This window comes from Rhizobium sp. ZK1, from assembly GCF_047782645.1.
GTDB lineage: Bacteria > Pseudomonadota > Alphaproteobacteria > Rhizobiales > Rhizobiaceae > Rhizobium.
The window spans coordinates 3,267,501-3,324,526 of the sequence record NZ_CP180586.1; the positions used below are offsets into that span (position 1 = coordinate 3,267,501).

At 59.3% G+C, this 57,026-nt stretch carries 49 protein-coding genes, 1 tRNA gene, 2 pseudogenes and 1 riboswitch (1 of these 53 only partly in view); of the genes and pseudogenes, 27 read left to right on the plus strand and 25 right to left on the minus strand.

Annotated features, from left to right (window positions below):
- The 15 genes from ACK9YZ_RS16740 to ACK9YZ_RS16810 form a co-directional block, all read left to right on the plus strand.
- Nucleotides 1-335, plus strand: the end of a protein-coding gene (locus tag ACK9YZ_RS16740; protein ID WP_416064563.1) for a pseudouridine synthase. 472 nt of this gene lie to the left of the window's left edge; 335 of the gene's 807 nt are visible here — the last part of the coding sequence; the start codon falls outside the window, past its left edge; it ends in the stop codon at nt 333-335.
- Between the two features lie 11 nt (nt 336-346).
- On the plus strand, nt 347-1,030 hold the full coding sequence (locus ACK9YZ_RS16745) for a phosphoribosyltransferase (RefSeq protein ID WP_416066759.1): 684 nt from the start codon (nt 347-349) through the stop codon (nt 1,028-1,030).
- Nucleotides 1,031-1,138: 108 nt separating this feature from the next.
- A complete protein-coding gene (locus ACK9YZ_RS16750) occupies nt 1,139-2,881 on the plus strand; it encodes an SLC13 family permease (RefSeq protein WP_416064564.1) in 1,743 nt (580 codons plus the stop codon).
- 78 nt (nt 2,882-2,959) lie between these two features.
- Nucleotides 2,960-3,904: a phosphoribosylaminoimidazolesuccinocarboxamide synthase gene (locus tag ACK9YZ_RS16755; RefSeq protein WP_416064565.1), complete on the plus strand. Its 945-nt coding sequence runs from the start codon at nt 2,960-2,962 to the stop codon at nt 3,902-3,904.
- A gap of 95 nt (nt 3,905-3,999) precedes the next feature.
- Complete coding sequence (locus tag ACK9YZ_RS16760; RefSeq protein ID WP_416064566.1) at nt 4,000-4,602, plus strand: TetR family transcriptional regulator; 603 nt, start codon at nt 4,000-4,002, stop codon at nt 4,600-4,602.
- A 151-nt stretch (nt 4,603-4,753) separates the two neighbouring features.
- Nucleotides 4,754-5,971 carry an efflux RND transporter periplasmic adaptor subunit gene (locus ACK9YZ_RS16765; RefSeq protein ID WP_416064567.1) on the plus strand — a complete coding sequence of 406 codons (1,218 nt, stop codon included), beginning with the start codon at nt 4,754-4,756 and terminating at the stop codon, nt 5,969-5,971.
- Nucleotides 5,972-6,021: 50 nt separating this feature from the next.
- A complete protein-coding gene (locus tag ACK9YZ_RS16770; protein ID WP_416064568.1) occupies nt 6,022-9,132 on the plus strand; it encodes an efflux RND transporter permease subunit in 3,111 nt (1,036 codons plus the stop codon).
- A 154-nt stretch (nt 9,133-9,286) separates the two neighbouring features.
- The gene (locus ACK9YZ_RS16775) at nt 9,287-10,720 is read left to right on the plus strand and encodes an efflux transporter outer membrane subunit (protein ID WP_416064569.1); all 1,434 of its coding nucleotides are present in this window, start codon (nt 9,287-9,289) and stop codon (nt 10,718-10,720) included.
- Between the two features lie 167 nt (nt 10,721-10,887).
- Nucleotides 10,888-11,931 carry a LacI family DNA-binding transcriptional regulator gene (locus ACK9YZ_RS16780; protein WP_416064570.1) on the plus strand — a complete coding sequence of 348 codons (1,044 nt, stop codon included), beginning with the start codon at nt 10,888-10,890 and terminating at the stop codon, nt 11,929-11,931.
- A gap of 1 nt (nt 11,932) precedes the next feature.
- Nucleotides 11,933-12,955: an ABC transporter substrate-binding protein gene (locus tag ACK9YZ_RS16785; protein WP_216755755.1), complete on the plus strand. Its 1,023-nt coding sequence runs from the start codon at nt 11,933-11,935 to the stop codon at nt 12,953-12,955.
- Between the two features lie 64 nt (nt 12,956-13,019).
- A complete protein-coding gene (locus tag ACK9YZ_RS16790) occupies nt 13,020-13,847 on the plus strand; it encodes an ABC transporter permease (RefSeq protein WP_216755756.1) in 828 nt (275 codons plus the stop codon).
- A complete protein-coding gene (locus ACK9YZ_RS16795; RefSeq protein ID WP_416064571.1) occupies nt 13,844-14,623 on the plus strand; it encodes an ABC transporter permease in 780 nt (259 codons plus the stop codon). The genes ACK9YZ_RS16790 and ACK9YZ_RS16795 overlap by 4 nt, the downstream gene beginning before the upstream one ends.
- Nucleotides 14,616-15,641: an ABC transporter ATP-binding protein gene (locus tag ACK9YZ_RS16800; protein ID WP_416064572.1), complete on the plus strand. Its 1,026-nt coding sequence runs from the start codon at nt 14,616-14,618 to the stop codon at nt 15,639-15,641. Before ACK9YZ_RS16795 ends, ACK9YZ_RS16800 begins: the two co-directional genes overlap by 8 nt.
- Nucleotides 15,642-15,645: 4 nt before the next feature.
- Nucleotides 15,646-16,566, plus strand: a complete 921-nt coding sequence (locus tag ACK9YZ_RS16805) for a nucleoside hydrolase (protein ID WP_416064573.1) — start codon at nt 15,646-15,648, stop codon at nt 16,564-16,566.
- Nucleotides 16,563-18,350, plus strand: a complete 1,788-nt coding sequence (locus ACK9YZ_RS16810) for an adenine deaminase (protein WP_416064574.1) — start codon at nt 16,563-16,565, stop codon at nt 18,348-18,350. Before ACK9YZ_RS16805 ends, ACK9YZ_RS16810 begins: the two co-directional genes overlap by 4 nt.
- Nucleotides 18,351-18,356: 6 nt before the next feature.
- Here the strand turns inward: ACK9YZ_RS16810 and ACK9YZ_RS16815 are convergent, their stop codons facing one another.
- From ACK9YZ_RS16815 to ACK9YZ_RS16845, 7 genes and pseudogenes are all read right to left on the minus strand, one after another.
- Nucleotides 18,357-19,532, minus strand: a complete 1,176-nt coding sequence (locus ACK9YZ_RS16815; RefSeq protein ID WP_416064575.1) for a M20 aminoacylase family protein — start codon at nt 19,530-19,532, stop codon at nt 18,357-18,359.
- Between the two features lie 93 nt (nt 19,533-19,625).
- Nucleotides 19,626-21,131 carry a tripartite tricarboxylate transporter permease gene (locus ACK9YZ_RS16820; RefSeq protein WP_216755762.1) on the minus strand — a complete coding sequence of 502 codons (1,506 nt, stop codon included), beginning with the start codon at nt 21,129-21,131 and terminating at the stop codon, nt 19,626-19,628.
- Between the two features lie 9 nt (nt 21,132-21,140).
- Complete coding sequence (locus ACK9YZ_RS16825) at nt 21,141-21,602, minus strand: tripartite tricarboxylate transporter TctB family protein (RefSeq protein ID WP_216755763.1); 462 nt, start codon at nt 21,600-21,602, stop codon at nt 21,141-21,143.
- Between the two features lie 101 nt (nt 21,603-21,703).
- Nucleotides 21,704-22,687 (minus strand): tripartite tricarboxylate transporter substrate-binding protein, encoded by a 984-nt coding sequence (locus ACK9YZ_RS16830; RefSeq protein WP_416064576.1) that lies wholly within the window; start codon nt 22,685-22,687, stop codon nt 21,704-21,706.
- Between the two features lie 204 nt (nt 22,688-22,891).
- Nucleotides 22,892-23,011: pseudogene (locus ACK9YZ_RS16835) on the minus strand (ATPase); the annotation flags it as partial.
- A gap of 44 nt (nt 23,012-23,055) precedes the next feature.
- Nucleotides 23,056-24,411 carry a sigma-54-dependent transcriptional regulator gene (locus ACK9YZ_RS16840; protein ID WP_216755765.1) on the minus strand — a complete coding sequence of 452 codons (1,356 nt, stop codon included), beginning with the start codon at nt 24,409-24,411 and terminating at the stop codon, nt 23,056-23,058.
- Nucleotides 24,408-26,310, minus strand: a pseudogene (locus ACK9YZ_RS16845) (sensor histidine kinase). The gene ACK9YZ_RS16840 and the pseudogene ACK9YZ_RS16845 overlap by 4 nt, the downstream one beginning before the upstream one ends.
- Nucleotides 26,311-26,390: 80 nt before the next feature.
- Between ACK9YZ_RS16845 and ACK9YZ_RS16850 the strand changes: the two are divergent.
- Nucleotides 26,391-27,053: a sulfite oxidase-like oxidoreductase gene (locus ACK9YZ_RS16850; RefSeq protein ID WP_216755767.1), complete on the plus strand. Its 663-nt coding sequence runs from the start codon at nt 26,391-26,393 to the stop codon at nt 27,051-27,053.
- Here ACK9YZ_RS16850 and ACK9YZ_RS16855 read toward each other — a convergent pair.
- The 3 genes from ACK9YZ_RS16855 to ACK9YZ_RS16865 form a co-directional block, all read right to left on the minus strand.
- The gene (locus ACK9YZ_RS16855) at nt 27,038-27,643 is read right to left on the minus strand and encodes a hypothetical protein (protein WP_416064577.1); all 606 of its coding nucleotides are present in this window, start codon (nt 27,641-27,643) and stop codon (nt 27,038-27,040) included. The genes ACK9YZ_RS16850 and ACK9YZ_RS16855 overlap by 16 nt on opposite strands.
- 87 nt (nt 27,644-27,730) lie before the next feature.
- Nucleotides 27,731-28,465: a CbtA family protein gene (locus ACK9YZ_RS16860; RefSeq protein ID WP_416064578.1), complete on the minus strand. Its 735-nt coding sequence runs from the start codon at nt 28,463-28,465 to the stop codon at nt 27,731-27,733.
- A gap of 13 nt (nt 28,466-28,478) precedes the next feature.
- Nucleotides 28,479-28,688: a CbtB domain-containing protein gene (locus tag ACK9YZ_RS16865; RefSeq protein ID WP_416064579.1), complete on the minus strand. Its 210-nt coding sequence runs from the start codon at nt 28,686-28,688 to the stop codon at nt 28,479-28,481.
- 50 nt (nt 28,689-28,738) lie between these two features.
- Nucleotides 28,739-28,813: riboswitch (cobalamin riboswitch) on the minus strand.
- A gap of 103 nt (nt 28,814-28,916) precedes the next feature.
- Between ACK9YZ_RS16865 and ACK9YZ_RS16870 the strand changes: the two genes are divergently transcribed.
- Entirely contained in the window at nt 28,917-29,462 is a 546-nt protein-coding gene (locus ACK9YZ_RS16870; RefSeq protein WP_416064580.1) for a histidine phosphatase family protein, read from the plus strand.
- 337 nt (nt 29,463-29,799) lie between these two features.
- Here the strand turns inward: ACK9YZ_RS16870 and ACK9YZ_RS16875 are convergent, their stop codons facing one another.
- The gene (locus ACK9YZ_RS16875; protein ID WP_216755772.1) at nt 29,800-30,153 is read right to left on the minus strand and encodes a hypothetical protein; all 354 of its coding nucleotides are present in this window, start codon (nt 30,151-30,153) and stop codon (nt 29,800-29,802) included.
- 412 nt (nt 30,154-30,565) lie between these two features.
- On the opposite strand from ACK9YZ_RS16875, the gene ACK9YZ_RS16880 reads away from it, so the two are divergent.
- The 3 genes from ACK9YZ_RS16880 to ACK9YZ_RS16890 all read left to right on the plus strand — a co-directional run bounded on the left by ACK9YZ_RS16880 (nt 30,566) and on the right by ACK9YZ_RS16890 (nt 35,985).
- Entirely contained in the window at nt 30,566-32,137 is a 1,572-nt protein-coding gene (locus ACK9YZ_RS16880; protein ID WP_416064581.1) for a putative bifunctional diguanylate cyclase/phosphodiesterase, read from the plus strand.
- 212 nt (nt 32,138-32,349) lie between these two features.
- Nucleotides 32,350-33,528 (plus strand): acetate/propionate family kinase, encoded by a 1,179-nt coding sequence (locus ACK9YZ_RS16885; protein ID WP_416064582.1) that lies wholly within the window; start codon nt 32,350-32,352, stop codon nt 33,526-33,528.
- Nucleotides 33,529-33,597: 69 nt separating this feature from the next.
- Nucleotides 33,598-35,985: a phosphoketolase gene (locus ACK9YZ_RS16890; RefSeq protein ID WP_416064583.1), complete on the plus strand. Its 2,388-nt coding sequence runs from the start codon at nt 33,598-33,600 to the stop codon at nt 35,983-35,985.
- A gap of 184 nt (nt 35,986-36,169) precedes the next feature.
- Here the strand turns inward: ACK9YZ_RS16890 and ACK9YZ_RS16895 are convergent, their stop codons facing one another.
- On the minus strand, nt 36,170-36,562 hold the full coding sequence (locus ACK9YZ_RS16895; RefSeq protein ID WP_416064584.1) for a hypothetical protein: 393 nt from the start codon (nt 36,560-36,562) through the stop codon (nt 36,170-36,172).
- Between the two features lie 158 nt (nt 36,563-36,720).
- Here ACK9YZ_RS16895 and ACK9YZ_RS16900 point away from each other — a divergent pair, with 158 nt between their 5' ends.
- Entirely contained in the window at nt 36,721-37,623 is a 903-nt protein-coding gene (locus ACK9YZ_RS16900; protein WP_416064585.1) for a LysR family transcriptional regulator, read from the plus strand.
- A 198-nt stretch (nt 37,624-37,821) separates the two neighbouring features.
- A complete protein-coding gene (locus ACK9YZ_RS16905) occupies nt 37,822-38,010 on the plus strand; it encodes a hypothetical protein (RefSeq protein WP_216755777.1) in 189 nt (62 codons plus the stop codon).
- Between the two features lie 6 nt (nt 38,011-38,016).
- Here the strand turns inward: ACK9YZ_RS16905 and ACK9YZ_RS16910 are convergent, their stop codons facing one another.
- Together ACK9YZ_RS16910 and ACK9YZ_RS16915 are read right to left on the minus strand one after the other, a co-directional pair.
- A complete protein-coding gene (locus ACK9YZ_RS16910) occupies nt 38,017-38,454 on the minus strand; it encodes a universal stress protein (RefSeq protein WP_216755778.1) in 438 nt (145 codons plus the stop codon).
- Nucleotides 38,455-38,574: 120 nt separating this feature from the next.
- Nucleotides 38,575-38,826, minus strand: a complete 252-nt coding sequence (locus ACK9YZ_RS16915; protein ID WP_216755779.1) for a hypothetical protein — start codon at nt 38,824-38,826, stop codon at nt 38,575-38,577.
- A gap of 205 nt (nt 38,827-39,031) precedes the next feature.
- Here ACK9YZ_RS16915 and ACK9YZ_RS16920 point away from each other — a divergent pair, with 205 nt between their 5' ends.
- Complete coding sequence (locus ACK9YZ_RS16920; RefSeq protein ID WP_416064586.1) at nt 39,032-39,295, plus strand: DUF982 domain-containing protein; 264 nt, start codon at nt 39,032-39,034, stop codon at nt 39,293-39,295.
- A 733-nt stretch (nt 39,296-40,028) separates the two neighbouring features.
- On the opposite strand, the gene ACK9YZ_RS16925 is transcribed toward ACK9YZ_RS16920, so the two are convergent.
- Together ACK9YZ_RS16925 and ACK9YZ_RS16930 are read right to left on the minus strand one after the other, a co-directional pair.
- The gene (locus ACK9YZ_RS16925; RefSeq protein WP_416064587.1) at nt 40,029-40,637 is read right to left on the minus strand and encodes a hypothetical protein; all 609 of its coding nucleotides are present in this window, start codon (nt 40,635-40,637) and stop codon (nt 40,029-40,031) included.
- Nucleotides 40,627-41,460, minus strand: coding sequence for a hypothetical protein (locus tag ACK9YZ_RS16930; protein ID WP_416064588.1), 834 nt, complete (start codon nt 41,458-41,460; stop codon nt 40,627-40,629). The genes ACK9YZ_RS16925 and ACK9YZ_RS16930 overlap by 11 nt, the downstream gene beginning before the upstream one ends.
- A gap of 209 nt (nt 41,461-41,669) precedes the next feature.
- Between ACK9YZ_RS16930 and ACK9YZ_RS16935 the strand changes: the two genes are divergently transcribed.
- The 4 genes from ACK9YZ_RS16935 to ACK9YZ_RS16950 all read left to right on the plus strand — a co-directional run bounded on the left by ACK9YZ_RS16935 (nt 41,670) and on the right by ACK9YZ_RS16950 (nt 46,526).
- Nucleotides 41,670-43,016 carry a DNA cytosine methyltransferase gene (locus ACK9YZ_RS16935; protein WP_416064589.1) on the plus strand — a complete coding sequence of 449 codons (1,347 nt, stop codon included), beginning with the start codon at nt 41,670-41,672 and terminating at the stop codon, nt 43,014-43,016.
- 130 nt (nt 43,017-43,146) lie between these two features.
- Entirely contained in the window at nt 43,147-44,271 is a 1,125-nt protein-coding gene (locus ACK9YZ_RS16940; protein ID WP_416064590.1) for a flagellin, read from the plus strand.
- Nucleotides 44,272-45,722: 1,451 nt separating this feature from the next.
- Nucleotides 45,723-45,956 carry a hypothetical protein gene (locus tag ACK9YZ_RS16945; RefSeq protein WP_416064591.1) on the plus strand — a complete coding sequence of 78 codons (234 nt, stop codon included), beginning with the start codon at nt 45,723-45,725 and terminating at the stop codon, nt 45,954-45,956.
- Between the two features lie 258 nt (nt 45,957-46,214).
- On the plus strand, nt 46,215-46,526 hold the full coding sequence (locus tag ACK9YZ_RS16950) for a hypothetical protein (RefSeq protein WP_416064592.1): 312 nt from the start codon (nt 46,215-46,217) through the stop codon (nt 46,524-46,526).
- Between the two features lie 168 nt (nt 46,527-46,694).
- Here ACK9YZ_RS16950 and istB read toward each other — a convergent pair whose 3' ends face one another.
- The 9 genes from istB to mnmA all read right to left on the minus strand — a co-directional run bounded on the left by istB (nt 46,695) and on the right by mnmA (nt 56,821).
- Nucleotides 46,695-47,507 (minus strand): IS21-like element helper ATPase IstB, encoded by an 813-nt coding sequence (istB, locus tag ACK9YZ_RS16955; protein WP_416064593.1) that lies wholly within the window; start codon nt 47,505-47,507, stop codon nt 46,695-46,697.
- Nucleotides 47,497-49,023, minus strand: a complete 1,527-nt coding sequence (gene istA, locus ACK9YZ_RS16960) for an IS21 family transposase (RefSeq protein ID WP_416064594.1) — start codon at nt 49,021-49,023, stop codon at nt 47,497-47,499. Before istA ends, istB begins: the two co-directional genes overlap by 11 nt.
- 147 nt (nt 49,024-49,170) lie before the next feature.
- On the minus strand, nt 49,171-50,052 hold the full coding sequence (locus ACK9YZ_RS16965) for a phage tail protein (RefSeq protein ID WP_416064595.1): 882 nt from the start codon (nt 50,050-50,052) through the stop codon (nt 49,171-49,173).
- A gap of 30 nt (nt 50,053-50,082) precedes the next feature.
- On the minus strand, nt 50,083-51,282 hold the full coding sequence (locus ACK9YZ_RS16970) for a dTDP-4-dehydrorhamnose 3,5-epimerase family protein (protein WP_416064596.1): 1,200 nt from the start codon (nt 51,280-51,282) through the stop codon (nt 50,083-50,085).
- A 173-nt stretch (nt 51,283-51,455) separates the two neighbouring features.
- Entirely contained in the window at nt 51,456-51,785 is a 330-nt protein-coding gene (locus tag ACK9YZ_RS16975; RefSeq protein WP_416064597.1) for a hypothetical protein, read from the minus strand.
- Between the two features lie 246 nt (nt 51,786-52,031).
- Entirely contained in the window at nt 52,032-53,321 is a 1,290-nt protein-coding gene (locus tag ACK9YZ_RS16980; RefSeq protein ID WP_416064598.1) for a hypothetical protein, read from the minus strand.
- A 55-nt stretch (nt 53,322-53,376) separates the two neighbouring features.
- Nucleotides 53,377-55,317: a tyrosine-type recombinase/integrase gene (locus ACK9YZ_RS16985; protein ID WP_416064599.1), complete on the minus strand. Its 1,941-nt coding sequence runs from the start codon at nt 55,315-55,317 to the stop codon at nt 53,377-53,379.
- Between the two features lie 93 nt (nt 55,318-55,410).
- Nucleotides 55,411-55,487: transfer RNA gene (locus tag ACK9YZ_RS16990), tRNA-Met, on the minus strand.
- 134 nt (nt 55,488-55,621) lie between these two features.
- Nucleotides 55,622-56,821: a tRNA 2-thiouridine(34) synthase MnmA gene (gene mnmA / locus ACK9YZ_RS16995; protein WP_216755781.1), complete on the minus strand. Its 1,200-nt coding sequence runs from the start codon at nt 56,819-56,821 to the stop codon at nt 55,622-55,624.
- Between the last annotated feature and the right edge of the window lie 205 nt (nt 56,822-57,026).

Here is a 57,026-nt window from a genome sequence, read left to right on the forward strand (position 1 = left end):
ACGTGCAGATCGACCGGATCGCCGACGACAGCATGCTATCGGCCATGACATCAGGCCTTCGGCACGACGGTGAATTGCTGCGCGCCACATCTGCGCGAAAGCTGCGCGAGGGCGACCGTAACTCCTGGATCGAAGTGGAGCTGCAGGAAGGCCGCAACCGGCAGATCCGCCGGATGCTGGAAGCACTCGATATCGCCTGCCTGCGGCTCGTACGCGTGGCGATCGGCGGCCTGGAGCTCGGCGACCTGCCAAGGGGATCGGTCAGGGCGCTCAACGAGGCCGAACTGAAGGATCTTCGCCGGAAGATCGGTGCCAGCAAGAAAATACGGGATTGAGAATGAACGAAATGATGCCGCATGATTTCTGGCAGCAAATCCATCCACCCGGCAGTCTCGAAACAGGTGGCGACTTCACATCCTTCTTCGTAGCGGAGCTGGAAGATGGCAGGCAATTGCGGTTGCCGATCCGCGTGCTCGCTGACGGCGAGCATGCGTTGGCCTCGCTGATCATCAATCAGGCGAGCTTCGCGGTGCTGGATGCGCTCGCTGAAAACCTCGCAGCAAAGATAGAGCCCTTCGGCATCGACGTGATCGCCGGCCTGCCGACACTCGGTCTCACACTTGCGGCGGCAGTGGCCCAGAAGCTCGGCCATCACCGTTATGTGCCGCTCGGTACCTCCCGCAAATTCTGGTATCGCGAAGAACTGTCGGTCGCCCTCTCATCGATCACCACACCGGAGCAAGAGAAGCGCCTGTACGTCGATCCGCGCATGCTGCCTCTTCTGGAAGGCCGCCGTGTCGCGCTGATCGACGACGTTATATCGAGCGGAACCTCTATTGTCGCCGGGCTCGGTCTGCTGGCAGGCTGCGGCATAGAACCCGTCGTCGTCGGTGCGGCCATGCTGCAATCAGACCGTTGGCGCGCGAAACTCGACAGCGCGGGACCTCAATGGCAGACGCGCACGAAAGGCGTTTTCGCAACGCCTATCCTCGAGCGGACAGCCGAAGGAAAATGGTGTAAACCGGCCTGACCAGCGGCAGGACCGCGCATGAGTACCATTCATTCTTTCATCTGAACGGACTATACAGCATCGGACGAAGAGCTACATTCCGCGTGTGATCGAATACAGGAACCGCCGATGACGCCTGAGCAAGCAGCCCTGCTGATCCTGCTGGTGGCGATGCTCTTTCTGTTCTCCCTCGATCGCTTGCGCATCGAAGTTATCGCGATCGGCGGATTGCTTGCGGGCTATGTGCTCGGTCTTTACCCCGCCGACGGCATTTTTGCCGGCTTCGCAAGCCCCGTTGTCATCACCGTCGTGGAAATCCTGCTGGTCGTCCAGGTCCTGGCGCGAACCAAACTCTTTGATAGCCTCGCCGAGCGCTTCGTCGTATCGCGCCTTTCGCATTTTCAGGTGATATCTGGTGTCTCCGCCTTCAGCGGTTTCGTCTCGATCTTCATGAACAATATCGGCGCTTTCGCGATTACCCTGCCGCTGGTGCTGCGACTGAGCGCCGTCATGGGCATTCCGCGTCGGCAGCTCGTGATGCCGGTCTCCTTCGCCGCTCTTCTCGGCGGTCTCGTTTCGCTGATCGGCACGCCTGCCAATCTTCTCGTCAGTGATGCGCTTGAAAAAGCCACGGGCAAAGGTTTCCGCTTCTTCGATTTTGCCTATGTCGGCCTGCCAGTCGCCATTCTGGGCATTCTGCTGATTACGCTGATCGCACAGCGATTGTTTTCCGAGCCGGACGAACCCGCGGCAGCGCCTCATCCCCCCGCCCGTCGCATCGTCGTCGAGCGCAGCATTCCCGAACATTCGCCACTCGTCGGCGCAACACTTGCTCAATGTCCGGAACGTTTCGGCATTCAGCCGCATGCCCTCGTCCGCGACAGGGCCTTCGTCTTCGGCCCACTCGAACAGTCAGTCATCCAGCCGGGCGACGTTCTCCTGGCCCAAGGTGCGGATTTGATCTTCGCGAATCTGGCCGCCTGCCAGGCGCTGGTGCCGGAAGCCCATCCGCACGGGCTGCAGCCGGATTTCGCCAGCATCGAAGCCGTCGTCATGCCGGAAAGCACCGTCGTCGGCTCGCGTATCGCATCGCTGGAGGTCTTCCGCAATCGCGGGGTCACTGTCTCGGCACTGTCGATGCGCTCTCCCCGTATTGAAGGACGTTTTGCCGATCTGCAGCTTTCGATCGGCGATATCCTGGTGCTGGAAGGCCCGAAAGCGGCAATCGCGGAGGCGCTCGAGGAGTGCGAATGCCTGCCGCTTGCCTCCGCAGTGCCCTTCCCGACATCGTCGGCCTCGTGGCGACCCTTCGCGATCTTTGCCTGCGGCGTCGGTGCCTCCGCCTTCGGTCTTCGCCCCGATATCGCCCTTGCCTTCGTGGTGCTGGCACTCGCCCTGGTCGGTTATCTCAATATTCGCCATGCGATGGCGGATCTCAACTGGCCGATCATTATCATGCTCGGAGCGATGATCCCGATCGGTCAGGCGGTGGTGACAACGGGCACGGCCGAGACCATTGCGGTATGGCTGGGCCTTGCCTTCCCGATCGGCCATCCCTTGTGGGGCATCGCGCTGGTTCTGTTTCTCGCCATGGCACTGACACCCTTCGTCAACAATGCGACGGTTGCGATCGTTCTGGCTCCGATAGCGCTGGAGTTCGCACGCGTCGGTCAGCATGCGCCGCAGGCCTATCTGATTGCGGTGGCGGCTGGCGCATCGCAGGATTTCCTGACTCCCTTTGGCCATCACAACAATACGCTGTCGATGAGCATCGGCAGCTATCGCTTCGGCGATTTCCTGCGCGCCGGCTGGCCGCTAACGCTCGCCGGCTATATACTCACGCTCATCCTCATTGCCCTCTTCTGGCTTTGAATGAGCCTTTGCTTGACTTCCCCGGCAATGAAACTAGAGCAGAGACAGTCTCAGACGATAGAAGGACAGCCAAGCGCCGTGCGTATTCTCTCCGAAGCCCATTTCCCGGAACTGCCGAACTACTACCGTGGCAAGGTGCGCGAGAATTACGATCTTGCGGATGGGCGGCGCATCATCATTAGCACTGATCGGCTGAGCGCCTTCGACCGCATTCTGACCTGCATCCCCTACAAGGGACAGGTGTTGACGCAGACAGCCCGCTACTGGTTCGAAGCGACGAAGGACATCTGCCCCAACCACGTTCTCGACTATCCCGATCCGAATGTCGTCATTGGCAAGCGGCTCGATATTCTTCCCGTCGAGATCGTCGTGCGCGGCTATCTCGCCGGCACGACCGGCACGTCGATCCTCACACTCTATAAGAAGGGCGAGCGCGAAATGTACGGCATGCGCCTGCCCGACGGCATGCGCGACAACCAGATTCTTCCAGAACCGGTCATCACGCCGACCAGCAAGGAATTTGACGGCGGTCACGACGAACCGCTGACGCCGGCTGAAATCGTCAGCCGCGGGCTATTGACTGGAGAACAGTGGGAAACGCTTTCCAAGTATGCGCTGGCGCTTTTCGCTCGCGGCCAGGAAATAGCGGCAAAACGCGGCCTGATCCTCGTCGACACCAAATATGAATTCGGCACGGACGAGAACGGCAACATCATTCTCGCCGACGAGATCCATACGCCCGACAGCAGCCGCTACTGGGTAGCAGAAACCTATCCCGCTGCTTTCGCAGCGGGCAATCGCCCGGAAAGCTTCGACAAGGACTTTGTCCGCGCCTGGGTAGTCGAACGCTGCGATCCCTACAAGGATGCGATTCCGGAAATTCCGGTCGCGTTGATCGAGCAAACCTCGGCCGTCTATATCAAAGCCTATGAGTGGATCACCGGTGAACACTTCGTACCCGACGACCGCGGCGAAACGCCCGCCGCGCGTGTCCGCACAAATCTCGCGCCCTATTTCCCCTGAACCGCGTGACTAGGCTGGGAGTCGGCTTGCAGCCTTTCGGCCAAACGCGCTAGCATTGAAAAAAGGGGTGTCGGGCCAAGCCCGGCGGGGGACAAATGGCACGCAGGCCCAGACGCAAGGCCGAAGAGACCCGGGAGGATATCCTCTCGATGGCGGAGACGCTGTTTCGCCAGCACGGATTTGTGGCGGTTTCCATCGCCGATATCGCCGCCTCGCTACACATGTCACCGGCCAACGTCTTCAAGCATTTCCACTCCAAGGCGGTCCTCGTCGATGCGATTGCCGAGCGCCATCTCGGCAATGCAACAGAGCGCTTCGCCGCAGTCGACACGAGCCTGCCGCCGAAGGAGCAGTTGCTGAGCTTCGTCCTGCGCCTGCTCGACAGCCATCTGCAGGACATCCAGCAGAACCCCTACATCTTCGAAATGGTGATCTCTACGATCGATGCCAAGCTCGACGCTGGCCATCGCTATCGCGAGCGAATAGAGCAGAAACTCGGCGAGATCATCCGTGAAGGTGTGGCTGAAGGCAATTACCATTGCGACAATACGGACGCGGCAGCCCGCACCGTTGCAGACGTTCTCGCCTGTGTTCTGCATCCCATTCTCATTGCCAAGGACGACAAAAACACGCTTGTCCATCGTGCGGAAACAATCGTGTGTTTCGTGGATGCCGCACTGCAAAATAACCCTTGCTAAGTGACGATTGCTGAATTACGTCACTTCATAAAGCTTTTCTTAATATCGGATAACGGCACCTGTTTCCGGATCAATCATCACTCCTATATAGAGCGGCGCCTCCTAGGGCCGGCGATTGAACCGCTACTGCCAACCGCACAGGAAATTCAGCATGACCAGGCGCGCCCTCATCGTCTCCTCGGCCCTCTTGCTCGCTTTGGGCCTCGCCGCCTGCAACGACAGCGGCAGCAAGCCCGCCGGCAATGCAGGCGCTGGCGGTGCCGCCCAGCAGGCCGCCCCGGTCGGTGTGGTCACGCTGAAGAAGGACACCTATCCGATCACCACGATCCTGCCCGGCCGCGCCGAAGCCTTCCAGGTGGCCGATATCCGCCCGCAGGTGAGCGGTATCATCCGCGAGATCGCCTTTAGGGAGGGCGGTGAAGTCAAGAAGGGCGACCTGCTCTATCAGATCGACGATGCGGCCTATCGCGCCGCTGTCGAGCAGGCCCAGGCGGCCATCTCCAAGGCTCAGGCAAGCGTGCCGAGCGCCCAGAGCAATTTCGACCGCTACCAGCGGCTTGTCGGCAGCGGCGCGACGCAGATCGAGTTCGAAACCGCCCGCACAGCGCTGGCCCAGGCAAATGCCGAAGTCGAAGCGGCCAAGGCCGCGCTGACATCGGCGCAGATCGACCTTGACCACACGAAGATCGTTGCGCCCTTCGACGGCATTATCGACCAGACCGCCTATAATGTCGGCAACCTCGTTGCCGCCAACCAGTCGACCGCGCTGACCACCATCCGCCAGCTTGATCCGATCTATATTTCGCTGACGGAATCGAGCACCAACCTTTTGAAGCTGCGCGATGCGATCGCTGCCGGGGAGGTCAAGGGCGAGGACAACAATGTTGCCTTCCGCCTGATCCTCGAAGACGGCCGCGAATATAATCAGAAGGGCAAGCTCGACATGTCGAAGCAGGTCGTCAGCGAAACGACCGGTACCTTCATTATCCGCGTTGTCTTCCCGAATCCGGACCATGTCGTCCTGCCGGGCATGTATGTGCGCGCGACGGTCGAGCTCGGTGCCGAGACAGGATATTCCCTGCCGCAGCTTTCGACGACCCGCGATGCCAACGGCCGCCTGACCGCACAGTTCATCTCCGCCGAGGGCAAGGTCGAGACCCGCGTCTTCCAGAATGCTACGCCCTCCAACAATTCCTGGCTCGTAACCGAGGGCGTGAAGGACGGCGATCAGCTGATCGTCAGCGGCCTCCAGTCGATTGTATCAGGCATGCCGGTGAAGCCGGTTCCGATGAAGATCAATGATAACGGCGTGGTTGTCCCTGCCGATCAGCCCGTGGCCGGAGGCGAACCGAAGCCCGCAGCAAAGTGATGCGCAGGCGCTTCCGTTTCGTCACCGTCCCAGCCGCACAGGAATAACTGATGGCCAAGTTTTTCATCCGACGACCGATCTTCGCCTGGGTCATTGCGATCACCATCATGCTCGCCGGTCTGCTCGGCATCTTCACGCTGTCGATCTCCCAATATCCCGACATTGCGCCGACCACGGTCCGCATCAACGCCAGCTATCGCGGTGCAAGCGCCGAAACGGTCGAAAAGTCAGTGACCACCCTCATCGAAGACGGCATGACCGGTCTCGATGACCTGACCTACATGACCTCGACCTCATCGACGGGCTCGGCCAGCATCTCGCTGACTTTCGGAACGAGCATCAATCCTGACATCGCGCAGGTGCAGGTGCAGAACAAGCTGCAGCTCGTCCAGTCGCAGCTTCCGGGCGACGTCATCGATGCCGGTATCAGCGTCACGCGTTCCACCTCGAGCATTCTTCTCGTCGGCTCGCTGATCTCGACAGACGGCAAGCGCACTTCCGTCGACCTCGGCAACATCATGTCGACCTCGATCGAAGACCAGATCCAGCGTCTGGAAGGCGTGGGCAGCATCAATGTGTTCGGCTCCGGCTACGCCATGCGCGTCTGGCTGGATCCGTTCAAGCTGCAGAAATACCAACTCACCCCCGGCGACGTGACCTCGGCCATCCAGGCACAGAACACCCAGGTCTCCGTCGGCTCGCTCGGCGCCCAGCCGGCCGTCCCGGGCCAGCAGATCAACGTCACCATCACCGCCCAGAGCCAGCTCACCACGGTCGCCGATTTCGAGCACATCATCCTGAAAGTCGAAAAAGACGGTTCGACGGTACGGCTCAGCGACGTCGCTCGCGTCGAGATCGGCCAGGAAAGCTATGGCGGCAGCTCTCGCTACAACGGCCTGCCATCGTCTGGTTTCGCCATCAACCTCGCAATCGGCGCGAACGCCATCGATACCGCCGCCCGTGTCCGCACCGCTCTCGAAACGATCGGCCGCGGCCTGCCGGAGGGCGTCGAGATCACCTATCCCTACGACACGACCCCCTTCGTCGAGCTGTCGATCGAAAAGGTCGTGCATACGCTGATCGAGGCGATCGTGCTCGTCTTCGTGGTTCTGCTCATCTTCCTGCAGAACCTGCGTGCAACACTGATCCCGACCATCGCCGTTCCCGTCGTACTTCTGGGCACGTTCGGCATCCTCGCGATAACAGGGTACTCAATCAATACGCTGACCATGTTCGCCATGGTGCTGGCGATCGGCCTTCTCGTCGACGATGCCATCGTCGTCGTCGAAAACGTCGAACGCATCATGTCAGAGGAAAAGCTCTCGCCGCTGGAGGCGACCGAGAAGTCGATGGGCGAAATCACCGGCGCCATCGTCGGCATCGCTCTCGTACTGACCGCCGTCTTCATCCCCATGGCTTTCTTCGGCGGCTCGACCGGTATCATCTATCGCCAGTTCTCCATCACGATCGTGTCGGCCATGTTGCTTTCGGCCCTCGTCGCTATCGTGCTGACGCCGGCGCTCTGCGCCACGATGTTGAAGCCGGTCAACGAGCACAAGAAACATCGCATCGGCGACTGGTTCAACCGCAACTTCACCCGCTCGACTAACGGCTATGTCCGCACCATCGGCTACCTGTTGAAGCGGCCGGTCCGTGTCATGCTGGTTTTCCTGCTGGTCGGCATCGGCTGCGCGTATCTCTTCACCCGCCTGCCGAGCTCGTTCCTGCCGCAGGAAGACCAAGGCGTGCTCCTGACCATCGTCACCACGCCGCCTGGGTCCACCACGCAGCAGACCCAAGCCGTCGTTGAAAAGGTCGAAAAATACTACCGTGAAAACGAGAAGGATGCGGTGGAATCCGTCTTCGGCGCGCTCGGCTTCGGATTCAACGGTTCGGGTCAGAACAGTGCCATCGTCTTCACCAAGCTTAAGGACTTCTCGCTGCGCACTGATCCAAGCCTCAGCGCGCAGTCGGTGGTCAGCCGGGCGCTCAAGAGCTTCTTTGCGATCCGCGAGGCTCAGGTCTTTGCGCTGCTGCCGCCCGCGATCCAGGGTCTCGGCGTATCGAGCGGCTTCTCAATGTATCTGGTGGATACCGGCGGCCACGGCAATCAAGCCCTGACCGCCGCTTCTAAGCGGTTGATCCAGATGGCTGGCGCCACCGGCAAGGTCGTGGCACTTCGCTCGAACAACAAGGAAGTCGAGCCGCAAATGAAGATCCTGATCGATCAGGAGAAGATCGGCGCCATGGGTGTCGATCTTGCCTCGGTCAATTCCATGCTGTCGATCATCTTCACCGGCCGCGACGTCAACGATTTTACGCTGAATGGCGAGATCAAGCCGGTCTACGTGCAGGGCGACGGCCCCTTCCGCATGCAGCCGACCGATCTGAACCACTGGTATGCCCGCAACAACGCCGGCGAGATGGTGCCTTTCTCCGCCTTCACCACCACCCAATGGGTTGACGGCGCGCCGTCTCTTGCCCGCTTCAACGCGGTCAGCGCCATTCCGCTGGATGGTGGCGCGGCACCAGGCGTCTCCTCAGGTGAAGCGATGAACGAGATGGAAGCCCTGACTGAACAGCTCGGCGGCGGCTATACGGTTGCCTGGCAGGGTATCTCCTATCAGGAACGCCTCTCGGGCTCGCAGGCGCCGATGCTCTACGCGATCTCGGTCCTCGTCGTCTTCCTGTGCCTGGCCGCGCTCTACGAAAGCTGGTCGATCCCGTTCTCGGTCATTATGGCAGTGCCGGTCGGCGTGCTCGGAGCGCTTACCGCGGCAACGCTCTTCGGGCAGGCGAACGACGTCTATTTCAAGGTGGGCTTGCTCACGACCATCGGCCTTGCGGCGAAGAACGCGATCCTGATCGTGGAATTCGCCAAAGACCGGATGGAAACAGGACTGGGCCTCTTCGAGGCGACGCTGGAGGCTGCAAGGCTGCGCCTGCGTCCCATCATCATGACCTCTCTGGCATTTATCCTCGGCGTCGTGCCGCTGGCGATCGCAACGGGCGCGGGTTCCGCTGCCCAGAACGCGATCGGCATCGGCGTCCTCGGGGGCATGCTTTCTGCGACGATGCTGGGCATTTTCTTCGTGCCGAGCTTCTTCGTCGTCATCCGCCGCATCTTCGCCACACGGCAAAAAAATGAGGCGGGAGTGTGATATAAATGCACTGTGAGAAAGCTTTTCAGATTGCTACATTGCGCCCGGACTGCTTCGGCATGATGTTTGGCGTAGAGAACGAGGCGCGTTAGCCGATAGTGAAGCATGACGCTTCGGACAAGAATTGACTTGCTCGAGTTACAGGATGAAATGCATGGTACCCCTTCGTTATGCCACACCGGCGCTATTATTATTGCTTTCGGGCTGCGTCTTAGGCCCTGACCACGTACCTCCTGAAATGTCGCTTCCTGGAAAATTCAGCGAAGGTGGCAAAACGAACATCGGCGATGTCGCTACCACGGCCTGGTGGACCGCCTATAACGATCGCAAGCTCGACAGCCTCGTCCAGACCGGCCTTAGCCAGAACCTGACGGTTCAGCAGGCCATTGAGCGCATCAATTCCGCTTCTGCCAACGTGACCATCGCCGGCGCCGGCGCCTTGCCTGCCCTCGATGTCGGTGCGTCCCACACCATCAGTGGCCAGAGCGGCGAACTGCGCACTCAGTTCGACACCCGCAACACCAGCGCCGGACAGCTTTCCCTGTCCTGGCTGCTCGATCTGTTCGGCCTCTACAAGCGCAACAAGGAAAGCGCCCTCGCTTCGCTTGACTCCGCTTATGCAGCCGCCGATGTCGCCAAGCTGTCCTTCATCCAGGACCTTGTCTCAACCTATATCGATCTACGCTTCTTCCAGCAGCGCCTGGCGCTTTCGAAGGCCAACCTGAAGTCCCGTCAGGAAACCTACGACCTCACCAAGTTCCAGCTTGAGGCAGGCGCGGCGTCCCGCCTCGACGTCGTACAGGCTGAAGGTCTTGTTCAGTCTACGCTCGCAGAGATCCCCGGCCTCGAAACCAACATCCGCGTTTCGGCCCATCATATCGCCACCCTCCTCGGCCAGCCGGCCGGTTCGATGGTTGATGAACTGCTGCGTGGCTCCGGCCAACCCACTTTCCGCGGCGGCATCAATTCCGGCATTCCGGCCGATCTGATCCGCAACCGTCCGGATATTCGCCAGGCTGAGCGTAACCTTGCGGCCGCCACCGCCCAGATCGGTGTCGCAGAGGCTCAACTCTATCCGTCGATCTCGCTGTCCGGTTCGATCTCGCCGAGCTACATCAACCAGCGCGGCTTGCACGGCGGGCTGTCGGCATGGTCCTTCGGCCCGACCCTAAATCTGCCGATCCTCGACGGCGGCCGCTTGCGCGCCAACGTCGAAGTTTCCAAGTCCGACGCAGCCGCATCCTATCTCGCCTGGAAACAGACCGTCCTGACGGCTGTCCAGCAGGTCGAGGACGCCCTGTCGTCCGTCCGCCGCGATGCCCAGACGGTCGATGCGCTCCGCGCCCAGGTCAGGACGACGCAGGAAACTCTCGAACTTTCGACGGCGTCCTATAAGGACGGCGCTTCCTCGCTGCTCGACGTTCTCGACGCCCAGCGCCAGGTTTCGCTTGCTCAGGCAAGCCTTGCTGCTGCTGTTCAGCAGATGGCCAAGGACTATGCTGCACTCAACATCGCAGTCGGCGGGGGCTTCGCTCCGGGCGGCAAGACCACCGCTCCGGCACCGGCCAAAGTTGCCAAGGGCATGTGAAATCGTCGCCCATTGCTTGTTCAGGCCCCGCGGTTTCCGCGGGGCTTTTTGTTTGCGCTGATACCGCCAGGACAGATAATCCGCCCACTGAGTAAATTTGGATTCGACAAGCCCTAACCGCTACGCTATGCAATTGCTTAAACGATTAAGCGCAGCGCCTCGAAATCATGGCTTCACAACGCCCGGGTCCCAATCTCAGCAGGATAGCGACGTCGCTCGGCGTCTCCGTTGCTACGGTCTCGAATGCGCTCTCCGGCAAGGGCCGAGTTTCCAATGCCCTGATCGAGAGAATTCGTACGCATGCTGCCGAACTCGGCTATGTGCCGAGCCAGGCCGGACGGGCGCTGCGCACGGGCCGCAGCGGCGTGCTGGGCCTCGTCCTGCCTGATATCGCCAATCCGCTCTTCCCGAAGATTGCGCAGGCCATCGAATTTGCTGCCTCCGCCGCCGGTTATGGGGTACTGATCGCAGACTCCCGCGGCGACATCATGGCGCAGACCGAGGCAATCAACCGGCTGGTGGAACGTGGTGTCGACGGCATGGTTGTCGTGCCTCGCCGCGCCACCCGCATTTCCGCCGCAAGCTGCCCGGTCGCAGTCATCGATACTGCCTCCACGCCCGGCAATACGGTCGCCGCCGACCATTGGCAGGGCGGCAGGGAGATCGCCGCCCATCTCGCCGGCCTCGGCCACAAGCAGATCCTGATCATCGGCAACAATCAGGAATCCAATGTCCAGAATGACCGAGCCGGCGGCATCAGGGCCGGCCTGCAGCCCGGCATGCGTTCCGAAATGCTGTGGATCGAACGCCTGGAGCACGAGATGGGCGCCGGCTGCCGGTTGGGCCTTGCGGAAAAGACGCGTCAGGGCTTCACCGCCTTTGCGGCCCTTTCCGACCTGCAGGCCCTGCGGGCGCTGACCGAACTGCAGCAGGATGGCATCAGCGTTCCGACCGATGTCAGTGTCACCGGCTTCGATGATCTCATCTGGTCGCCTGTCGTCACGCCGTCGCTGACGACGGTGAGGATGGACATGGACACTATCGCCGAAATCGCCATCTCCGCGCTGGTCGACAGAATAAACGAAAGCGGCACTCGGGAGGGCGTGCTGGTCACGGCGGAGACCGAACGCGTGCCCATGCAACTCATCATCCGCCAGTCATCCGGGCTCGCGAACCCGGCACCAAAAACCTCAGAGATGGAGAACATGTAGAATGAAGAAAACCCTCATTGCATCGGCAGCCCTGGCCGCGCTTTTTCCCCTTGGCGCCGCGGCACAGGATCGGACGCTGACCATTTCCGTCTATGCCTTCGCGCAGGATGACTACAAGTCGATCGTCTACGACCCCTTCGAAGCCAAATGCGGCTGCAAACTCGTTGTCGAAACCGGCAACAGCGTCGAGCGCATCGCCAAGATGGAAGCCAACAAAGCCAATCCGGTGGTCGATCTTGCCGCCGTCTCCATGGCTGACGGCCTTGCCGCCGCCCGCGCCGGCCTGATCGACAAGGTCGATACTTCCAAGCTCGAAAATTTCTCCAAGCTCTATGATATCGCCAAGGATCCGAACACCGACGGCATGAGTGTCGGCTACACCTTCTACGCCACCTCGATAGCCTATCGTTCCGACAAGATGAAGATCGAGTCCTGGGCCGATCTCTTGAAGCCGGAATATGTTGGCCACGTTGCCTTCCCGAACGTCACGACCAATCAAGGTCCGCCGGCGCTCTATATGCTGGGCCTTGCACTCGGCAAGGACGCGCCCGACCTCACGGCGCCGATCGAGGCACTCGGCGAAAAGAAGGGCGAGATCGTCACCTTCTACGAAAAGTCTTCCCAGCTCGTACAGCTCATGCAGCAGGAAGAAATCTGGGCCGCTCCGATCGGCCGCTTCTCCTGGGCAGGCTTCACCAAGCTCAATGTTCCCGTCGCCTGGGCAACGCCGAAGGAGGGTCAGACCGGCGGCATGAACGTGCTGGTCATGACCAAGGGATCGAAGAACCAGGATCTCGCACTGCAGTTCATGGATTTCTGGCTGTCGACCGAAGTCCAGACCAAGCTCGCCGAAAAACTGATCGACAGCCCGGCGAACAAGGAAGTGAAGGTCTCCGACGAGGTCGCCAACAACATCACCTATGGCGAAGACACCGCCAAGAGCCTGAAGCTCATCCCCGCCGCAGCCGCTCTCGACAATCGCAATGGCTGGCTGAAGGAATGGAACGAAAAGGTCGGCCAGTAAGCCGCTGCCGATAACGGTCCCGGCGCCGGCCGGGACGACCCTTCCTCCGCTCGAAAGGCGTTACATGTTCCAGAACCGCGCCGAAGCACTGGCACTTGCCCTGCCGGCAGCGATCTTTGCAGCCGTGGTCTTTCTGCTGCCTGTCGCGATCCTGCTCTCCGAAGGTTTTCGTAGCGGCGGCGCGTGGACACTTGCTGCCTATACGGATTTCTTCTCCGAAACGCTGAACCGCACCGTCTTCTTCCGCACTTTCCGGCTTGGCCTCGAGGTCACGGCGGTTTCAGCCATCATCGGCTACGCCGCCGCCTTTGCGATCGTCAATCTGCCGCCGAACGGCAAGGGCCGCATGATCGGCCTCGTCACCCTGCCGCTGATGATTTCGCCGGTTGCCCGTACCTACGCCTGGATCGTTATCCTTGGCCGCACCGGCATCGTCAATGAAGCCATTACAGGTCTCGGCTTGAGCGCGGAACCTCTGCGCCTGCTCTTTACCGAGACCGCCGTCTTCATCGGTCTGCTGCAGCTCTTCCTGCCACTGATGATACTGTCGCTCATCAGTGCGCTCGAGAACATACCGAAGGATGCCATTCCCGCCGCACGCGTCCTCGGCGCCAACTGGTTTCAGGTCTTCTGGAAGGTCATCCTGCCACTGACGAAGGAAGGTCTCGTCGTCGGCGGCACGTTGGTCTTCACCGGCTCACTGACCGCCTATATCACGCCTGCCATCCTTGGCGGCTCCAAGGTGCTGATGCTGGAAACGCTGTTGTACCAGCAGGTGTCTGTCGCCAACAATTTCGTTTCGGCGAGCGTCATCGCCTTCATCTTGATCGTCATGAGCTTCGCCGCCAATATCTTGCTCAAACGGCTCGCAACCGCGAGGAACCGTCGATGAGCATCCGCCTCCTCTCACCTGTCGTGCTGTTCTTATTGCTGGTCTTCCTGATCGGCCCCTTCCTGATCATCATCGCCGCCTCGCTTTCGGCCGGAGATACGCTGGCCTTCCCGCCGCAGGGCCTGTCGTTGCGCTGGGTCGCCAAGGTCTTCACCATCGACAGCTTCCGCGACAGCTTCGCCATGTCGATGTTTCTTGCCGTCTTCGGCACACTGGCGGCGCTCGTCCTCGGTGTTCCCGCCGCCTATGCGCTATCGCGCTACAGGCTTCCGGGTTCCGAGACGGTGAGAACCATCGTCTCGCTGCCGATCATCGTGCCCGGCATCATCGTCGGTCTGGCGCTGCTGCGTTATCTGGTGGTTCCTTTCGGCTTCAATATCACGCTGGCGCTCTTCTTTGCCCATACCGCGCTGGTACTGCCCTATGCCGTGCGCGTGGTGTCCGCGAGCCTCGGGAACCTGCGCTCCGATATCGAGGAAGCAGCCGTCTTGCTCGGCTCCTCGCGGCTCGGCGCTTTCCTCCGGGTCGTCATGCCGAATATCCGCGGCGGCATTCTCGCCGCCTTCATTCTCGGCTTCGTCACCAGCTTCAATCAGGTGCCGGTGTCGCTCTTTCTCTCCGGTCCGGGCGTGCGCACGCTGCCGATCGACATGCTGGGTTACATGGAAACCACCTACGATCCGTCCATTGCCGCGCTCTCGGCGCTGCTCGCCTTCCTTTCGATCGGCATCGTCTTTCTCGCCGAACGCTTGCTGGGATTCTCTCGCTATGTCTGACGCATACCTTCAACTCGACAAGCTGACGCTCGCCTATGGCGATATGGTTGCGGTTAAGGACCTCGACCTGTCGATTGCCAAAGGCGAACTGGTGGCACTCCTCGGCCCCTCCGGCTGCGGCAAGACGACAACCATGCGCGCGATTGCCGGCCTGCTCAATCCCGCCTCTGGCCGCATCAACCTTGATGGCGCCGATATCACCCGCGTCTCCGCCAACAAACGCGCCGTCGGCCTTGTCTTCCAGTCCTATGCGCTTTTCCCGCATCTGAGTGTCTATGAGAACGTCGCCTTCGGCCTTCGCCTGAAAGGGCTGCGCGGCCAGGATCTCGACAACAAGGTCAATGCCGGCATCAAATCCGTCGGCCTCACGAAATTCGCCGGCCGCAAGCCCGGCGAGCTCTCCGGCGGCCAGCAGCAACGCGTAGCACTTGCCCGCTCCATGGTCATGGAACCGAAGGTGCTGCTGCTCGACGAGCCACTCTCCAATCTCGACGCCCGACTGCGTCTGGAAATGCGCGCCGAGTTGCAACGCGTCCAGAAGGAAACAGGCGTGACGATGATCTTCGTCACCCACGACCAGGCGGAAGCCCTTGCCCTTGCCGATCGCATCATCGTCATGCTGAACGGCGGTATCGAGCAGATCGGCACACCTGAGGACATCTATAACAGGCCGGTTTCCTCCTTCGTCGCTGATTTCGTCGGCTTCGAGAATGTCTTTGCGCTGAAGGACAGAAAGCTTGCGATGCCCAACGGCTCAGTTGCGCTTTCCACACCTGCCCCTGAAGATGCGGCGGGCCTGGCATGGCGACCCCGCGCGGTTGTCCTTGGTTCTGGCCCGTTCCAGGGCAGTGTGCGCGGCACGTCTTTTGCCGGCAACAGCCGCGAATACCTGCTGGACAGCGCGCTTGGCCCGATCAAGGCGGAAGTCGACGCTGCCCTGCCGCAGCACGAACTCGGCAGCACGATCGCCTTCGACCTGCCGGTTGCAGCCGCCGCAAGCCTCAAGCGGTTCGGGTGAGATCATGGGCGTTTGGATCGACACAGACATGGGTTTCGACGACATCGCCGCCATCATGGTGGTGATGAACGCCGAGCACGACATCGATGGCGTCTCGTTGGTTTTCGGCAATGCGCCGCTGCCGCAGGTACGCACCAATGCAGCGGGTGCGGCAAAGGCCTTCGGCTGGAAATTTCCCATTCACACCGGCCGGGATATGCCCGTGCTCGGCAAACTTGAGACGGCGCAGGCGATCCTCGGCGAAAGCGGTATTCCGACAACGGGAAAACACCTGCCGCCGGCCCCGATCCTGGCAGACAGCGATGCCTTCCTCGCCCTCTGCCGCTGGCTGGAGCTGGAAGGCCCGCATCGCATCCTGGCGCTTGGTCCGCTGACGAATATCGCCGCGCTGGCGCTCGCCCGGCCCGATCTAGCAACCCGCATCACCGAACTCGTCTGGATGGGCGGCGGCGTCACCTCGGGCAACCACACGGCCTCTTCAGAATTCAATTCGCTCGCCGATCCGGAAGCGCTGGCGATCGTCATCGGCCACAAGCTGCCGCTACGCATGGTCGATCTCGATCTCTGCCGCAAGGTGCTTGCCAAGCCTGAGGATGACGATCCAGTGCGCGCTGCCGGCGGCGCAAATGCCGAACTGATCGCCGACATGTTCGCTGGCTATATCAGAATCGGCACCAGCCGCGGTCGCCCCGCCATGGCGATCTACGACCCTTCGGCTGCCGTCGCCTTCGTCGCTCCGCAGGTGGTGAGCTTCCGCCCTGCCCGCATCGATGTGGAATTACAGGGACAGCACACGCGTGGGCGTACAGTCGTTGAAACCCGTGCCACCCATGCAACGTTCAATGCGCAGTTCGCTGCCGACATCGACGCCGACATGGCGCGTGTCATCATTCTCGCCGCCCTGGTCAACGAGGCCCGCAAATGACCGCCAACTCGCGCCATGAACCTGCCGACCTCAACGAACCGGCCTTACGCGCCCGCGCGGTGGCTGCCGCTCGCGGTGACAGCCCCTTCGATACGCTTATTGCCGGCGGCCGCGTTCTCGATGCCGTCACCGGCCTGATCCGCGAGGCCGATATCGGCCTCGTCGGTGCTTTGATTGCGAGCGTGCACGCGCCGGCAAGCCGCACCGATGCCGCTGATGTAATCGACGCGACCGGCAGCATCATTTCTCCCGGCCTTATCGATACGCATATGCATATCGAAAGCTCGATGGTCACGCCGGCCGAATATGCTGAAGCCGTGTTGCCGCGCGGCGTCACGACGATCGTCTGGGACCCGCACGAGTTCGCCAATGTCCATGGTCTCGACGGCGTGCGCTGGGCGATCGAAGCTTCGCGCAATCTGCCGCTGCGCATGATCCTGCTTGCTCCCTCCTGCGTTCCCTCTGCCCCTGGGCTTGAACTGGCCGGCGCGGATTTCGATGCCGACCTCATCACCGAGCTGCTGCGCTCTCCAGCGATCGGCGGTGTCGCCGAGGTGATGAACATGCGCGGCGTCATCGACAACGATCCGCGCATGACCGCAATCGTCAATGCCGGCCTGACCTCCGGCAAGCTCGTCTGCGGCCATGCCCGCGGGCTGGAGGGGGCCGACCTCAATGCCTTCATGGCCGCTGGTGTCACCTCCGATCACGAACTTACCTCGGGCGCTGACCTCCTGCAGAAGCTCGCAGCCGGGATGACGATCGAGCTGCGTGGCTCTCATGATCATCTGCTGAAGGAATTCGTCGATGCGCTTGATGGCATCGGCCACCTTCCGCCAACCGTCACACTGTGCACTGACGACGTCTTCCCCGATGAGCTCTACCAGAATGGCGGCCTCGACGATGTGGCGCGCCGCCTCGTGCGTTACGGCATGCGCCCGGAATGGGCGCTGCGTGCGGCGACCCTCAACGCCGCCCAGCGGCTGAAGCGCTCCGATCTTGGCCTGATCGCTCCTGGCCGCCGAGCCGATCTCGTGCTGTTCGAGGATATCAGCGAATTCAAAGCCCGCGCCGTCATCGCCAATGGCCGCCTGGTTGCCGAAGATGGCGCAGTGAGGGATCCGATCCAGCCACTCGATGCCGGTCCGCTGATGCAGTCGGTCAAGCTCGCACCGTTTGCTGACGATGATTTCCGCATCCCCGCGAACGGAAGCAAGGTACGCCTCGCAACGATCGACCGCCCGCGCTTTACCCGGTGGGGCGAAGCCGAGGCAGATATTCGCGAAGGTTTCGTCGTGCCGCCGGCCGGCAGCGCCATGCTCGCGGTCGCACATCGCCACGGACTGGCAGATGGCAAGCCGCGTGTCGGCTTCCTGACCGGCTGGGGTGAGTGGCACGGCGCCTTCTGCACCACCGTCTCGCATGACAGCCACAACCTCACAGTCTTCGGCGGAAATGCACGAGACATGGCGCTGGCAGCAAACGCCGTCATCGAAGTCGGCGGCGGCATGGCCGTGGCAAAGGACGGCTGCGTCGAAGTCCTCTTGCCCCTGCCGCTCTCCGGCCTCGTAACCGATGCCTCCCTGCAGGAAACCGCCAACGGCTTCGCTGCCATCCGCAAGGCCATGGAGAAGATCGTCGACTGGAAGCCGCCCTATCTGGTCTTCAAGGCCTGCTTCGGCGCGACGCTTGCCTGCAATATCGGCCCGCACCAGACCGACCGCGGCATTGCCGATGTCATCACGGGCAAGGTGCTGGAAAGCCCGATGTTGGAGACCTTCTGAGGCAGCTTACGCCTCAGTCTTGAGTTCCCGCTCCACCAGCGACACCCAATAAGCCGCGCCATATCCGAGCGCCTCGTCATTGAAGTCGTAGGCAGTGTTGTGATGCAGCGCTCCATCGACAGCCGGACCGTTGCCGAGCCAGACATAACAGCCTGGAGCATTTTGCCCGAAGAACGCGAAATCGTCGCCGGCGGTGGATGGCGGAAAGCTCGTGCGCACCTTCTCGCCAAAGACCGCCTGCGCGGCCCGGAGCGCCCGTGCAGTCGCGTCCGCATCATTGATGACGGGCGGAATACGGCGTTCGAATTCATAGTCTACCGAAATACCGAACATCGCGGCTGTGCCCTGCGCCAGGCGGCCAATTTCCGTTTCGAGCTGGTCCCGCACCTCGGGCGAATAGGCGCGCGCCGTTCCGCCGATCTCGACGATATCAGGAATGACGTTCAATGCCTTCGGATTGCCGGCCTGTACCGAACAGGCGCTGACGACAGCCGGCTGAAGCGGATCGACGACCCGCCCGACGATCGTTTGTAGAGACGCAAGGAAAGTGCCGGCAGCCGTGATCGGATCGCGGCCGAGATGCGGTTTTGCTCCGTGCGTACCGATACCCCGGAAAGTGATCCGCCAGCTATCGGATGAGGCAAGCTGCGGCCCCTCGACGACAGCGATCTCATCAACGGCAAGCCCGGGCATATTGTGCAGCCCATAGACGGCATCGCAGGGAAACTGCTTGAACAGCCCCTCCTCCACCATACGTCTCGCCCCACCGCGGCCCTCCTCGGCCGGCTGGAAGATGAAATGAACCGTGCCGGAAAAACCGCGCGTTTCGGCGAGATAACGCGCCGCGCCGAGCAGCATCGTCGTATGCCCGTCATGACCACATGCATGCATCTTGCCCGGCACTGTCGATTTATAGGGGCGATCCGCCGTCTCCGGCATGGCGAGAGCGTCCATGTCTGCCCTCAGCCCGATCGTGCGCGTGCCGTTGCCGATCTGCAGCGTGCCGACGACACCGGTACCGCCGAGGCCACGATGCACCTTGATGCCAACCCCTTCCAGAAGCTTTGCGACGATATCGCTGGTGCGCTCCTCTTCGAAGCCGAGTTCGGGGTGGGCATGGAGGTCTCGGCGGAGGGAGGTCAGAAAGGGCAGATCGTTGCTGATCCGGGCGGGAATGCTCATAAGCCTGGATATCCTGTAAAACGAAAACGGGCGCCCGACGGCGCCCGCATCAGATCATTCTTTTTTCAACAAACAGCCGCGGAGTTCAACCCCTCACGCCTCTTCGACGAAGACCTCTTCACGCTTGCGCTTGACGCTCGGCAGGAAGACGATGATCAGCACCGCCACGGCGATCGCCAGCAGAATGGCACTGATCGGCCGTGTGACGAAGGTCGTCGCATCACCGCGTGACAGGATCATGGCCCGTCGCAGGTTTTCCTCCAGCAGCGGCCCGAGCACGAAGCCGAGCAAGAGCGGCGCCGGCTCGCAGCGAAGCTTGGCGAGCACATAGCCGATGAGGCCGAAGAAGGCGACGGCATAGAGGTCGTAGACGTTGGAATTGACGCTGTAGACCCCGATCGAGCAGAAGGCCATGATGACGGGGAATAGCACGTAGTAAGGCACCGTCAGCAGCTTCACCCACAACCCGATCAGCGGCAGGTTAAGGATGACAAGCATCAGATTGCCGATCCACATGGAGGCGATGATGCCCCAGAAGAGCGCCGGCTGCTCCGTCGCGACGTTCGGTCCGGGTACGATACCCTGAATGATCATTGCGCCGACCATCAGCGCCATGACCGGATTTGCCGGAATCCCGAGCGTCAGGAGTGGAATGAACGACGTCTGCGCACCGGCATTATTGGCCGATTCCGGCCCAGCAACGCCGGCGACCGCGCCATGGCCGAACTCCTGCGGCCTCTTGGAGACACGCTTTTCCACCGTATAGGAGGCGAAGGAGGCGAGGATCGCCCCGCCGCCCGGCAGGATGCCGAGCGCGGAGCCGATGACTGTGCCGCGAATGACCGGCGCGATCATCTCCTTGAACTCTTCCTTTGACGGCAACAGCCCGGAAACCTTCGCCATTAGCACCGTGCGCGTCTTCTCGCCTTCCAGATTGCGCAGGATTTCCGCAATACCGAAGACGCCGACGGCAAGCGCCACGAAATTCAGGCCGTCGGCATATTCGCGAATGCCGAGCGTGAAACGCGGCGTACCGGTATAGATATCCGTGCCCACGAGGCCGAGCAGCAGGCCGAGCGCCACCATTGCCAGCGCCTTGACGACCGAGCCATGTGCCAGCGCGATCGAGGATACGAGGCCGACGATCATCAGCGAGAAATATTCTGCCGAACCGAACTGCAGTGCAATCGCCGTCAGTGGCGGAGCAAAGACAGCCACGAGGAAGGTCGATACCGAGCCGGCGAAGAAGGAGCCGAGCGCGGCAATTGCAAGCGCCGCACCCGCCCTGCCCTTCCGCGCCATCTGATAGCCGTCAATGGCTGTCACTGCCGAGGAAGATTCACCGGGCATATTGATGAGGATTGCCGTCGTCGAGCCGCCATATTGCGCGCCGTAATAGATGCCGGCGAGCATGATGAGCGAGGAAACAGGCTCGAGCTGGAAGGTGATCGGCAGCAGCATGGCGATCGTTGCCGTGGCGCCAATACCGGGCAGCACGCCGATCAGCGTGCCGAGCAGCACGCCGATAAGGCAGAAGAACAGGTTTTCCGGGCTTGCCGCGGTGTAGAAACCGAGAGCGAGATTGCTGAAGAGTTCCATACTCGCCTCCTAGAACCGGACCCAGGGGCCGAAACGTTCGAACGGCAGCCCGAGCGCATAGCTGAAGACCCCAACCGAAAAGACCGCCAGCAGCAGCGAAAGAATCAGCGCGAACAGCACGTTCATGCGACTGGATGCAAAGCAGGCGATGAAGGCCGTCAGGAAGATTGCCGGCGCAAAACCGAGCCCGCGGACCGTCAGTCCGAAAAAGACCGGCGCCGGCAGGATGAAGAGCATGCCACGCCAGGCGAACGGCTCGATCGGCTCACCCTGAACCCGCACTGCCTGCACGAGAATGATGAGGCCGAGCAGCACGAGGATGCCTGACAGGACGAGTGGGAAGTAGCCAGGTCCCATGCGCAGCGCCGTACCGATATCGAGGTTGAGCGATTGATAGGCGAAAAAAGCGCCGGTCGCAGCGAGCAAGGCGCCGCAGATGATATTGGTGGTGTCGAAACTGAGAGATTTCATGATGTCTCCTAGAGTTGGAGATGGAGCGTCGCTGCGGAATCAGGCTGCGCAAATACCCTCCTCCCGGCCCGGGAGGAGGGTGCAAATGCGGCAGTCCGGCTTCAGTCCGCGTATTCGCCGGCAGCTTCGATGACGGGCTTCCAACGGGCGATTTCGCTCTCGAGCTTCGCCTTCAGCGCAGCCGGCGTCGCATCGGCGTCCGAAGAGGGAGCCGTGCCAAGCTCGGCAAAGCGGGCGGCGACGTTCGGGTCCTTCAGCGCGACCTGCAGCGACTTCGACAGACGCTCATTGATTTCGGCCGGCGTGCCCTTCGGCGTGTAGACGCCATGCCAGATACCGACTTCGAAGCCCGGCAAGCCGGCTTCGACCGCCGTCGGAATGTCCTTGAGAACATCAAGGCGAGCCGGCGAGGTCACCGCATAAGCCTTGATCGTACCGCCCTTGATCTGCTTCGTCGTATTGGTCGTCTGGTCGCACATGATATCGACCTGGCCGCCGAGAAGATCTGTCATGGCCGGACCGGTACCCTTGTAGGGAACGGTCGTGAGCGGTGTCTGGATGGCGCTCATGAACATCATGCCGCAAAGGTGGGATGCCGCACCGATACCCGCATTGGCGACGGTAACCTTGTCCTTGTTCGCCTTCACATAGTCGATCAGGCCCTTCAGATCGGCTGGTTCGAAATCCTTGCGGGCGACGATCGTCATCGGTACATCCGTGACGAGACCGACATAGTCGAAGGCGTTCAGCGTGTCATAGGCGAGCTTGCGGTAAAGCGTGGCGCTGGTCGCCATGCCGATATGGTGCAGCAGGATCGTGTAGCCGTCCGGATCGGCATCAGCAACTCGCCCGGCACCGAGCGTGCCGCCAGCGCCGCCGACATTTTCAACGACGATCTGCTGGCCGAGATCCTTCGACATGGATTCGGCAACGAGGCGCGCAACAGTATCGGTCGGTCCGCCGGCGGAGAAAGGCACGACCATGGTGATGCTGCGTTCGGGATAGGTCTGCGCCGAAGCGGCGTGAGCGAGAAGCGAAACGGCAGCGGCGGCAGTCACGCCGAGCATGGCCTTCAGGATTTTCATCGTTTTCCTCCCTGATGAAAATGACTAGTCCCGCCGGCACATCCTCCGCACCGGCTCGGATGGTTCATTTGCACGCCTGGGACTTGCTGTCGCAATCGCGGCGCGAAGAAAGGAACGACGATTTTGCGACAGTGCGCCGCACCATGGGTTGATTTGGAAACAATTGGTGAAAGTGATGGGTGGAAATCCACCCATTACCTGTCCTTACCGGTTGCGCGGCAGCACGACCTCGCCGGTTTCCAGCAGCGATTTGAGGTTGGAAAGAATTTGCGGCCACCCACCGGATACGGCACCGATGAACTTGGAGCCCTCGACCGGCATCGAGAACACCCTGAAACAGGCGATCACATTCAAAAATCGGAATTGGATCAGAGCTCGCGGCGCGTCTCGCCGGTCATCTCATTGACCAACAGCTTCTTGTCGAGACCATATTTCTGCATCTTCTCATAAAGCGTCTTGCGCGAAATGCCGAGCGATTCATAGACCGGCTTCAGGCTGCCGCCATGGGCGACAAGCGCATTCGCAATCACGCCGCGCTCGAATTCGGCGACACGTTCGGCAAGCCCCGCAGCCTCGGCCTGCCTGCCGCCGCCGTCGAGGCCAAGCACGAAGCGGTCAGCGGCATTGCGCAATTCGCGGACATTCCCGGGCCAGTCACGCTGCCCGATGTCGGAAATCACATCCGGCGGCACGGCCATCTCATCCTTGCCGTAGCGTGCTGCCGCCTCCCTGACGAGTTGCATGAAAAGCAGTGGGATGTCTGCCCGGCGTTGCGAGAGCGACGGCACATGAAGGGTCGCGACATTCAGGCGATAGAGAAGATCGGCGCGGAACCGGCCGCTCGCGACCTCCGCTTCCAGATCGACCTTGCTTGTCGCGATGAATCGCACATCGAGCGGCACGATCTCGTTCGAACCGAGCCGCGAAATCATTCTCTCCTGCAGCACCCGCAGGAACTTCGCCTGCAGATCGACCGGCATGGAGCCGATCTCATCGAGGAGGATGGTGCCGCCGCGTCCATGTTCGAACTTGCCGTAACGAGGCCGCACCGCGCCCGGGAAGGCGCCGGCCTCGTGGCCGAAAAGCTCGCTTTCGATCAGGTTTGCCGGCAGTGCCGCACAATTGATGGCAATGAACGGTCTGCTTGCCCTTGCACTGATATCGTGCAGCGCACGCGCCACCACTTCCTTGCCGGCCCCTGTATCACCGATAATAAGCGTGTCGGCATCGCTCGCCCCGATCGCACGGATGCGGTATCGCAGATCGACCATGATCTGGGTGCGCCCAGGCAGCCGCGCTTCGATATCGTCGCGCTTGCCGGCAACTGCCTTCAGCAGCCGGTTTTCAAGCACGAGGCCGCGCCGTTCCATGGCGCGGCGGATGACGCCGGCAAGCATCTGCGGCGTAAAAGGCTTCTCGATGAAGTCATAGGCGCCCTCGCGCATCGCCTTGACGGCAAGCTGCACATCGCCATGCCCGGTGACGAGAATTACCGGCACCTCGGTATCGAGTTCGCGGATCTTCTGCATCAGCGTCATGCCGTCCATGCCGGGCATGCGGATATCGGTGACGACGACACCCGGAAAACTGTAGCCGATCAGCTCCAGCACATGATCCGCGTTCGAAAACGTCTCGACGCTGAAACCTGATAATTCCAGCGCCTGCGCCGTCGAGCGGCGCAGTTCCTCCTCGTCATCGACGAGCAATATCTTCTGTTCGTTCATTCCGCCGCCTCCGGCACCATGCCTGCCGCCGCCAAAAGCTCGATACGGAATACTGCCCCAACCTCCGGATGGTTGGAGACGGTCAAGCTGCCACCGAAATCCTTGATGATGTTGTAGGAGATGGAAAGCCCGAGCCCAAGCCCCTTGCCGACGCCCTTGGTGGTAAAGAAGGGATCGAAGATGCGCTCGGCAATCGCGGCCGGCACGCCCGGTCCATGATCGCGTACGGTCAGAACCACCCTGCCAGCCTCTTCGGATGCCGAAACCTCGATACGCCGATCCTCCAGTCCCTCGACCGCATCGGCCGCATTCGAGATCACATTGACCAGCACCTGCTGCAGACGCACCGAGCCGGCTTTGACCACCGGCGGCCGCGCCCCAAGATGCAGCCGGAGATCGGCATCAGCCGCCTTCAGTCGCCAGGCGATGATCTCCAGCGTGTCGCGGATCGCCTCGTCGAGCGGCACGGGACCGAGCTTCTCATTGGGCTTGCGTGCGAAATTGCGCAGGTGCCTGCTGATCGAGGCCATGCGGTCGATCAGCCCGCCGATGCGCTGGATATTGTCCTGCGCTTCGGCAGTGCGGCCCCTCTCCAGCAGAACGGCGGCACTGTCCGTATAGGTCTTGGCGGCGGCGAGCGGCTGGTTGAACTCATGCGAAAGCGCCGCCGACATCTGCCCAAGCCCGGCAAGCTTGCCCGCCTGGATGAGATCGGCCTGTGTCTGGCGCAGCTGCTGCTCTGTCAGACGCCGCTCGGCGATCTCCTCCTCGATGCGGCTGTTGACGCGGGCAAGATCGGCCGTGCGCTCATCGACCCGCCGCTCCAACTCGTTCTGAGCCTCGGCCTGCAATTGCAGGCGCTCCGCAAGCCGCACGCGCCGCTGCCGCAGAATGGCGAATGTCAGCGCGGCAATGCATAGAACAAGGAACACCACAACCAGCGCCGTGCGGGCCTGCGTCCGGATGGAGCTCGTATCCATCAGCACGTTCACGGTCCAGTCTTCGGCCGGCATGTAATGCGAAAGGACGAGATATTCGCTCTGACCGCGATCGCCAGCGAGCGTCATCAGGTCATGATACTCGAAGCGATGGCGGATGACCGGCAATTCGACGAGCTTGGCATTGGCATAACGTCGCGATGCCTCGGTGCGCGCCACGCGATCCGCACTCAGGGGCAGGATTGCCCCGTAGAGCCAGTCCGAACTGTCAGACATGAAGATGATGCCCTCGGGATCGGAGACGAAGATACGGTACTCACCGCCGCTCCAGGAGGATTCGATCACATCGATATCCACCTTGAAAACAATGACGCCGCGAATTTCTCCATCGACCCAGATCGGGGAAGAGAAATAATAGCCGCGCTTCAGCGAGGTCGTGCCGAGTGCATAGAAGCGTGCATGATGCCCGCCGATCGCCTCCTGGAAATACGGTCGGTAGCTGAAGTTTTCACCGACGAAACTGCCGGGGTTGTCAAAATTGCTGGCAGCAATCGTCTCGCCATCCGGCCGCACGACATAGATGTCGGAGGATTTCAGGAGTCCGTTAATTTCCTTCAGGTAGAGATTGGCATTGTCGCGCAGCGACCGATCATCCGGCCGGGTCACGAGATCCTTGATATCGTTGTGATCGGCGATCAGCGCCGGCAAGGCCTCGTAGCGGCTGAGATGGCCGCTAAGCGCGGAAACCGCAAGCCTGAGCGCGGTACCCGCCTGCGCCGAGGCTTCACCCATATAGGCGCGCGTGGCGACCGCGCTCCCGTAATAGAAGAAAGCGAAAACAAGCAAGGGTGCAGCGCAGAGCGCCACAATGACACGATAGCGCGAAGACAGAGTCTCGCTCCTCCCTTTCAGCCTCCGCTCCCGTGGAGGCATAACCCGACGCTCCGAGTGTAATGAGCACGGTTAAGATTTCCAAGAGGTGCTGAAACTTGACACATGCCAGGCGCGGATGTCTGATTGCTGCACCGCAAGGAGACCTTCATGAGCGACGACCAAATCCCCGATGATAGCAAGCTCACGACGTCCAAGCGCCGCTGGGCGGCCGAGGGAAAGTTTCTGACCGGCCGCATCAGCCGCCCGGAAACCGAGCGCCTGCCACCCGGCCAGCATCTGGTCAAAAACTGGCCGGTCCTCGACCTCGGCCAGCAGCCGATTATTTCCATCGAGAGCTGGCGGCTGGAGGTTCTAGGTCTAGTCGAGACACCGCTCGACCTCAATTGGGCGGCCTTCCAGGCGCTGGAACAGAGCAGCATGGTCAGCGATATCCATTGTGTCACGACATGGTCTCGATACGATAACAAGTGGAAGGGCGTTGCCACCCGCGACCTGCTCGATCTCGCCATGCCGAAAGCGGAAGCCGGTTACGTCATGCTGACCAGCTATGACGGCTATACGACCAATCTGCCGCTTTCCGATTTCGCTGCTGAAGACGCCATTCTCGCCACCGCATGGGAGGGTTTGCCGCTGACCCGCGATCACGGCGGACCGATGCGCCTCGTCGTTCCGCACCTTTATTTTTGGAAAAGCGCCAAATGGCTGCGCCGTATCGATCTGCTGCCGACCGACAAGGCCGGCTTCTGGGAAAAGAACGGCTACCATATGTATGGCGATCCGTGGCGCGAGCAGCGCTATTCGGAAGACTGAAGCCGAAGACACCGCCTGACCGCAAAGACCCCTAAGGCGACGATCGCTGAAAATCCGCTCAGCGAAGCCATGCTCGCCGGATGCCGCGGGATTTCACTCCAGCGCGGACCTACCACATCGGCGGTATTGAAACCTTCTCCACTGAAGCGGCAGGTTACCAGTGAAAGGCCGCGGCTGACCATGTCGGCATCGACGTCCGATGCAATCTCCCCTGCCGCAGCCGCCTCGTGCGGCATGTCGCGCAATGCCATGAGCACCGCCTTTGTCGCGGCAAGGTAGGCATGCGCGCATTCGTTGAACGGGCTTTCTTCATCTGTCACGCTGCCCGGTATCCGACCCCAGAGACAGTAGGAATACTGGATTTCGGCATAATTCAGCACGCGCCGAAAAGGCTCGCTCGTATCCATTGCCTTTGAGGCGAGATCCATGATGCGCGTGCGATAATCGGAAATGACCGCCATCTCGCCGTGAGAGATCTCAGGTACAGGCAGGCCGCCATGACTGCCCTCGCCGCTGCGACTGTGCGCAGACGCGATGCCCGCGGTCATCAGGGCAAGGCCGAAGCAGATGGAGTGCAACGCGATTTTCATAAGACACCCCAAGTCCCGATACGGCTAATCACGAGCAGACAGGCCCATGAGAAAAGAGGGAGCAGTCGAAGCTCCCTCCCCGCCATCCTATCGATAAGCCGAACGAACCCCGGTTCCCACCCCGAGGCGCCGCTCCGCCAGCGCACCGAAGGCAAGGCCGAGCACCGACCACAGGATCATGTGCATAGCGATCGTCGTCGTGCGGAAGCGCCAAAGTAACATGGCAGAGAAATTCTCCGGCACTTCATTGATCGGCGGCAACAGATGCTCCACGAGGCCGATGAAGACGATGAAGGCAACACTCGCAATGATCGCAGCATTCCAGGCGCCGTAGTTCGACGTCAGCCGTCGCGCGAGAGCAATTGCTGCAACCATCGAGGCGGTGGAAACGACGATCATCAGGAAGAACAGCTCGGTGCGAACGCTGATCGTATCCGAGTTGCCGACAGCCGGCGGGTTGGCTGGATATTTGATGGCCGGAACAATGTCGATAGCGACGAAAGCAGCGACGGCGATGACGGCAGAAGTGCCGCGTACCGAAAGGCTGCTGAAGCGGCCCTGCACGAAAGCGAAGACAAGCGCGAACAGGCCGCCAATGGCGACACTATATACTATGACGCCGGTAAAGAGCCCAAGGCCCGCCTGTGTGGCACGGCTGACGATTTCCGGTTCGGCTGCCTGGCCGGCCGCCTGCGATATCGCCTCTTCGAAGGCAATGGCCGCATCGACGAGCGGCTCCCCGAAAAAGCGCGCAAAGGCAAAAACCAAGACGCCAGCAATCAGGCCCGCGACCATGCCGCGGAGCAGAAGATTTCCAACCATGTGAGAACCTCCCTTAGTGGCAGGGGAAGCCGAGAAGATGGCGGGCGTCATGCACGAATTCGTGCACATACATGCCGTTGAAGAGCGCCATTGCGCCTTCTTCAGTACCGACGAAATAGATGGCGATCAGCATCAGCAGGCCGCCGAAGATCGCCCAGGGCAGGATCTGGCCCACGGGGATCGGCGCGGGTGATGCGACGGGCGCAAAAGCGGTATCAGACATGTATTCCTCCGGGAATGACGCGTTCAGTCGAAGATCACGATTGCAGTAGGGTCTGACTTCCAACGCGAAGAACTTCGACACGCTGATCACAGTGGCGCGACCGCGCCGGACTTTCACCGGCTTCCAAACCTGCAACGTCACAGTTATATCTTTTCGTCAAAGAGACTGTCAACGAAACTTCATATGCGGGCGGCGGCCATCCCGCCCTATCTCCGGAGGGCGCGGAATATGACCACCCGGCTCACATGGATAAACCACGGCGCCACGGCGGCAAATCGCACCGCCTCCTTTCCGGTCGATGAGCCACTGGAGGAAAAGACCCTGGGCGAGGCCGCGATGCCGACACCAGGAAGGGCAGACAGGGTTTTTACGAGCCCGGCGTTGCGCGCCCGGCAGACGGTCGAGATGTTGGGTTTCGAAGCGACCGTTGCGCCGTCTCTGCGAGATTGCGACTACGGCCGCTGGGCCGGCAGGCCGCTCATGAGCCTTCACTCCGAAGAGCCCGAAAACATTGCTCTCTGGATGCCCGATCCCGAAGCCGCCCCCCACGAGGGAGAGAGCCTGCAACAGCTTGGCAGGCGCATCGCCGGCTGGATGAATGAGGAAATGCCGCTCGGCGGCCATGTCATCGCGGTTACCCATGCGGCCGTCATCCGCGCTGCGATTCTGAACGTGCTGAAGGCACCGCCGGCCGCTTTCTGGACGATCGATATCCAGCCGCTCGGCATGGCGCGCATGACGCATGACGGTCGCCGTTGGTCGCTGCGTTTCTGAACATTCCTCGTAAATTAGTCCAGCCTTACACAAGAAAACGCAGTCATACATATTGGACCCGGAATTCCGGGCTCTACATCCTTCCCCGAGGAGACGAAAAATGACCTATGACTGGAGTGGGGAGCGTACGCGGCGTCTGCGCATCGTGCGTATCGCAACTGTTGTCGCCGTTCTCGTCGGCGTAATAATCAGCCTACCATTGCTGATCAACGTCGCCTGAAAGTCAGAGTACGTCAAAGGCGGGCGCGCTACGGCCGCTCGCCTTTCTCTTTACCGATCTTATTGCCGGACCTGAGTGACCGAGACGAACGGGCTGAGCCGGCCCGGGATCGGCGGATCAGTGTTTGCTGCCCTTGGGTATTGCGGTGTGGGTGATCGAGACCGGATCGCTGGCAGGAAAAGTACCTTCCAATCCCTCGTCCAATTGCTGTTCCATCTCCTCCTCGTCATCCCGCGAACGAGCATTCCCTAACCCAGCTGGTTGCACCTTATCGCCCTCGCGGATTGGTGCCGTGGCGAAGCGCCTCATAACCTCTCTCGCCTTTTCCACCGCATTCAGCCGGTTCAATTGCTGGCCGCGATCACTCTTGATCTGCACGGAGACGACTTCGCCCCCGTCGCCCACGAACTCAACCGTGAAACCGCCTTTACCGCCATAGGCGGGGATGACCTGGGTGCCAACAAGCTGCATGGGATCGTCCTCTCTCCTGGATAGTCCCGGAAAACGGCTTGAGCAGCGCATTGGTTCCGCTTGGGACGGTCGGAGGTAATCAACTTTCAGCTCCAGTTCGTCCGACACGTGCTTTGCCTCTCCCACGGCCGCGAAAAGGTCAGGAAATTCGAACGGCAGATCGCCGGAGCCATGACATCCGGATACATCCGTTGGAAGGCATAGAGCGGCTAACGGTCGGAGGTTTGAAATTGCGGGAAAATTCGATGTATCTTGCGACATGGCAAAGGCTGCGCAACACGAAAAGCGTGCTTGCTTTCGATGAAAGCGCTACCGAATGCGTGGCATGTTCTCCAACAATTCGCCTTCAGGTTTCAATAAACATTTCAGACTTTCATGATATTTCCGCCGCGGGATGGAGATGGAGATGCTGATGCCAGAGTTCTTCAGGACCAGGGCGGGAAGGCAATGTCTGACGATCATGACGCTCGGTGCGGCGCTATGGATTTCAGGTGCCCTGCTGGATGTCGATAGCTCGCTCGTCACCTTCATGAGCAACTTCGAGGACTACGGCGCCGACAAGTTTGTGCTCGCCCTCGGCATCGCCGGCGCGATGAGTTTCATCTATTCCGTGATGCGCATTGCCGATCTTCGCAAGGAGATGCAGCTTCGCGATGCCGCCCAGGCCCGCGCCGACTGGATTGCCACCCACGACCATCTGACCAAGCTTCCGAACCGCTACGCCTTCGAACGTAAGATTCTGCCCAAGATTGCCGACAAGGAAGGCAATATTCCCGACGAGGCAAGGAACAACGTCACGATCTTCTCCGTCGATCTCGATGGTTTCAAGAAAGTCAACGATCTCGTTGGCCACAAAGGCGGCGATGTCCTGCTGGTCGAAGTGGCCAAGCGCATCTGCGCGCTGGGCAATGCCGATTGCGTCTACCGCTTCGGTGGCGATGAATTCATCATCATCGCCCTCGGCATGACCGCGGCGCGGGAGGAATGGTTTGCCAAAGTGCTCATCCAGGCGGTCACCCGCCCCATTCTGATCGACGGTTTTGCCGTCGAGGTCGGCGCCAGTGTAGGCTACGACCGCTGGAGCGAAGGGGCAGAGCCGCTGGAGGATGCTGCCCACCGCGCCGACCTTGCCATGTACGAGGCAAAATCCCGCGGCCCCAATCATCAACTGGTCTTCGAACCGTCCATGCAGGACAAAGTAGCGGAACGCGCATCGCTGGAAACCAAGCTGCGCGGCGCCATTCAGAACAAGGCAATCAAACCCCACTACCAGCCGCTGATCGATCTCAGGAGCGGCAGGGTCTGCGGCTTCGAGGCACTGGCCCGATGGACCGACGAAGACGGCATGCATATTCCGCCACCGGTCTTCATCGGCATCGCCGAAGAAACCGGCATGATCACCGAACTGTTCGAAAACCTCCTCACCCAGGCCTGCAGCGATGCGCTTACCTGGCCTGATCACGTCAGGCTTTCGTTCAACGTGTCGCCTGTGCAGATGGAGGACAAACTGCTTGCCTCGCGCATCCTCAAGGTGCTTGCGGCAAGTCGCCTGCCTGCCAGACGGCTGGAGGTGGAAATCACCGAAAACGCGCTGATCCAGGATCCGGCGATCGCGGCCCATATTCTCGATGAACTGCATGAGGCGGGCGTACAGATCGCGCTTGATGATTTCGGCACGGGCTATTCGAGCCTTGCGCAGCTCGCCCGCTACCGTTTCGACAAGATCAAGATCGACAAGGGCTTCATCGCCACCTGCCGGGAAGACGAGAAGCAGGAAAAAATCGTCCGCGCCATGCTTGCTCTCGGAAAAAGTCTCAACATTAAGACGACGGCAGAAGGTGTCGAGGAGCATGCACAGCTCACGTATCTGCTGCAGCTTGGCTGCGACATCGGCCAGGGCTATCTCTTCGGCAAAGCGATGCCCGCCGCAGAGACGGGCATCTTCATCGAAAGTCAAAATGCCAGCCTGGCCTCCACGGCCTGAACCAGGCAATTTCAGCAGCAAAAGTGCGAGAAGGTTTTGCGTCCGGAATTGCGTGAACAAACGTGGCCAGCCACGCGCCATCCCTCGCCTGACGCCTTCCGGGGACTGAATCGACAACCAAAAATTGCTCGCCAGGACAGAAGAGGCTTCCCACCCGACGCGATGACGCTAAGTTCGTTCATCGTCACGATTGCCGGGGAGCATCAAGCAACATGTCGTCGACCGATCTTCTCCTGACCTTCAATGCCGGTTCCTCAACGGTGAAGATCGGCATCTTTTCCATTGGGGATGGCAAGGTGCGGCGCATCGGCAAGGGCGTGATCGATTTCCGCGCCGAACCCCTCGCCTTCAGCCTGAAGGAAGGTCCGCAAACCTTCGACATGCCGCTGAAGGCCGAACTCACCGATGACCTGCATGCCGTCATCGACGAGACGTTCGAGCTGCTGTCGAAGCATTTCGATATCGGCACCGTGCGCACTGCCGGCCACCGCGTCGTTCACGGCGGCGATCGCTTCACCGCAGCGACGGCGCTCGATGATGCCGCGATCGAAGCGATTGACGCGCTTACACCGCTGGCACCCCTTCATCAACCGCAGGCGCTTCGCTTCATCCGCGCGCTGAAGCACCTGAAACCACATCTTGCCCAAACGGCCTCATTCGATACCGCCTTTCATGCCACGCAGATCGACCTCGTCCGCCGATTCGCCATCCCGCGCGCGCTTCACGACGAAGGTATCAAGCGCTACGGATTTCACGGCCTCTCCTACAAATTCATCGCTGGCGAGGTCGGCCGCAGGCTGTCGAATAAAGCGAAAATCGTCGCCGCGCATCTCGGCAGCGGCGCAAGCCTCTGCGCTCTGGAAAACGGTATCAGCCGCGACTGCAGCATGGGGTTTTCCACGCTGGACGGCATACCCATGGCCACCCGGCCCGGCTGGCTCGATCCCGGCGTGATCCTGCATCTGCTGCAGCAAAAGAAGCAGTCCGTCGATCAGCTGGAAGACATGCTCTACCATCGCTCCGGCCTGCTTGGCGTCTCCGGCATCAACGCAGATACTCGCGACCTTCTTGAGGACGGAAGCCCGCAAGCGCGCGAGGCGCTCGACCTCTTCACGCTGCGCATCGCTGGCGAGATCGGCCGCATGTCGATGACGCTCGGCGGGCTCGACGCCATCGTCTTTACCGCCGGGATCGGCGAGCACCAGCCGCAGATCCGCTCGGCGGTCATCCGGCATCTCGGCTGGCTCGGCCTTACGGTCGACGAAAAGGCAAATGCAGCCAATGGCTTCACGATCACGACACCCTCGAGCCGCATAACGGCGCATGTCATTGCCACGGACGAGGAACAGATCATCGCGCAGGAGGCACTCTCTATTCTTCGCTCCCGATGATCCAGATCAAGTGCGTGCCGGCGCTGGCCGCTAGAATTGACGTTGAACAAGTTTAAACGGGAGAAATCCATGGAAAAGCATGTCTCGACTCCATCCGTTCTTTCAGACGCAGAACTCGCGCTCATCGACCGCTACTGGCGCGCCGCCAACTATCTCTCAGTCGGCCAAATTTATCTTCTTTCCAATCCTCTCCTGCGCCAGCCCCTGAAGCCCGAACATATCAAGCCCCGCCTGCTCGGCCACTGGGGCACGACACCTGGCCTCAACTTCATCTACGTGCATCTGAACCGTGTCATCCGCGCCCGCGATCTCGATATCATCTATATGTGCGGTCCCGGTCATGGTGGGCCGGGCATGGTCGCCAATACCTATCTGGAAGGCATCTATAGCGAGATCTATCCCGATATAGCAGAAACGGAAGAGGGCATGCGCAAGCTTTTCCGCCAGTTCTCCTTCCCCGGCGGGATTCCGAGCCACGCGGCGCCGGAAACGCCCGGCTCCATCCATGAGGGCGGAGAGCTCGGCTATGCGCTCGTTCATGCCTATGGCGCAGCCTTTGACAATCCCGATCTGATCGTCGCCTGCGTCATCGGCGACGGCGAAGCCGAAACCGGCCCGCTGGCAGCGAGCTGGCATTCCAACAAGTTTCTGAACCCTGCCCGCGACGGCGCCGTTCTGCCGATCCTGCATTTGAACGGCTATAAGATCGCCAACCCGACCGTTCTCGGTCGTGCCGGTGACGAGGATCTGATGCATCTCTTCGAAGGTTATGGCTACGAGCCTTTCTTTGTCGAAGGCCACGAACCGGCCAAAATGCATCAGCAGATGGCCGCGACCTTCGAGACGGTCTTCGACCGTATCCGCGCCATTCAGAAGGAAGCGCGCGACGGCAAGGCGCCGCAGGACTGCCCGCGCTGGCCGATGATCGTGCTGCGCAGCCCCAAGGGTTGGACTGGCCCGAAGGAAGTGGACGGCAAGAAGGTCGAAGGCTTCTGGCGCGCCCATCAGGTGCCGGTCTCCAATTGCCGGGAGAACGACGGACACCGGAAAATCCTCGAAGACTGGATGCGCAGTTACGATCCGGAAGACCTCTTCGATGCCTCCGGCACGCTGAAGCCGGAACTGCGGGCACTTGCCCCGTCGGGCGAGCGCCGCATGGGTGCCAATCCACATGCCAATGGCGGTCTGCTGCGCAAAGAATTGAATACGCCCGATATCCGCGCCTACGAGGTGAAGGTGGAAAAGCGCGGCGATGCCATGGTGCAATCCACCGAAATCCTCGGACACTACCTGCGTGATACGCTGACGCTCAACGAAGCCAATGCGAACTTCCGCATTTTCGGCCCCGACGAAACGGAATCAAACCGCCTTGGCAGCATCTTCGAGGTCACCGACCGCGTCTGGATGGAGGAGATCGAACCTTATGATGTCAGCCTCTCCCGCGATGGCCGCGTCATGGAGGTTCTGAGCGAGCATCTTTGCCAGGGATGGCTGGAAGGCTACCTGCTGACGGGCCGGCACGGTCTCTTTTCCTGCTACGAGGCCTTCATCCACATCATCGACTCGATGTTCAACCAGCATGCCAAATGGTTGAAGGTCACCCGAGAGCTGGAGTGGAGGAAGCCGATCTCCTCGCTGAACTATCTGCTGACCTCGCATGTCTGGCGGCAGGATCACAACGGCTTCTCGCATCAGGACCCCGGCTTCGTCGATCTCGTCGCCAACAAGAAGGCCGATATCGTCCGCATCTACCTGCCGCCGGATGCGAACACGCTGCTCTGGGTCGGCGACCATTGCCTTAGGACTTATGACCGCATCAACGTCATCGTCGCCGGCAAACAGCCCGAGCCGCAATGGCTGACCATGGATGAGGCGGTGAAGCATTGTGAGGCCGGTATCGGCATCTGGGACTGGGCGAGCCATGAGGAGGATACGGTGGCGCCCGATGTCGTCATGGCCTGTGCCGGCGACGTGCCGACCATGGAGACGCTCGCCGCCGTCGATCTGCTGCACGAGCATGTCCCGGAACTGAAGATCCGCACCGTCAACGTAGTCGACCTGCTTGCCCTGCAATCGCAGGATCAGCATCCGCACGGCCTAACGGACGATGTCTTCGACGCGATCTTCACGTCGGACAGGCCCGTGATCTTCGCGTATCACGGCTATCCTTACCTCATCCACCGGCTGACCTATAAACGTACCAACCACCGCAACATCCATGTGCGCGGTTTCATCGAAGAGGGAACGACCACCACACCCTTCGACATGACCGTGCTCAACGAGCTCGACCGCTTCCACCTCGCGATCGAGGCGATCGAGCGCGTTCCGGGCCTGAAGGAAAAAGTGCCGGAAGTGCTGGAAAGCCTGAGAGCCAAGCTCGTCGAGCATCATGCCTATGTCCGCGAATATGGTGAGGATATGCCCGACGTTCGCAACTGGAAATGGCCCGCGGCCTGAGAGGAAGGGACAGCATCGGCCCTAAAATCGGAATCGATTTTCGGAAGTCTTATGCGTCAAATCAAAGGGTTAGAGCGTCCGTTGCCCGTCCGAACGGACACACGGCGCTCTAACCTACATGAAAAGGGCTGCACGGAAACCGCGCAGCCCTTCCCCAGCCGTGATGCAGGGTCACGATATTATATTATTGTCCGTTCTGCGTGCCGCTCGGCGTGGTCACGCCCGTCGGACCACCACCGCTGCCGTCAGGTGTCGGATCCCGGTCTGTGGCTTCCGGCGGCTTGATGGAGCCGGTTGCCGGATTATTGTCGAATGTGCCCTCGCCCGAGGGCTGCGCGTTGATCGGGTCCTGAGTTGTGGACGCGGTCGAAGCCGGTTCGTTGGTCGTGCCTGGCCAGATGGCGAAACTCGCCGCAGCGATCAGAATGACCAGAATGCCAGCTGCCAGCACGCCCCAGAGCGAAACGCTGCGCCGCTCATCGGCAAGCGTTTTTTCCTCTTCATAGGATGCCTGCCCGAGCGGCGTGCCTGTATTCTCATCCACAATTCGGTTCTTGTCGTCACCATATTGGGTCATCGCTTGATCCTCCAATCTGTGCGAGAGAAACCAAATGCGCGGGAAGATGTTCCATCGAGCAGGTTTTCTCGATCCATGCGGGCAGTGACAAGGACTTGCGTTCTTGACCGGACTGCACTTCCTCAACATCATCCATGACATCAAATCAGGAGTGATCCATGGCATTCGACGGCCGCCTGCTTTCCGGTGTCAGCACGCTTGCCGCAGTGGTCGAAAGCGGTAGCTTTGTCAAAGCGGCCGATGCACTCGGTCTTTCCGCCTCCGGCGTCAGCCGCGCCATATCAAGGCTGGAGGGCCGTGTCGGCGTACGCCTGCTCGACCGCACCACCCGCTCGGTTCGGCTGACGGATGAAGGCGCTCGTTTCTATGAACAGGTCGCTCCGCATCTGGATGGCATCGAAGAAGCCGCAACGCTTGCATCAGGCTCATCGCTGGCCGTTCGCGGCCGCCTGCGCGTCGATGTCGACCCGATCTTTTCGCGCATGGTGCTGGCGCCGCATCTGAGACAGTTCATGACCCGCTATCCGGGGCTCGAACTCGAATTGATAACTCGCGACCTGATGAGCGATCTCGTCGCTGACGGCATCGATATCGCCATCCGCTTCGGCCAGCAGCCGAGCTCTTCACGCATCGCCCGCAAGCTGATGGAAACCCGCGTTCTGACCGTCGCGACGCCAGCCTATCTCGCTGAGCATGGCACGCCGAGGACACCCGCCGAGATCGCCAGCCACTCCTGTATCCAGTTCCGCGATCCGCTGACCGGCCGGACCTTCGAATGGGAACTGCACAGAGGCAAGAAGATCGTGCCGCTCGACGCCCGTGGTTCGCTCCTGATGAGCGACCCCGGCACCATGCTCGATGCCTGCCTTGCCGGTGCCGGCATCGCCCAGGTGCTTGGCCTCAGCGTCAAGGATCTGCTTGCCGAAGGGCGCCTTGTCGAGCTCTACCCGGACTGGCCGGGCGAGACCTTCCCACTCTACGCAGTCCATCCCTCCCGGCATCACGTACCAGCCAAGGTCAGCGCCTTCATCGAATTCTGCCTCGAAATTATCAGCGACTAAAGAAGATCCAGCAAAAATGTACAGCGGTTCTGCGTCCGGAATTGCATGGAAACAAAGAGATGGAGCATTCCGTATTCAGGGAAAATGGAAATGCTCATCGGTCTTTGAAAGTTGGTGACAACCTTTCAGCCCATGTTCCGAACCCACCGGAACGTAGGTTATGAAATTCCACAACTGGAAACACCGCCGAGGAAAGCCATGAAGGGTTTAACCACCAGCCTCACTGCCTCCCGCCTGGAGGAAACGCTGGCCTTCTACATGACACCGGAGGCAGGCAGCCGCAACGAAGCCGACGACAAGAGCGAGAAAAGCGGAGCGGTGTCCACCAAGACGGCAGATCACATCGCCAAGCGCACGACACACCTCACGGCGCTGACGGAAAACTGAGCTTTTTTACTTTACGACCAGGACTGGAATACCCGCCTCGGAAAGAACCTCGGACGTCTGGCTGCCGAGCATGAGCCGCGAGATGCCGCGGCGGCCGTGCGAAGAAATAACGATCAGGCCGCAGCCCCGCTCCGCCGCCGTTTCCAGAATGGCCGTGGCCGGCGAAAGATGCACCTTGCTGACGAAGTCGGCAACCACACCGGCGCTCTTCGCCTTTTCCCTAATGATCTGCTCCAGATCCTCGATCTCTTTCCGACGACCCTCGTTGTAGCTGTCCATCGCCTCCGCCTGCACGATCCCCTGGAGCGCAAAACCGGTCAGCGGCACGATGACGCTCACGACTGTCACGGGAAGGTTGAGCGCCTTGGCAAGTGCAAGACCATGATCGACGCCCCGAGCGGCGAGTTCCGAACCGTCGGTGGGCAGCAATATGCGATTGTACATGGGAGATCCGTTTGCTGGCTGAATTCAGATGTAGAGGGAATTCAACCGCAATCGTAATCCCGCGCCTTGACGCAGGTCAACGCCGAGTCCTCGTTCAATAGGACGCCAGGACATGCCTCATCAATTCCAGAGGAAATCCTCGCTCGTGATCCGCGTGGCAAGCTTCAGCGTGCCGTCGGGCTGGACGACATAACGCTCGAACTCCCGATAACCGAACTCTCCGAGAAACGTGTGCTTGATGACAGTGCCGGGTTTATAAGGCGAATGGATAACCTTGCCGCCATAGGTCAAGCTGCCCGGGATCGGCTGGTCCTGCGTCGTCGTGCTGCAGCCGGCAGCCACAAGAAGCATTGCGACAACTGCGTATTTCATTGCAGATCCCCGGTACAGTGCACCTGTCGGTCGAAATTATAGCGTCTGCGCCGCTGCGACGCACTTATTGTTTTGCTTTTGGGGACAAGTGGCAGCGGACGCCCGTTGTGGTCATGACGGCGCCTGCCTCAAAATAAACCGTCGCGTGCACTGGTACGTCTCTTGCATCGTTAACAATACGCCATCCCATCAGGAGTATTGTGTAATGGAATGGGACACCTCGATCGAATTTGATCCGGTGATTCTTGTCTTTAAGGATCCCGACAGGATCCTTTCCATCAGGACGGCCATGGGAGCCGCCAACGCACTCATAAACGAGTTCCCCTGCAACGACGGAGAGGCGTTTCTTGCTGCGATTGAAATCTGTCTGGAGGTCGTGAAGGGCAACGCCGGACCGGAGCAACTCAGATCGGCGATAATTCGTGCAGCAAACGAGGCTGGCGTTACGGCTATCGATGTGCTGAACTGACTGTTCAACACGACAACGCTCGCTACCTTTGGGTGCGTGCCTCCGCCTCCCCCATATCTGCGTTGTGTGTTGCTTCCAACAATGTTTCGCCACTCTAGCGTCAGGCTCCGGCATCCCTCGTATTCCGGTGCCGAGGTCGCTTTGAGGAAGGCTCTGATTGCCATAGATCTGCTTCTCGTTGCGGCCACTGAACTCTTATAAAAACGGTGCGGTATCAGACCTTGGTCCGATTGTAGACCGCGGTCCGTCCGCTAGTTTCCGTTCTGCTGTTCGTCCAGAGTCAGTACGAAGAGGGTGTCTCTCCCTGACCGGAAGCTACCCTTTTCAATTTCTTCTTGAGATTTCGCCAAATGGCCTTGGCAGCTTCTTCGCCCTCGGGCAGTGCCCCCACCCATTTGAATGTTGGTGGCAATAGGGCCTATGCTCTCAATTTCGTCTTTTCTGATTAGGGAGACGAGGGACGATCCAATTGTCCATATAGCCGTTGAGAGGATGAAATACCTCTTGGCTAACCGCCCAATAGAGAGACGCCTGCCATTACGAAATCAAGGGATGGCTATCGGGAATAACCGGGCCGGACTTGTCGGCTGTTTGATGGTAGCGGAGGAGGGACAAGAACCTCCATCTCCGGTTATCCCATTGATCTCTTTTGCTCCGGACCGCGCTTTGATACACTCTTTACATGTACGCGCGTACACCGTCGGACCGACATAAGCAAGCACAGCGGATAGGATCACTCGGTCACGCCGACCGGGTGAGCCTTCAGTGACCTGCCGACGCTGTAGAGCCAGACATCGACTTCCTGAGGTGTTCTGCCGGACGCCTCAGCTACCATCCGAACAAGTCGCACGTAAAAAAGCCAGTCGCTGACCTTCAGTGCCTTCGACCGCCTCTCTGGTCGGGAGCGCTCGTTGTCGAAATGCTCAATTGCCGCCCAGGCATTCACATCGATCACCGGCCAGCGTCTTGGTTCGGCCCACGCCAGAATGCACGACGCGGTCGCCAGGTTCACTCCGTCCAGCCCGAGGAGATACCTGATCGCCAACTCGTCATCTGTTGCTGACAGAGCCAGGCGGGTCAACGCCTCGATAGCTTCCGCCGAATTGGCTCCGATCGCAGCGCGGGTCTTCCCGGATAGCTTCCCTCCATTCTTGAGGAGAGCTATCTGCAAAAGCTCCTCGGGGTGAAGGTAGCCGCGAGCGGCAACGCCGATGGATGCGAAGGCCGCAATAAGTTTGGTGGGGTCCGACCGCGCCGAGGCGGACGGAAAGGCGCGTTTTGAATAGCAAAACTCCGCAAGCAGGCTTTCGTAGAGCGACACACTCGGCGAGCTAGACATCATCGCTCGATCCCGTCATGCCCCACATCCTGCCGCTGCGCGCCCCCCGCCCCGGCTTGGGTATATGATCAAGCGTGTAAGCTGGATAGGCGATGCCAATTTCAATGACCGCCGGCTCGTACGGCTTCCAGTCCTGATTTCGCGTCTTCAGCACACGGGCAATGCGGTCATTTGTCTCTTTATTGTTGTCAAGAAGTGCGTGTCGCAGCCGATGAGCTGCTGACATCGGTGCGCCAGTGTCCACAAGTGAACCGGTCGCCCAGTCGGCCATAAATTGGGCCCACGGAAAGGATTCGTCGTCGGGATGGTCCGCCAGCCGTATTCCGCCAGTCTCCCAAGGGCCATATAGTGTATACAGCAAGCCATCACTGCCAATAAACTCGCGAAGAGTTTCTATCTTTTGATGTTGCTCGTCGTCGACCTCATATGAGCCATTCGCGCGCATAATTTTGGCCTGAAAAAATAAAACGCTTGACGTCAAGACAGAGTTATTGCCAGCGCTGTTGTCATATCTTCTCATGCGAATAGCATAGTCTGATTGAGTTATCGCGCCCTCGTGGTTCTGACTGAACCCATGAGCAGTACAGATAAACTTGAAGTTCTCCGTAACTTCCTTTTCGCGCAATCCTGCCGAGAGCCGGTCGCAGAACATTTTTGCATTAAAGGGGAGAAAGGTGGGCGGCTCAGTCGCATCCAGAGACATAAGCAGGTTAGCAGTGCAGGCCGTTTCGCTGTGCCCGATCCTGCCAGGACGCACGTTGGAACTGACATATTCGTCTACACCCTCATAAAAGCGGAGAAAGTCCTCATTGAAATCAGCAAGCATATTCTTTCCTGATGTCGAACACTCGTGGAGCCCTGATTAGGATGAAGTGGTTTCCGATCGGTTGTTTGAGCGCACGTCTCGGTGACAACTTGGAGACAAGGTTTCGGAATTGCTACCACTAAGTGCAGGTCCTTTCGTTCGCAATTAATCAACCGACGGCATGCCATAGGGATCACGTTCTAGTACGTGAGCTTGAAGGGATATCCGCGATGCGAGCTGTTGAACTGTTTTGCGGTGCCGGTGGGATGTCGCGCGGCCTTCTTGATGCGGGCTTCAACATTGCAATGGCTTTTGATGCGTGGCCTGTCGCAGTCGAGGCCTACCGGCGAAACGTTGGTTCGCACGTCGAGGAAGCCAATCTTGGCGACCTTCTGACAGTAATCCCCAAGATCACTCGGCTAGCTCCGGACATGATCTGTGGCGGCCCCCCTTGTCAGGACTACTCCCTCGCCGGTCGGCGCATAGAGGGAGAGAACGCGAGCATGACGCTGGCGTTCGCAATGGTGGTCGTGACCGTTCGGCCGGAATGGTTCCTAATGGAGAATGTTACGCAAGCCGCGAGTTCGTCGGCTTGGGCCGAAGCAAAAGCAATGCTGAAACGAGCCGGGTATGGGCTCTCGGAATCCAAGATCAACTGCGCGCTTTACGGAGTCCCCCAGAAACGACGTCGTTTATTCGTCGTCGGACGGCTTGGAGAAAAAGACGGATTCCTGCAATCCTCGATCGCCGCAGCGGCTTCGGCGAGAGAGAGGACGGTACGCGACTCGCTGTTGCCAAACTACTTCAAAATGATGCCGGACGACGACGACTGCTTCCGGATATCTGATCTCAAAGTCGTCGCAGGCGGCCACCTTTACTCTCGGCCGCTCCAGAAGGGCAGAGCGGTCAGAACGGTCGACGAGGCGTTCGCGACCATTACCCGAACATCTGGAGAAGCGCCGACACCGCGTTATAGAGACCACTTTCACCTGGCTGATTCCGCGTCGATCGCCAAGGCAGCTACCCTCGATTTGAGACAGATATCCCGAATTCAGGGTTTTCCGCCCGCGTGGAACTGGACGCCAGCCTCGAAGCGCAACACCATGCAAATGATTGCGAACGCGGTTCCTCCGCCGGTCGCCAGAGCGATTGGGAGAGTCATTCTGGAGCGGCATCGCGGTCGAAGCTTCCCCCAAGTGCCGGGCGGTTTTCTAACTTGGCTAATCCGTCACGGCGGGAAATCGCGACCGGCCGCGTATAACTATAAATCCTATCTGCGTCGTGTCCGTCGAATATTGCGTGGCCGTACCTACGCGGACCTCGCGCTCGAATTGGCCGCATTGGAGGCTTCGCCTGAATTCGTCGCATTGCCCAAGCAACAGAAGTCCGATCTTCGGCAAGCGGTTCGACTCTTCGCGCAATACGGCGAGCGTCCACGCCAACCCGTCGCAGAACCAGGGGACCAAGCCAGGGTCGACACGGCGGCTCTAATGGCGCGCTGGGCCACCTTGAGAGCGCACGACCGGCACGATGCCTTCTACGAAGACGACGGCGGTACAATGGAAACGGTCACTTGAATCATATGCCTTAAACAGGGCACCGTATTTCTACCCGTCGAGAGTGGCACGTTCATTAACGTCTTGGGAACCATATTTTCTCGCGAAAAGTGGCGAATGATTACGCCGGGCCATCTCCCGAGACACTAGAATGACCAGCCTGCTTACCAACACAAGTGCCATGACCGCGCTGCAAACGCTGCGCAGCATCACGTCCGGTCTCGACAAGACCCAGCAGCAGGTGAGTAGTGGCTTGCGTGTAGGTAAGGCCGCCGACAACGCCGCCTACTGGTCTATCGCCACGACCATGAAGTCTGACAACAAAGCCTTGTCGGCGGTCTCCGACAGTATCGGGGTGGCCAAGGCGATCACCGATACGGCCTATGCCGCCATCGAAGAGGTGCTCGAGCATCTGAACGCGATGAAGGCCCTTCTCGTCACGGCGCGGTCGCTGCCGCCGGCGGAAAACATGGACACGTCGTCAGCCCATGGTTCCTATGTCGGTGCCGGTGGTCTCTACAGCGACGCCGACCCTGCCTACTCCAACACGATGCTGAAGAAAGTCGACGACGACATGACCCAGCATATCCAGGCGATCAACAGCGTCGTCGACTCGGCGAGCTTCAACGGCGTCAATCTCCTCCAGATGCCAAAGGACGGCTCGCACCTAACGAACGGTTCTTCGGCGACCTACGTCGTCAGCTATGCGAACGGCCAAGCCCAGACGATCGACATTTCCACTTCCGATTTCGCGATCTTCAATCCCAACTACGCCGGCGAAGGGGCGATGGCGAACCGCGTGGCGAACTACGGAGCGCTGGACGGGCGCGTCGTGTTCCCGACCCAGAACGCGACCACGGGCAGCTGGGGCATCATCGTCAACGGCATGAGTATCTTCAACGACAGCGTCGGCACCGATGTGTACGACAACATGGGCGTCAGTATCATATTCAACATGGAAGCATGGGTTATGGAAGGACAGACCCGCGAGAGCGTCTACGACGGCTTCATGGGCGAATTCGAAAAGCGTATCCAGAACGTGGTTTCCATCGGCTCGAAGCTGGGATCGGTCCAGAAGCAGCTCGACATGGCCGACGATTTCAACAAGAACCTGCGGGATTCCCACACGTCCGGCATCGGCCGCCTCGTCGATGCCGACATGGACGAAGAGTCCTCCAGGCTCTCCGCACTCCAGACGCAGCAGCAGCTTTCGATCCAGGCGCTGTCGATCGCGAACAGCGCTCCGCAGAGCCTTCTGTCCCTCTTCCGCCAATGATCAGTCAGCGCGTTCGCCTTCTCCGCCTGACGCGGTAGCTCTGTCCAGATGCGTTGCCAACAACATGGCGGGTATAAATACCCTCTCGGTGTTTTCCTGTGGGCGGGTGATTTCAGGAATGCCTCGCCGGGGGCAGTCGATCCCAGTGCCCGCCGTGCCGGCGGCGCGATGCTGCACTTCCTGCGGCTACCCTTGCTCCGGTCTCGGCATGCGCGAATTACCGCATCATCCCCCGGTGCCGGGGAACGCTATGCTTGCTGCTCCGATATGCTCATCTTTCGTCCTGGATGCGGTTCCTGCGTCGGAACGACCCACATGCCGCTTTGACAGGAAACCGTGCTGTACGACCACGGATGGAGCCTCGTACAGCATTACTATACGTGCAAGCGGGTCTGCCTACCTTTTTCATTTCCCACCCCGGCCGCCAAGCCTACCGACATGCTCGCTCTGGCAACGGCGGTGCCGTCCTCTACTCCGTTCCGGCCCTGCGGGTGACTGGCGCTGTGCGTGCCGGTCGGATTGGAGGCATCGGGACGGGGAACATCAAGAGTTCCGCCCTCCGGGCGGGTTCGATCTGGCCTGCGGCCCGCATCGAACGGGGAACAGCGCTTTTATCAAAACCTTTAAAATCCAAACGATCCGGTTAAAGCCTCCTCCGGCACATTGCAACCTTGCCGCGTTATCTCCTGGGCTCGCCTGCGGTATTGCGGTATAAAGAAAGGGTAATGAAATCAGAGAGGAAACTCGCTCAAATGGAAATTAAGCGAACAACCATTCCGGGTCTGACTTTCAACGTCGAGATTGAAGAGGTTAACCACCGTGACCCCTTTGGTGGCCTTATCTGGTACCTCGCAACACTATATCGACTCGACCAAAAGAACGCGGTCCGACGTGTACTTCGTCGCTCGCGTATCCCCGGAGCCGCCGATGAGATGCGCCGTGAGTTTCAACGGGACGGAATACAGGCATTCCGTCGCCTTGCGACAGTGTAAAGGAGGATAACGCCTATGCTCGCACTTCGCGTGTTGACACTTCCTATCGCCTTGGCAGCCTTTGCCATTCTCTACGTCGTAGCAACAAAAGCCCCTGACTTCGTAGAGTCTGCCAACATTCTCGTCTGGCTGTTGTTACTACCGGCTGCCTTCATCTGTCGCCTGTGGTCGGCGAGTAGAACTTGCAGCAGGAATTCAAAGAACTGAGTTCTTGAAATAACCGTCTAGTTGCAAATTGAAGACCTCGCAGATTGACTGAGGTCTTCGATTAACTGTTTGAATTTATTTTATAATTCAAGATTTCGATGGCTGGACAAATGCTCGAAAAACCCTCACGTTACTAGGGTGCACAGCAACGAGATGCATCAACCAAGTAAAGCCGGAAAACGCCTCCCCGCCCGCGCGGAGAAGCTTTGTCAAAATGAAAGGAACCTACGTATGCAACACCAGAGAGCTGAAATGAACATGCACCTTATTCCATGGCGGCCCGATGCTGATATTTTCGGCGAAGCTGCTGGCCTTGTGTATTGCGATCGCATCCTCGATCTTGTGGCGACCCCTACCAACGAGCGGTGCGCCTGGGACGTGGTCGACGGTTGTGACATCCTGGCATCCGGCATCGCGGGCAGCATGGCGGAGGCCAAGCGGGCAGCCGAAACAGCCGCAAGGCGCGAAGTCCTGCATATCGCATGAGGCAACCATCAGAAACCCGCTAGGTTGATTTCCTCGCGGGTTTTTCGTCAGGCCGGGTGCTGCCGAAGAAAAATCTTCGCCGCCGGTGCATTTTCCCTCTTGCGCCGCCCTCGGAATGCTCCAACACTTTGTATGTGGACAGTCACAAACGCACTTATCCACATCACATGAAATCCTGAAAAATGGAAACGAAATCAATGAACAACGTGCCTCGGCGCGCGGCGGAGCCGTGTCCGCAGGCCAAAGGAAAGGTAACGAATGAACATCAGCAAGATCATCGACGGTCTCCGCTACAACACTGCAACGGCAGAGGAAATCTGCTCTTTCGAAAGCGATACTGGCCGAGGGGATTTCCGCTACGAGGTCACGTCACTGTATCGGACGCCGCGGGGCCACTTCTTCCTCGCCGGCCGTGGCGGGCCAATGACACGCTGGGCTCGACCGGTCCAGGGCGGACGATCAGGTGGCGAGGGGCTGCATCCTGTCGGTACCGCGGAAGCCCGTGGCTTCGCCGAACAACATGCGGATGAGGACACCGTTGCCCGGTTCTTCGTGATCGAGGAGGCATGACATGGCTCCGGCCTCCTCCGACCCCCAGGCTCGTCCGCCGCGAAGAGACCGCGCGGACAGGCTGACCGTGAACCTGCCTGCCGGAACGCTCACGGCGCTCAAAATCCACGCTGTGTTGATTTGCACTGAGAAGTGACCCGGCATTTGCGCCGAGAATTGACCCGCCTCTTAGGTATGTTTCGGGTCGGTGGTGGTGGTCAAGTTCTTGCGTTTCTCCTTCGTGGTTTTAGGCTCATGAGCCGAGCTGTTCTTGAAGCGGAAGCTGTCGTTTCCGGTCTCGAGGATGTGGCAATGATGAGTGAGCCGGTCGAGCAGCGCGGTTGTCATCTTTGCATCTCCGAACACACTGGCCCATTCGCTGAAGCTCAGGTTGGTGGTGATGATGACGCTGGTGCGCTCGTATAGTTTGCTCAACAGATGGAAGAGCAACGCGCCACCTGAAGCGCTGAATGGCAGGTATCCAAGCTCGTCGAGAATGACGAGATCGGAGTGAACGAGGCGACTGGCGATCTGTCCCGAACGACCTTGGGCCTTCTCCTGCTCCAGCGCATTGACCAACTCGACGGTGGAGAAGAACCGGACCCGTTTGTGATGATGCTCGATGGCCTGGACGCCGATCGCGGTTGCGATATGCGTCTTGCCCGTGCCGGGACCACCGACCAGAACGATGTTGTTTGCGTCGTCGAGGAAGTCGCAGCGATGAAGCTGTTGCACGAGGGCCTCGTTGATCTCGCTGCTGGCGAAGTCGAAGCCGTTCAGATCACGGTAGGCGGGGAAGCGTGCCGTCTTGAGCTGATATGCGGTCGATCGGACCTCTCGTTCGGCCGTTTCGGCCTTGAGAAGCTGGGACAGGATCGGAATGGCAGCCTCGAACGCCGGCGATCCCTGTTCGGTCAGATCACCGACGGCGTGGGCCATCCCATGCATCTTCAATTGCCGTAGCATGATGACGATCGCGCCGCTTGCCGGGTTATGACGCATGGCGAACCTCCGTCTTTCTCAAGGTATCGTATCGCTCGACATTGGCCTTAGGCTCATTGGTGAGCGTCAGTGCCTGAGGTGCGTCGAGGGTCGGCGGTGTGGAGGATTTGCCGTCGACGAGGCGATGCAGCAGGTTCAGCACATGCGTTTTGGTCGGAACGCCGGACTTCAGCGCCATCTCGACGGCCGAGAGCACTGCTTGTTCGTCGTGCTGGAGAACAAGGGCCAGGATGTCGACCATCTCGCGATCGCCGCCCGGCTTTTTGAGCAGATATTGCTGCAAGCTCTTGAATGCCTCCGGCAGCTCGATGAAGGGAGCGCCGTTGCGTAGAGCGCCGGGCTTTCGCTGAACGACCGCCAGATAATGCCGCCAGTCGTAAATGGTCTGGCCCGGCCGGTCATGGGAACGATCAATGACGCGATGATGCTCGCAGACGATCTGACCTTCCGCGGCGACTACGACCCGATCTGGGTAGACGCGCAAGCTCACCGGTCGGTTGGCGAAGGATGCCGGGACGCTGTAGCGATTGCGTTCCAGATGCACGAGGCAGGTTGGTGTGACCCGCTTTGTGTATTCGACAAATCCGTCGAACGGTCTCGAAACGGGCATGAGAGCTGGGGCTTCCTCCGCCCAGATGTCGGCGATTGTGCCGTGCATCTGGCCATGTGGCGTCTTTGCCCAGAACTCCTTGCATCGAAGCTCAAGCCAGTCATTCAGGGCATCCAATGATGCAAAGCGCGGAACAGGTTGGAAGAAACGGTGACGGGCATCCTGCACGTTCTTCTCGACCTGTCCCTTCTCCCATCCGGACGCTGGATTGCAGAACTCGGGCTCGAACACGTAATGGCTAGCCATCGCCATGAAGCGCACGTTGACGTCGCGCTCCTTGCCACGGCCGACCTTGTCGATTGCCGTGCGCATGTTGTCGTAGATGCCGCGGCCGGGGATGCCGCCAAACACGCGGAATGCATGATTGTGGGCGTCGAACAGCATCTCGTGCGTCTGCAACAGATAGGCCCTGACGATGAAGGCGCGGCTGTAGCTTAGCTTCGTATGTGCGATCTGCAGCTTCGTGCGCTCATTGCCGATGATTGCCCAGTCCTCCGACCAGTCGAACTGGAAAGCCTCTCCGGGCTCGAATGCAAGAGGCACAAATGTCCCACGCCCCGTCGTCTGCAATTCCCTCTGCCGGTCTGCCTTCCATTCCCGTGCGAAGGCTGCAACACGGCAATAGGAACCGTCGTAGCCGAGGCCCACCAGGTCGGCATGGAGTTGCTTCAAAGTGCGCTTTTGCTTGCGCCCCTTCTTGGACTCCGTCTTTAGCCAGGCCGATAGCCGATCTGCGAATGGATCGAGTTTACTCGGCCGCTCCGGAACCTTGAACTGCGGCTCCACGCCATTCAAGCGCAGGTATTTGCGGATAGTATTCCGGGATAGGCCGGTCCTGCGGCATATCTCCCGGATGGATAAATGCTCTCTAAAATGCCAGCGTCGGATCACGCTCAATAACGCCATGTCGATCACTCCATAGCTCCCGCTGAAAACACGCGGAGCAAGGTTCAAAACATGGGTCAATTCTCGATGACAATATCCGGCAATGCCGGGTCACTTCTCAGTGCAAATCAACATAAGGGGGTAGAGCTATGTGCTTCCACTTCGAGTCTAGTCTTTCCGGCAGAAACTCAGGGCTATGAACGGAGGCATTGTCGAAAATGATTTCCCTCCTCCACCTATTGTCACGCTACCAGAGGTTTTTGCCACAACTGGATAGTCTCTTCCTCCAGCGTTGTATCGATCAACGCTACTGGTCCCCGCCAACCCACTTATTTCAATCGTCTGTTGCGGTAACTCCTCAATCGTGAGCGTATGCAATTCGGCACCGCCTGTTTCCTCAATGGAACGAGAGGATAGGTTCTCACCTTGGCCCGCCCCGATGATTGTCCGGCCGGCGGCTCCGGGATAGGACGTCCAGCCTGCAGGACATGCACGAGAGAACGCGATAACAGCCCCTGTCGGGATAGTGGCACGTTGGATCAAATCGTCCACGTTTAGAACCTTGATTTTCGCTAGCTCTGACTGCACAGCTCGATTGATTGCTTTTGAGGCGGCTTGGTCAACGGATTCTGTGGCTATTTGAGTTATCTTGGGTTCAATAATTTCCACTGTGGCCTTTTCGGCTTGGTTTCCGATTTCGATCTCAACCATGCTTTCTACGCGGGACTTGAGGTCTTGGAGTATCCTGTAGTCAATTACTTTCGAGTCAATGGTCATTAGCATGGAGTCTTTGGCATCTGCCAAGACCCTACTAATCTGGGTTTGCGTCTGATTCACGCTGTCGCTGAAAAACCATACGAATAATGCAACTCCAACGGCAGCTAGGGATGATACCCCAATGGTTATCCATCTAAATTGGCTCTGAAGAAATTCCCTATAGTTTTTGGCTTCCTCGGCCCAGACACGTCTCAGTCCGACGTCTTCTGCCCCAAGTATTCTTCTAACCTCGGCCTCCACTTCTTTCCGAAGGTCATCCGGCAGTTCAACCATGTGTCGCCTCCGCGGACCTGGAGCGATCTGTCAACCCTCAGCGGGTGAACCATCAACTGGAATGGTTTCACGGATCGCTACGCGTACATCGTTTCCGTCGGAATCTTTTGCCATCACTACCACCGGTGTTGAGGCCGACAATCCATTATCCAGTTGCTCCCTCTGGCTCCGGGCAAGGTCCCAGTAGTAGGATTTACTGGCCTCTATCGTATTAAAGCGGAAGGTTGGAAAATGGACTCGGGACGCGGGCCAATCGATTACATCATTTCCAGGCTGATATTCCTCGGATTCACTCAGAAAAATCACGCCTTGGTTTAGGGTGAAAATTCCTTCGAGATGCTCGAAACGATGTGCGACCCCGTTGGGGATTATCAGAGTTCTCCTTGCGTCGGGGGAGAACTGAATGGAGCATTGCTGATGTAGAGTTGCGGAATCCTCTCGGCAGTCAACGAAAACAACGGTTGCAACCCTTGCTGCGTCACCCAGGAACATCAGCCGGTCCTCTTGGCCCAAGTGTATACCGTACGCGTCATGGGTGTACTCCGCATCAAAGCCATGATCGACGATGTAATATGGGCGTCCGTCAAGGAGCGGAACGAAGCCTGAATGGGTCCCGCTAGGCAGAAAAGCATTTCCCCTCCACCCGAGCCCCTCTATCTCCCCAATTGGTTCCCAGTCTGGCATCACCGCGCGCGCAGCTTTCTCAGCGACCTTCAAGGTGTAAACCGTGCCATCTCCGGATTGGAAATCAGTCGTGTAGGGATAGGAATAGGATAGCTTGGGAATCGCCTCGCGTTGGCGATCGGAAACGATGCTATAGTAGATTTCTGATGCGGTATTTGTATTCTCTTCAAAAAGTTCGACCGACGCAGGGTCGGCATCTAGTTCGACGTTTATAACGTCGGCGTCCATGTCCCACTTGGTGGTCTTATCCAACCAAGCGTCAGGATTAGGCAGATAAAGATCATAGTTGTTTAGAGTTGCGACATTTTCCAACCCCGAAAAGCTGTGCGCAACACCTGGCGGTATATTCAACTCCCACTCGGAGCTGGGATTAAATCTCACCACCAGTTTGCGTCTAGCTGTCGGTGAAGTCATCCGGCAATCGAGAAAATGTCCTTGTATTTCTTGATTGGGCGCACCCAGAAACGTGAGCCGATCTTGTTGGCCTAGATGAATTCCATAGTGTCCGTAAGCAAAAGGTTCACTCCCATGAAAAACGACGTTCATTGGCCGAGTTCTAGGAAACGGCACAACATACGAATTTCCGCCGTTCCTGATGCGTACGTTAGATTTCCATTGCAAACCCTGAATCGCGGATAAGTCTGGCCGCTCACTGGAAGTCATTTGCCCCCCCTGTGTAATGCCCGCTGGACTTTCGCCCAGCGGGTCCAGATGCTCACTCACTTGGTTCCAAGTACTTCGATCTTATGACCGGCGGCAGATGCTTCCTGAATCAACTGATCGAGGGAAACACCTGGAAATGTCGATACGAAACTATCGACTGCCATCTGTTTGATGCCCGCGAGTGCGGCTGAGATGGCCTTGCCCTTTTCCGCTTTGTCCGAACTAGAAAGAACATAGTTGAGCATTAAGCTCTGCAGAGCTTGATCACCAACAACGGTTGAACTTCCTTGCCGAGAGACAATTCTCGTCACTGCGGCATCGAAGTTTCCTTCAATACCCGTTGGCTGCTTTTCATAAAGAGATGCGAAAAAATCCTTAGCAGACATTGCACACTCCCTCACGTTGCACATGGTTGCAGTGCCACTAAATCAAAAAGCAACAGCTAATGCAAGAAATACGTGCTATATGGGGAGTATTATTACAACAACAGGTGTTATCACCAAAACCCGACAAAGGGAATGTGCGATGCTATGGCATCACCGCTACTTCTCTTAAACCAGTTGGGGTCGCGAGCGCCTGACCAACCATCGTCGGGGCGAAAGAATAGACGGCGTGTGCCTGTTTAACCGAACTCACTTTGGTTCATTCGCATAGCCCGGGAAGTGCCACTGGCCTTTCAACTCTTGTTCGGCTAGAGCCGACAGGTATGGCTCCAGCTCAAGGAAATCTCGTTCTTCGCCCCAAAAGACGTGATCACGGAGATGCTCAAGACGGAAGCGGCTCTGCGGATCGATATCACCCGCTTTCGCAAGAACATCAAAGACGATGTCGACGTTCTGGAACATGTCGAACACAGGCGGCATATACTCATTGAAGCGAAAAAACCGATCCAGTGCGTGTGCCAGGTCTCTCGCCGCTCGACGCGTCACCTGGTTTTCGATCCGGTCAGCCAGCAGGTGAAGGTTGTCGGGAAAATAGGTGCTGTGGAAGCTGTCAACCGCGCGCCGCAGCCACGGATATAGGGAGGTCAGGTCGAGCAGGAGGTGCATGATCCGAAGGACCGGTTCCAGTTGGGCTACCGATGTCACCCTGCCGAAACACCCAAGACGCATAATTGCGATCACATCGCGAACCCACCGATCCGCCCAGAATAGTTGAGGAGAGGGCTCCGCCCGTGGCAGCCGCGGCATGACTTTGCCCCGAGTTCTAAGCTCGTCGTCGATCCACAATGCCGCATCTTTATACGATCGAAACCGCCTCCCCCGCTGCACTGCAATCAGCTCGCGATATTCGAGGAGGCTATATCCTACACCAGCCGCCGAAAGCTCCCGCACCGAAGCCGACAATCGCTTCCGGCGAGAAGAGAGCGTTGACTTGGCAACCTTGTCTTCTCGCCCGGAACCCCAGACGGCAGCCGCGAGCGCGTCCCGATCGATCAGCCCCGCATCTCGTCGGTGAAAGGTTTCATCGAGAACTGAGATCAGTTTTCGCGTTGGCTGCGTCAGCGACTTCACCTTCTTTGACCGGCGCGGGGCTACGCCCTGTCGAATGAGATGGCGTGAAACGGTCGATTTGGAACGCCCGGAGATCGCGGCTGTCCTTCGAACGCTCGGCTTCCCTGTTTCCACGGTCATCTCGTGAAGTTCCGCGACCAACAAGTAATCCGCTGCACGTTGTTCACTTGTTCGAGCGGGCTTTCGCTTGGGCGGATTGTATCGGTTAATGGTCCAACGGCAGACATCGTCGATGATTTTGGCGACCTCCCGATCGCTCAGATCATTCTTTCGTTCGATGGCGGTCGCAGACCTGTCAAGAGCCAGCTGAAGATGCTCACGCAAACCGACCAAGTCTTTTCCCGCTCTGTTTACGAAGCCATAGGCCTCATGACGCAGGAAATCGAATAACGCTGGATTGTCGCTCATATGGCCCCGACCGAAAAATACCATAACTCTATGGTGTGGCGGGGTTCGGTAAGCGTCAATCTCGCTTGTCTGCCATCCTTTCACGATAGTGTTCTGACCAGTTTGAAGCAGTGAGCCAGGGTTTCAATGTGGTCAATTCCCCGCGTTCCGCCCGCTCCTTGGCGTTCATGAGGACTTCCGTCATCATGTCGATAACTGGGGACTGCGCCTTATGGATTTCTTTCAAATCGCGAAGCGTCAATCGATCCTTGGCACCGTATCGAGATGGCACGTCCTTGCTGTTAACGTGGCCCATCAACCGCTTCCGGGCGCGGTCCTTGATTTCGGTGTTGTCCAGGAGTTCTGCGAACCAATGGCGCGTCGAGTACAGCGTGACGTCTGCTCGCGTGATAGACGTCTTTGTTTTCAGGTATTGCCAGCTCTTTGTGATTGGCTGTCCCCACCGAAGAGCGCCACCTGGCTTCGGATAGGGTTCCCACTCAGGAAATGCAAACTTGCAACCGATCTCGCGAAGCTCATCGAGCCGATCGAGCAGCCCCAGATCGAGGATCAAAGGATGGAGCGGGACGGTTCGCTCTGACGATTTGGTCTTGAACCGTCTGACGTCCTTCTTGGCCACTCTGCCCTTTGATGGATCGAAACCACGCAGGTTGAGGTACCAGATGCCATCGCGCAGCGTAAAATCGTCTACCTCCAACTGCCCAAGTTCCCCAGGTCTGAGTCCGGTTAGCAAAAGCAGGACGTACGCCCAGTAGAGATGACTCTGGACAAAGAACCGGCCGGGCTTCCAGATGCGGTCTTTTCCATCGCATCCGGTGAACAATGGCTGCGATATGATCTCCTCCAGCTCCTCGGTTCTAAAGGCGTCGCGCGGCAACGACACTAGATTTTCAGGGCTGATGTAGTTGAATACTGGCTTCGGAAGACGGAAGTACCGACGCTCGATCAGCCAGTCGAAGAACTTTGAAAGAGAGGCATGATAGCCGTTTCTGATCCGCGCCTCCGTCAACCGCTTCAGGTCTGTCCATCCATGGGCGGCCGCGTAGCGATATCGGCTCGACAGGCTGACGCATTCTTCCTTCGGTATGTTTGGTCGATCCGGGATGTCGACCAGCATCTTGTTCAGTGATGCCGTCATTTCGGCTGTAATCTCGCTGACTTTCGGATCGCTGAACTCATCGATCATGAAGTTGACGACAAGCTGAATCGCAGACAGGGCGTCCTCCTTCTTGCCGGCCATCCGATGGTCCTCGGCGAACTTCGCAAGCGCTTCGGAGAGAAGCGGTGAGACCAACCCCTCTTTCTCAATCCCCAGCACGTCATGGCTCGACCGGCGCGCCAACCTGTCCGTTGACACGCTTTCTCGTTGGGTTCGGGTGGACCCAAAGGACGATGGTGGCGAAAACAGATCAGCGTTCGAGCCATCGAACCGGCCTTGCTCGTAGGCAAGCGTCAGCGCCCGCTTATGGCTGAATGTCGCGGCGTCACGGTTCTGTTGATGGAACCGAGCCAATTCTTCATTCATCAAAAGTTCCGCGAACGCTCCCCTGGCCAGGGTCTCGCTATTAACGGCAGGCGGATGCACAATCGACTCTATGAAAGCCTCGAACTTCTGCCGCGCTAGCAATCGGTCGTCGTTGATGGGCCAATCATCCTGCAGGTAGTCCAGCAGCGTTTCCCGGAGGCTATCCAACCATTGCAACGATTCCATCCCGGACTTCATTTCCGCAATTTCCTCAGGGGTCTCCTCAAAAGGCAAATTGCGGTCCAGCCTCTTCATCGTCGCAATTTCTTCGGGGCTCTCCTCGAAAGGCAGGCTGCGGTTCATCTTCCAATACCATCTTAAACATTCGACCAGACGCAACTGGGCGACACGATAGTCCGATGTCCCTAAAGAAACCCTGTAGAGCGGCTTCCCTGTGAGCTTCTGCAGAAATCGGGATTGCCGAACCTGAAGGCTGTATCGACCGTCTCGACGGACCAGGTAGGATGGCATACATCTCTCCACGTACAGGTTTGTGAGATGTATCGCAGCCGTCGGAACCCCCGACATCTGTCAAGCTATTGATCTGTTTACCGAGGAGATTGATGGTAGCGGAGGAGGGATTTGAACCCCCGACACAAGGATTATGATTCCTCTGCTCTGACCTACTGAGCTACTCCGCCACTGGTCAAACGATACCGTTCGCGAAGCGCTTCCGGTTCGTGGGATGTGCGGCTTATAAGGTGCGCTTCCGCTTTGTGTCAAGCACATGATGGAGAAAAACGGTGGGCTTTCCGCAGCGCCGTTCTTAGCCGTTTCAGGCCATGGCGTGATTGGAAAGCAGAGCCTTCAGAGAGGCTTCCGCAGCCGGCTCGCGCTCGGAACGCTCGATGAAGCCGCCGCCGAAGACGCGGGCGTCGTCGCCGGGCGCCGAATAAAGCGCACAGGCCTGGCCGGGCGCAATGCCAGCCTCGCCAATCGTCAGGTCGACATAGATGCCGCTTGCATCGATATGCAGCACGGCAGGCGCCGGCGCGCGGGTGGAGCGCACCTTTGCGTAGCAGGCAAAGCCTTCGCCTGAGGCTGCGACCTGAAGCGTCTCGTCACCCAGCCAGTTGACGTCGCGCAGGTAGACGCGATGCGTTTCCAACGCTTCCTTGGGGCCGACGATGACACGGCGCGAACGGGCGTCGAGAAAGACGACGTAGAGCGGTTCGCCGGTGGCAATGCCGATGCCGCGGCGCTGGCCGATCGTGTAATGCAGGATGCCTTCGTGCTGGCCGAGGATGCGGCCATCGAGATGAACGATATCACCGGCCAAGGCCGAATTCGGCTTCAGCTTGGTGATGATGTCGGAATATTTGCCCTGCGGCACGAAACAGATGTCCTGGCTGTCGGCCTTCTTGGCGACGACGAGGCCCATCTCTTCGGCCAGTCGGCGGGTTTCCGACTTCGGCAGACCGCCGAGCGGGAAGCGCAGATAGTCGATCTGCTCCTGCGTCGTGGCGAAGAGGAAATAGCTCTGGTCGCGGTCGGCATCAGCAGGGCGATAAAGCGCGCGACGGCCGGGATTGCAGGACGATGGATTTGGACGCGAGCGGATATAATGGCCGGTCGCCAGCGCATCGGCGCCGAGTTCCTTGGCGGTGGCCAGAAGATCGGCAAACTTGACCGTCTGGTTGCAGGCAACGCAGGGGATCGGCGTCTCGCCGGCGACATAACTCTCGGCAAAGGGATTGATGACGGTTTCGCGGAACCGCTTCTCGTAGTCGAGCACGTAATGCGGAATACCCAGCGTCTCGCAGACACGGCGTGCATCGTCGATATCCTGGCCCGCGCAGCACGAGCCAGCGCGGTGGACCGCAGCGCCATGATCGTATAGCTGCAGCGTGATGCCAAGCACATCGTACCCCTGGCGTTTGAGAAGCCCAGCCACGACGGAGCTGTCAACGCCGCCAGACATGGCGACGACGACACGGGTGTCTTCCGGCTTCTTGTCAAAATCCAGTGTGTTCACGGGTGCTGCCAAATTCTATGCTGTTTCGATCCGCCTTTTCTCACGTTGGAATGTGGCGGATTTCCTGTATGTCCGGCGGGATCGGCCGCCAGCTTGCATGGGCGACGGATATAGAAACTATTGCGTCTCCGCGCAAGGCCCGGCTTTTCTGGCCTTGCCGGCGGCGTCATGCGCGGGTCACGCATTGCAGCTATTCGCAATCGAC

What these genes read in the sequence shown, in the direction of transcription:
- ACK9YZ_RS16780 (WP_416064570.1), top strand. Translation starts at nt 10,888, where the DNA reads ATGGCTTCACAACGCCCGGGTCCCAATCTCAGCAGGATAGCGACGTCG.
- ACK9YZ_RS16970 (WP_416064596.1), bottom strand. Translation starts at nt 51,282, where the DNA reads ATGAACGTCGTTTTTCATGGGAGTGAACCTTTTGCTTACGGACACTAT.
- ACK9YZ_RS16900 (WP_416064585.1), top strand. Translation starts at nt 36,721, where the DNA reads ATGGCATTCGACGGCCGCCTGCTTTCCGGTGTCAGCACGCTTGCCGCA.
- ACK9YZ_RS16930 (WP_416064588.1), bottom strand. Translation starts at nt 41,460, where the DNA reads ATGCTTGCTGATTTCAATGAGGACTTTCTCCGCTTTTATGAGGGTGTA.
- ACK9YZ_RS16800 (WP_416064572.1), top strand. Translation starts at nt 14,616, where the DNA reads ATGTCTGACGCATACCTTCAACTCGACAAGCTGACGCTCGCCTATGGC.
- ACK9YZ_RS16905 (WP_216755777.1), top strand. Translation starts at nt 37,822, where the DNA reads ATGAAGGGTTTAACCACCAGCCTCACTGCCTCCCGCCTGGAGGAAACG.
- ACK9YZ_RS16770 (WP_416064568.1), top strand. Translation starts at nt 6,022, where the DNA reads ATGGCCAAGTTTTTCATCCGACGACCGATCTTCGCCTGGGTCATTGCG.
- ACK9YZ_RS16875 (WP_216755772.1), bottom strand. Translation starts at nt 30,153, where the DNA reads ATGCAGCTTGTTGGCACCCAGGTCATCCCCGCCTATGGCGGTAAAGGC.
- ACK9YZ_RS16795 (WP_416064571.1), top strand. Translation starts at nt 13,844, where the DNA reads ATGAGCATCCGCCTCCTCTCACCTGTCGTGCTGTTCTTATTGCTGGTC.
- ACK9YZ_RS16925 (WP_416064587.1), bottom strand. Translation starts at nt 40,637, where the DNA reads ATGATGTCTAGCTCGCCGAGTGTGTCGCTCTACGAAAGCCTGCTTGCG.
- ACK9YZ_RS16805 (WP_416064573.1), top strand. Translation starts at nt 15,646, where the DNA reads ATGGGCGTTTGGATCGACACAGACATGGGTTTCGACGACATCGCCGCC.
- ACK9YZ_RS16950 (WP_416064592.1), top strand. Translation starts at nt 46,215, where the DNA reads ATGAACATCAGCAAGATCATCGACGGTCTCCGCTACAACACTGCAACG.
- ACK9YZ_RS16830 (WP_416064576.1), bottom strand. Translation starts at nt 22,687, where the DNA reads ATGAAAATCCTGAAGGCCATGCTCGGCGTGACTGCCGCCGCTGCCGTT.
- ACK9YZ_RS16945 (WP_416064591.1), top strand. Translation starts at nt 45,723, where the DNA reads ATGAACATGCACCTTATTCCATGGCGGCCCGATGCTGATATTTTCGGC.
- ACK9YZ_RS16750 (WP_416064564.1), top strand. Translation starts at nt 1,139, where the DNA reads ATGACGCCTGAGCAAGCAGCCCTGCTGATCCTGCTGGTGGCGATGCTC.
- ACK9YZ_RS16785 (WP_216755755.1), top strand. Translation starts at nt 11,933, where the DNA reads ATGAAGAAAACCCTCATTGCATCGGCAGCCCTGGCCGCGCTTTTTCCC.
- ACK9YZ_RS16820 (WP_216755762.1), bottom strand. Translation starts at nt 21,131, where the DNA reads ATGGAACTCTTCAGCAATCTCGCTCTCGGTTTCTACACCGCGGCAAGC.
- ACK9YZ_RS16855 (WP_416064577.1), bottom strand. Translation starts at nt 27,643, where the DNA reads ATGAAAATCGCGTTGCACTCCATCTGCTTCGGCCTTGCCCTGATGACC.
- ACK9YZ_RS16885 (WP_416064582.1), top strand. Translation starts at nt 32,350, where the DNA reads ATGTCGTCGACCGATCTTCTCCTGACCTTCAATGCCGGTTCCTCAACG.
- ACK9YZ_RS16850 (WP_216755767.1), top strand. Translation starts at nt 26,391, where the DNA reads ATGAGCGACGACCAAATCCCCGATGATAGCAAGCTCACGACGTCCAAG.
- ACK9YZ_RS16880 (WP_416064581.1), top strand. Translation starts at nt 30,566, where the DNA reads ATGCCAGAGTTCTTCAGGACCAGGGCGGGAAGGCAATGTCTGACGATC.
- ACK9YZ_RS16870 (WP_416064580.1), top strand. Translation starts at nt 28,917, where the DNA reads ATGACCACCCGGCTCACATGGATAAACCACGGCGCCACGGCGGCAAAT.
- ACK9YZ_RS16840 (WP_216755765.1), bottom strand. Translation starts at nt 24,411, where the DNA reads ATGAACGAACAGAAGATATTGCTCGTCGATGACGAGGAGGAACTGCGC.
- ACK9YZ_RS16915 (WP_216755779.1), bottom strand. Translation starts at nt 38,826, where the DNA reads ATGAAATACGCAGTTGTCGCAATGCTTCTTGTGGCTGCCGGCTGCAGC.
- ACK9YZ_RS16745 (WP_416066759.1), top strand. Translation starts at nt 347, where the DNA reads ATGATGCCGCATGATTTCTGGCAGCAAATCCATCCACCCGGCAGTCTC.
- ACK9YZ_RS16790 (WP_216755756.1), top strand. Translation starts at nt 13,020, where the DNA reads ATGTTCCAGAACCGCGCCGAAGCACTGGCACTTGCCCTGCCGGCAGCG.
- ACK9YZ_RS16810 (WP_416064574.1), top strand. Translation starts at nt 16,563, where the DNA reads ATGACCGCCAACTCGCGCCATGAACCTGCCGACCTCAACGAACCGGCC.
- ACK9YZ_RS16910 (WP_216755778.1), bottom strand. Translation starts at nt 38,454, where the DNA reads ATGTACAATCGCATATTGCTGCCCACCGACGGTTCGGAACTCGCCGCT.
- ACK9YZ_RS16775 (WP_416064569.1), top strand. Translation starts at nt 9,287, where the DNA reads ATGGTACCCCTTCGTTATGCCACACCGGCGCTATTATTATTGCTTTCG.
- ACK9YZ_RS16760 (WP_416064566.1), top strand. Translation starts at nt 4,000, where the DNA reads ATGGCACGCAGGCCCAGACGCAAGGCCGAAGAGACCCGGGAGGATATC.
- ACK9YZ_RS16890 (WP_416064583.1), top strand. Translation starts at nt 33,598, where the DNA reads ATGGAAAAGCATGTCTCGACTCCATCCGTTCTTTCAGACGCAGAACTC.
- ACK9YZ_RS16975 (WP_416064597.1), bottom strand. Translation starts at nt 51,785, where the DNA reads ATGTCTGCTAAGGATTTTTTCGCATCTCTTTATGAAAAGCAGCCAACG.
- ACK9YZ_RS16860 (WP_416064578.1), bottom strand. Translation starts at nt 28,465, where the DNA reads ATGGTTGGAAATCTTCTGCTCCGCGGCATGGTCGCGGGCCTGATTGCT.
- ACK9YZ_RS16940 (WP_416064590.1), top strand. Translation starts at nt 43,147, where the DNA reads ATGACCAGCCTGCTTACCAACACAAGTGCCATGACCGCGCTGCAAACG.
- ACK9YZ_RS16865 (WP_416064579.1), bottom strand. Translation starts at nt 28,688, where the DNA reads ATGTCTGATACCGCTTTTGCGCCCGTCGCATCACCCGCGCCGATCCCC.
- ACK9YZ_RS16815 (WP_416064575.1), bottom strand. Translation starts at nt 19,532, where the DNA reads ATGAGCATTCCCGCCCGGATCAGCAACGATCTGCCCTTTCTGACCTCC.
- ACK9YZ_RS16895 (WP_416064584.1), bottom strand. Translation starts at nt 36,562, where the DNA reads ATGACCCAATATGGTGACGACAAGAACCGAATTGTGGATGAGAATACA.
- ACK9YZ_RS16765 (WP_416064567.1), top strand. Translation starts at nt 4,754, where the DNA reads ATGACCAGGCGCGCCCTCATCGTCTCCTCGGCCCTCTTGCTCGCTTTG.
- ACK9YZ_RS16935 (WP_416064589.1), top strand. Translation starts at nt 41,670, where the DNA reads ATGCGAGCTGTTGAACTGTTTTGCGGTGCCGGTGGGATGTCGCGCGGC.
- ACK9YZ_RS16920 (WP_416064586.1), top strand. Translation starts at nt 39,032, where the DNA reads ATGGAATGGGACACCTCGATCGAATTTGATCCGGTGATTCTTGTCTTT.
- ACK9YZ_RS16980 (WP_416064598.1), bottom strand. Translation starts at nt 53,321, where the DNA reads ATGAGCGACAATCCAGCGTTATTCGATTTCCTGCGTCATGAGGCCTAT.
- istA (WP_416064594.1), bottom strand. Translation starts at nt 49,023, where the DNA reads ATGGCGTTATTGAGCGTGATCCGACGCTGGCATTTTAGAGAGCATTTA.
- ACK9YZ_RS16985 (WP_416064599.1), bottom strand. Translation starts at nt 55,317, where the DNA reads ATGCCATCCTACCTGGTCCGTCGAGACGGTCGATACAGCCTTCAGGTT.
- istB (WP_416064593.1), bottom strand. Translation starts at nt 47,507, where the DNA reads ATGCGTCATAACCCGGCAAGCGGCGCGATCGTCATCATGCTACGGCAA.
- ACK9YZ_RS16825 (WP_216755763.1), bottom strand. Translation starts at nt 21,602, where the DNA reads ATGAAATCTCTCAGTTTCGACACCACCAATATCATCTGCGGCGCCTTG.
- ACK9YZ_RS16965 (WP_416064595.1), bottom strand. Translation starts at nt 50,052, where the DNA reads ATGGTTGAACTGCCGGATGACCTTCGGAAAGAAGTGGAGGCCGAGGTT.